General features: G+C 55.1%; 40 protein-coding genes (1 of these 40 running past the window's edge). 20 read left to right on the top strand and 20 right to left on the bottom strand.

The features are described 5' to 3' along the window. Window positions 1-36 carry the 5' end (the start) of a hypothetical protein gene (locus VN577_18680; GenBank protein HWR16860.1) on the bottom strand. Its footprint begins 270 nt before the window's first position, so the window shows 36 of its 306 coding nt (coding positions 1-36); the start codon lies at window positions 34-36; the stop codon falls past the left edge of the window. Between the two features lie 109 nt (window positions 37-145). Between VN577_18680 and VN577_18685 the strand changes: the two genes are divergently transcribed. The 4 genes from VN577_18685 to VN577_18700 all read left to right on the top strand — a co-directional run bounded on the left by VN577_18685 (window position 146) and on the right by VN577_18700 (window position 3930). Continuing rightward, window positions 146-511: a VOC family protein gene (locus tag VN577_18685; GenBank protein ID HWR16861.1), complete on the top strand. Its 366-nt coding sequence runs from the start codon at window positions 146-148 to the stop codon at window positions 509-511. Between the two features lie 232 nt (window positions 512-743). Further along, window positions 744-1916: a serine hydrolase domain-containing protein gene (locus VN577_18690; protein HWR16862.1), complete on the top strand. Its 1173-nt coding sequence runs from the start codon at window positions 744-746 to the stop codon at window positions 1914-1916. A 162-nt stretch (window positions 1917-2078) separates the two neighbouring features. Then, complete coding sequence (locus VN577_18695; GenBank protein HWR16863.1) at window positions 2079-3437, top strand: alkaline phosphatase; 1359 nt, start codon at window positions 2079-2081, stop codon at window positions 3435-3437. A gap of 295 nt (window positions 3438-3732) precedes the next feature. Then, entirely contained in the window at window positions 3733-3930 is a 198-nt protein-coding gene (locus VN577_18700; GenBank protein HWR16864.1) for a hypothetical protein, read from the top strand. On the opposite strand, the gene VN577_18705 is transcribed toward VN577_18700, so the two are convergent. After that, window positions 3927-4640 (bottom strand): response regulator transcription factor, encoded by a 714-nt coding sequence (locus VN577_18705; GenBank protein ID HWR16865.1) that lies wholly within the window; start codon window positions 4638-4640, stop codon window positions 3927-3929. The genes VN577_18700 and VN577_18705 overlap by 4 nt on opposite strands. A gap of 132 nt (window positions 4641-4772) precedes the next feature. Here VN577_18705 and VN577_18710 point away from each other — a divergent pair, with 132 nt between their 5' ends. Further along, window positions 4773-6107, top strand: a complete 1335-nt coding sequence (locus VN577_18710) for a family 1 glycosylhydrolase (protein ID HWR16866.1) — start codon at window positions 4773-4775, stop codon at window positions 6105-6107. Window positions 6108-6110: 3 nt separating this feature from the next. Here VN577_18710 and VN577_18715 read toward each other — a convergent pair whose 3' ends face one another. Both VN577_18715 and VN577_18720 read right to left on the bottom strand, forming a co-directional pair. Continuing rightward, complete coding sequence (locus VN577_18715) at window positions 6111-6818, bottom strand: glycosyltransferase (protein HWR16867.1); 708 nt, start codon at window positions 6816-6818, stop codon at window positions 6111-6113. After that, the gene (locus VN577_18720) at window positions 6706-7542 is read right to left on the bottom strand and encodes a UDP-2,3-diacylglucosamine diphosphatase (GenBank protein ID HWR16868.1); all 837 of its coding nucleotides are present in this window, start codon (window positions 7540-7542) and stop codon (window positions 6706-6708) included. The genes VN577_18715 and VN577_18720 overlap by 113 nt, the downstream gene beginning before the upstream one ends. A gap of 124 nt (window positions 7543-7666) precedes the next feature. Here VN577_18720 and VN577_18725 point away from each other — a divergent pair, with 124 nt between their 5' ends. Beyond that, the gene (locus tag VN577_18725; GenBank protein ID HWR16869.1) at window positions 7667-8035 is read left to right on the top strand and encodes an STAS domain-containing protein; all 369 of its coding nucleotides are present in this window, start codon (window positions 7667-7669) and stop codon (window positions 8033-8035) included. Between the two features lie 3 nt (window positions 8036-8038). Here the strand turns inward: VN577_18725 and VN577_18730 are convergent, their stop codons facing one another. Further along, window positions 8039-8404 carry an STAS domain-containing protein gene (locus VN577_18730; protein ID HWR16870.1) on the bottom strand — a complete coding sequence of 122 codons (366 nt, stop codon included), beginning with the start codon at window positions 8402-8404 and terminating at the stop codon, window positions 8039-8041. A gap of 737 nt (window positions 8405-9141) precedes the next feature. On the opposite strand from VN577_18730, the gene VN577_18735 reads away from it, so the two are divergent. Further along, window positions 9142-9564 (top strand): arsenate reductase ArsC, encoded by a 423-nt coding sequence (locus VN577_18735; GenBank protein ID HWR16871.1) that lies wholly within the window; start codon window positions 9142-9144, stop codon window positions 9562-9564. A gap of 55 nt (window positions 9565-9619) precedes the next feature. Here VN577_18735 and VN577_18740 read toward each other — a convergent pair whose 3' ends face one another. The 5 genes from VN577_18740 to VN577_18760 form a co-directional block, all read right to left on the bottom strand. Beyond that, window positions 9620-10051, bottom strand: a complete 432-nt coding sequence (locus VN577_18740) for an SRPBCC domain-containing protein (GenBank protein ID HWR16872.1) — start codon at window positions 10049-10051, stop codon at window positions 9620-9622. A gap of 70 nt (window positions 10052-10121) precedes the next feature. Next, entirely contained in the window at window positions 10122-11177 is a 1056-nt protein-coding gene (locus VN577_18745) for an aldo/keto reductase (GenBank protein HWR16873.1), read from the bottom strand. A 108-nt stretch (window positions 11178-11285) separates the two neighbouring features. Further along, complete coding sequence (locus VN577_18750) at window positions 11286-11654, bottom strand: nuclear transport factor 2 family protein (protein HWR16874.1); 369 nt, start codon at window positions 11652-11654, stop codon at window positions 11286-11288. A gap of 355 nt (window positions 11655-12009) precedes the next feature. After that, on the bottom strand, window positions 12010-13194 hold the full coding sequence (locus VN577_18755; GenBank protein HWR16875.1) for an aminotransferase class V-fold PLP-dependent enzyme: 1185 nt from the start codon (window positions 13192-13194) through the stop codon (window positions 12010-12012). Continuing rightward, entirely contained in the window at window positions 13181-13711 is a 531-nt protein-coding gene (locus tag VN577_18760; GenBank protein ID HWR16876.1) for a DinB family protein, read from the bottom strand. Before VN577_18760 ends, VN577_18755 begins: the two co-directional genes overlap by 14 nt. Before the next feature lie 206 nt (window positions 13712-13917). Between VN577_18760 and VN577_18765 the strand changes: the two genes are divergently transcribed. Continuing rightward, the gene (locus tag VN577_18765) at window positions 13918-14385 is read left to right on the top strand and encodes an Lrp/AsnC family transcriptional regulator (GenBank protein ID HWR16877.1); all 468 of its coding nucleotides are present in this window, start codon (window positions 13918-13920) and stop codon (window positions 14383-14385) included. Between the two features lie 337 nt (window positions 14386-14722). Here the strand turns inward: VN577_18765 and VN577_18770 are convergent, their stop codons facing one another. Next, window positions 14723-15277, bottom strand: a complete 555-nt coding sequence (locus VN577_18770) for a LuxR C-terminal-related transcriptional regulator (GenBank protein HWR16878.1) — start codon at window positions 15275-15277, stop codon at window positions 14723-14725. A gap of 115 nt (window positions 15278-15392) precedes the next feature. Here VN577_18770 and VN577_18775 point away from each other — a divergent pair, with 115 nt between their 5' ends. Together VN577_18775 and VN577_18780 are read left to right on the top strand one after the other, a co-directional pair. After that, window positions 15393-15704, top strand: coding sequence for a hypothetical protein (locus VN577_18775; GenBank protein ID HWR16879.1), 312 nt, complete (start codon window positions 15393-15395; stop codon window positions 15702-15704). Window positions 15705-16705: 1001 nt separating this feature from the next. After that, window positions 16706-18064 (top strand): response regulator, encoded by a 1359-nt coding sequence (locus VN577_18780; protein HWR16880.1) that lies wholly within the window; start codon window positions 16706-16708, stop codon window positions 18062-18064. Window positions 18065-18452: 388 nt separating this feature from the next. Here VN577_18780 and VN577_18785 read toward each other — a convergent pair whose 3' ends face one another. From VN577_18785 to VN577_18795, 3 genes are all read right to left on the bottom strand, one after another. Then, window positions 18453-18962, bottom strand: a complete 510-nt coding sequence (locus VN577_18785; GenBank protein HWR16881.1) for a hypothetical protein — start codon at window positions 18960-18962, stop codon at window positions 18453-18455. Window positions 18963-18976: 14 nt separating this feature from the next. Continuing rightward, the gene (locus tag VN577_18790; GenBank protein HWR16882.1) at window positions 18977-19480 is read right to left on the bottom strand and encodes a hypothetical protein; all 504 of its coding nucleotides are present in this window, start codon (window positions 19478-19480) and stop codon (window positions 18977-18979) included. 364 nt (window positions 19481-19844) lie between these two features. Next, window positions 19845-21332, bottom strand: coding sequence for a PLP-dependent aminotransferase family protein (locus VN577_18795; GenBank protein ID HWR16883.1), 1488 nt, complete (start codon window positions 21330-21332; stop codon window positions 19845-19847). A 110-nt stretch (window positions 21333-21442) separates the two neighbouring features. Here VN577_18795 and VN577_18800 point away from each other — a divergent pair, with 110 nt between their 5' ends. The 3 genes from VN577_18800 to VN577_18810 all read left to right on the top strand — a co-directional run bounded on the left by VN577_18800 (window position 21443) and on the right by VN577_18810 (window position 23440). Further along, window positions 21443-21940: a hypothetical protein gene (locus VN577_18800; protein HWR16884.1), complete on the top strand. Its 498-nt coding sequence runs from the start codon at window positions 21443-21445 to the stop codon at window positions 21938-21940. A 47-nt stretch (window positions 21941-21987) separates the two neighbouring features. Further along, the gene (locus tag VN577_18805; GenBank protein ID HWR16885.1) at window positions 21988-22518 is read left to right on the top strand and encodes an anthrone oxygenase family protein; all 531 of its coding nucleotides are present in this window, start codon (window positions 21988-21990) and stop codon (window positions 22516-22518) included. A gap of 352 nt (window positions 22519-22870) precedes the next feature. Then, the gene (locus VN577_18810) at window positions 22871-23440 is read left to right on the top strand and encodes a dihydrofolate reductase family protein (protein HWR16886.1); all 570 of its coding nucleotides are present in this window, start codon (window positions 22871-22873) and stop codon (window positions 23438-23440) included. A 291-nt stretch (window positions 23441-23731) separates the two neighbouring features. Here VN577_18810 and VN577_18815 read toward each other — a convergent pair whose 3' ends face one another. After that, complete coding sequence (locus VN577_18815; GenBank protein ID HWR16887.1) at window positions 23732-24973, bottom strand: anaerobic sulfatase maturase; 1242 nt, start codon at window positions 24971-24973, stop codon at window positions 23732-23734. A gap of 117 nt (window positions 24974-25090) precedes the next feature. Here VN577_18815 and VN577_18820 point away from each other — a divergent pair, with 117 nt between their 5' ends. From VN577_18820 to VN577_18835, 4 genes are all read left to right on the top strand, one after another. Then, entirely contained in the window at window positions 25091-27505 is a 2415-nt protein-coding gene (locus VN577_18820; GenBank protein HWR16888.1) for an arylsulfatase, read from the top strand. 2 nt (window positions 27506-27507) lie between these two features. Further along, window positions 27508-28617, top strand: a complete 1110-nt coding sequence (locus VN577_18825) for a formylglycine-generating enzyme family protein (GenBank protein HWR16889.1) — start codon at window positions 27508-27510, stop codon at window positions 28615-28617. A gap of 202 nt (window positions 28618-28819) precedes the next feature. Beyond that, window positions 28820-32068, top strand: coding sequence for a carboxypeptidase regulatory-like domain-containing protein (locus VN577_18830; protein HWR16890.1), 3249 nt, complete (start codon window positions 28820-28822; stop codon window positions 32066-32068). Window positions 32069-32085: 17 nt separating this feature from the next. Then, window positions 32086-34269 carry an SUMF1/EgtB/PvdO family nonheme iron enzyme gene (locus tag VN577_18835; GenBank protein HWR16891.1) on the top strand — a complete coding sequence of 728 codons (2184 nt, stop codon included), beginning with the start codon at window positions 32086-32088 and terminating at the stop codon, window positions 34267-34269. Window positions 34270-34274: 5 nt separating this feature from the next. Here VN577_18835 and VN577_18840 read toward each other — a convergent pair whose 3' ends face one another. Continuing rightward, entirely contained in the window at window positions 34275-35321 is a 1047-nt protein-coding gene (locus VN577_18840) for a LacI family DNA-binding transcriptional regulator (GenBank protein ID HWR16892.1), read from the bottom strand. A gap of 139 nt (window positions 35322-35460) precedes the next feature. Between VN577_18840 and VN577_18845 the strand changes: the two genes are divergently transcribed. Together VN577_18845 and rbsK are read left to right on the top strand one after the other, a co-directional pair. After that, the gene (locus VN577_18845; GenBank protein HWR16893.1) at window positions 35461-36450 is read left to right on the top strand and encodes a GRP family sugar transporter; all 990 of its coding nucleotides are present in this window, start codon (window positions 35461-35463) and stop codon (window positions 36448-36450) included. 15 nt (window positions 36451-36465) lie between these two features. Next, entirely contained in the window at window positions 36466-37389 is a 924-nt protein-coding gene (gene rbsK, locus VN577_18850) for a ribokinase (GenBank protein HWR16894.1), read from the top strand. 220 nt (window positions 37390-37609) lie between these two features. Here the strand turns inward: rbsK and VN577_18855 are convergent, their stop codons facing one another. The 3 genes from VN577_18855 to VN577_18865 form a co-directional block, all read right to left on the bottom strand. Next, window positions 37610-39328 (bottom strand): sialidase family protein, encoded by a 1719-nt coding sequence (locus tag VN577_18855; GenBank protein ID HWR16895.1) that lies wholly within the window; start codon window positions 39326-39328, stop codon window positions 37610-37612. A gap of 76 nt (window positions 39329-39404) precedes the next feature. Then, window positions 39405-41165 (bottom strand): sialidase family protein, encoded by a 1761-nt coding sequence (locus tag VN577_18860; protein ID HWR16896.1) that lies wholly within the window; start codon window positions 41163-41165, stop codon window positions 39405-39407. Continuing rightward, window positions 41158-42120 carry a fumarylacetoacetate hydrolase family protein gene (locus VN577_18865; GenBank protein HWR16897.1) on the bottom strand — a complete coding sequence of 321 codons (963 nt, stop codon included), beginning with the start codon at window positions 42118-42120 and terminating at the stop codon, window positions 41158-41160. Before VN577_18865 ends, VN577_18860 begins: the two co-directional genes overlap by 8 nt. Before the next feature lie 132 nt (window positions 42121-42252). Here VN577_18865 and VN577_18870 point away from each other — a divergent pair, with 132 nt between their 5' ends. Further along, on the top strand, window positions 42253-42939 hold the full coding sequence (locus tag VN577_18870; GenBank protein ID HWR16898.1) for a GntR family transcriptional regulator: 687 nt from the start codon (window positions 42253-42255) through the stop codon (window positions 42937-42939). Here the strand turns inward: VN577_18870 and VN577_18875 are convergent. After that, window positions 42932-43843: a dihydrodipicolinate synthase family protein gene (locus VN577_18875; protein HWR16899.1), complete on the bottom strand. Its 912-nt coding sequence runs from the start codon at window positions 43841-43843 to the stop codon at window positions 42932-42934. The two genes, VN577_18870 and VN577_18875, sit on opposite strands and share 8 nt — an antisense overlap. Window positions 43844-43903 lie beyond the last annotated feature (60 nt).

Genomic DNA, 43903 nt, shown 5'->3' on the forward strand with positions numbered 1-43903 from the left:
CACATCGACAATGTAGGGATCTAACAAGAAGTTCATCGAAGCTACCTATCCGTTCAATTACTATAGCAGACAATACTATAGGAGAGAGAATTTTCTTTTCAGCCGCTTGATTCGTGCCTACACTAGCGCAGCGAGGAGGATGTTTATGATCAAAGCGGTAAAGTTCGTCAGCATTCCTGTGCGGGACCAAGATCAAGCTCTGGCTTTCTACACAGAAAAACTCGGTTTCCAGATTCTGACTGACCAGCCCTTCGACGACAAGCAGCGTTGGATCGAACTCCGCATTCCAGGCAGTGAGACCAGGATTGTCCTTTTCACTCCTCCTGGCCAGGAAGATCGGATCGGCTCGTTTTCCAATGTGAGTTTTATGACCGAGGACATCGACCGAACGTATCAAGAGCTGAAGGAGCGCGGAGTGGTATTCACCGTCCTTCCCACGAAGCAACCCTGGGGCCGATTTGCCAAGTTCCAGGATGTTGATGGCAATCAGTTCGTCCTCTCGACCAAATAGCGGAAACGAAACCCTGTCCAACTGATTGGGAAATGATTCGGCAAAGCACAGTCAGCTTGAGGCGCGCGCTGCGGCCCTCAGAAGATCTTGTCGTAAGCTCCCGAAATGGCTGGCACTCTTGGTACTTGTGAGGATGGCTCGGGCTGCCTCGGACAGCTTCCTTGCATGGTTGTGCTGTTTGGGATCGGTCTCGAGTCCAACCAAAGCTGCGGGTATTGTGTGGGGGGTGAAAATGACAAGATTTCTAGCGGCAGGTTCGCGACAGCAGGTATTAATTGTGATCGTGGCGGTACTTGGGTTGGGGAATTCTGTTCTGGTTGAAGCTCAGCCAGCCCGGAGACGTTCTTCGACCAGCGGCCAATTGAAGACAACGGATTCATCTGTCAACCGGGCCGCTGCAAAGTTCATGTCGAATGGCTGTCACGTTGGCTTATCGATCGCTGTTGTTAGAGAAACTGAAACGAGGTTCTACAACTACGGCTCTACATCGCGCAACGTCAAGGATCTGCCCTCCGCCGATAGCGTTTACGAGGTCGCATCGGTCACCAAAACGTTCACTGGTGTATTGGCCGCTAAGGCGGTCACAGAGCGCCGGATGGACCTCGATGGTGACTTCAGAAAGTACCTCCCCCAACCCTATCCCAATCTGGCCTTCGAGGGTTACCCGATCACCCTTCGTAGCCTCGCTACCCACCGGTCAGGTTTACCGAGAGATCTGCCAGACACGGACGATCTTTACGCGCACCCTGATTTCGAGCGTTTGCCCTATAAACTCATCGAGCGCGATTCCGCCTATGATCGATCACGATATTTGCGTGAATTACATACCGTACGGTTGAAAAGCAGACCTGGAACGAAGGAGGTCTATTCGAACCTGGGAATGAAGGTGATAGGTTTCGCTCTTGAAGTGGTCTACAACGCTCCCTTTGAAGTGCTGATCCGACAAAATATTCTCGAGCCTCTTCACATGAGTTCGACCGGATTCGTGGTCAATGCGGAGCAAGGTCGCCTCGTACATGGATATAGTCGCGGAGGCAATGCCATGCCTTACCATCTACGCAATGCCGGTGCCGCCTATGGCCTCTACTCCTCGACACGCGACATGGCAAAGTATGTTCAATGGCAACTTAATGAATCCGACCCCGTGATTCACTTAGCCCATTCATTGCTGTATAGAGACACCGACGACGGACAAGCGCTGATCTGGAACGTAACTACCAAGCAGGGCTCCCGCATTTTGTGGCACGGTGGCGGGACGTTTGGCATGACAAGCCAGGTAGTTCTCTTTCCCGATGATAAGGAAGGCTACGTCCTGCTTGCGAATGACACGTGCGAAGGAACAGAAGCCGCGATGAAGGACATTGCCATAGCGGTCCACAAGACACTTGAGCCAAAGCCTCACTGACCCGGTATGAGGACCTGGCTGTGTAAAGAACGTCGCAAAGAGCCTTTGCCTGCTGAAATTCGCCAGCCGTTAACCTCCTTTTGAACGGTCATTCACAATCTGCGTTTACGGTTTCTGCTTGCATGGCCTTTGCGGCCTGACTACACGCAGGAGTTACACACGATGCAGATTCGACCTGTTGTTCAGTCCATCGTCGCAGCAGCGATGATCCTTAGCCTTGCTTTTCCTGGGCACCTCAGTGCCGCCGACCGTAGCAAAACAGTTGAGCAGTCCATCGAGGGAGGAAGAGCGAAAAACGTAATCCTATTTCTTGGCGATGGCATGGGCGATTCCGAAATCACGATCGCCCGTAATTATCATGTGGGCGCTGCCGGACGTTTAGTCATGGATTCGTTGCCTTTGACCGGAGCCTATACCACCTTCGCCGTCGAAGAGAGTGATCCATCTCTACCGAACTACGTGACCGATTCCGCGGCGAGCGGCACGGGTTGGTCCACTGGACACAAGACGAGCAATGGACGCGTCTCCACCCTTCCCGGAACCAACTTCATCTCGCCGATCCCAACCATTCTCGAACTCGCCCAGCAGGCTGGGTATCTTACTGGCGATGTCTCCACCGCTGAATTGACGGATGCGACGCCCGCCGTCCTCGCTTCACACGTCAACGCCCGTGGATGCCAGGGCCCATCCGACATGTCCGCCTGTGCAATCTACAAGAAATCCAATGGCGGGCCAGGATCGATTGCCGAACAGCTCGTGGATCACAAGGTGGATGTTCTGCTTGGCGGCGGTCGTCAGCGGTTCGCGCAAAAAACCGACGCTGGCCCAACCGTCATCGAGCACGCACAATCTCTTGGTTACAGGGTTATTGCCGATGCTGCGGCCCTTAGTTCAATCTCCAAAGGACAGCGCGTCCTCGGCCTGTTTAATAACGGCAACATGTCACTCGAGTGGTCGGGGCAGCTCGCGCAACCCGGTAACAGCGGTCCGCAACGGTGTCTCGAAAACCAGCGGCCCTCCAATGAACCTAGTCTCGCGGACATGACCCGCAAAGCTCTTGAATTACTCGATCGCTCGGAAGGCAACGGCAGCGGAGCGGCAAACGGAAAACCCGGATTCTTCCTCCAGGTTGAGGGAGCCTCCATCGACAAGCAAGATCACGCGGAAAATCCGTGCGGCCAGATCGGTGAAACGATCGCCTTCGACGCGGCAATCGCCGTGGGTCTCGAATATGCGAAGTTGCACCCAGATACGTTAATCATTGTGACGGCGGATCACGCGCACACCAGCCAGATTGTTGATCCCGGCTCGAAGCACCCTGGATCCGTCAGCATCCTTACCACTGCCGATGGTGCCAACATGTACGTAAGTTATGCTACCGAAGCGCACGGCGTTTCCCAGGACCATACCGGCTCCCAAGTACGAATCGCCGCCCAAGGTCCGCAAGCCGCCAACGTCGTTGGCGTCAGCGACCAGACTGATCTGTTCCATACCATGGCGCGAGCTCTCGGACTGGAGTAGGTCCACATCCCACGTTGAACCGCGAGGAGTAATCCTCGCAGTTCAAGGGGGTCTCACCGCGTAGCGTGGCAGAAGAACTACCGCTGATTCCTGCGACGTAGAGACGCAACTGGCCGGCCTTGTTGACCGCCTCACTACTCTTCTTTGAACCCTCGGCGCGGATCTGCTTCGGCAGTTCTACACAATTTCCTGAAACTGGCGAGAAATATGTTTGCAGGTGTCATCGGTCGAAATCCCAGCCACTCAAAGCCAAAGCGTTGAAGCGAAATATGGTTTTACGACTGAGAGGCACTTCATGACAGCATCAGAGAAGATCCCTATCTGGCTCAATCCTCCGCGTTTCTGGGCAGCGACGCAAGGCATGAAACCCGAGCAGGCCGATTCATTGATGAAGAAAGTGTCTGAACTGGCCGAACGCAGGGAAACAGATGCGCTCCGGCAATTTGACTTCATTATCGTCGGGAAACTCGGAACAAAGAAGAAGGCTTCTTAACTGGCAATTTCTGTTCGCGGAAGAACGAATTTGTACCCGGATCCTCGCACCGTCAGCAAGTACTGTGGTTTCTCGGGATCGAGTTCTATCTTCTCGCGGAGCTTGCTTATGTAAACGTCGACCGACCTCCGACTCGAGAAACTCGTATCGCCCCATACTGCTTCGCGAAGACGGTCTCGCGTGAAGACCAGACCCGGCGATTGTACGAGGAATTTGAGCAGTCGGAACTCTACCGCGGTGGTGGGGACTTGCAGGCGATTCACTCGTAGCACCATCGCCGCCGAGTCAATTTCTACATGCCCAAACTGAATCATGGGATCGGGAAGCCCAGCGTACCGCCTAAGCACCGCCTGGGCCCGGGCCACCATCTCACGTGGACTGAATGGTTTGGTCATATAGTCATCCGCCCCTGCATCGAACCCGGCTAGCATGTCATCTTCGCTAATCTTAGCTGACGCCATGATCACGGGAATTCGCGCGAGTTTCTGGTTGCTGCGAATTAACCGGCACAAATCAAGGCCATTTATACCGGGGAGCATAACGTCCAGAATGAACAGATCGGGCGGTTCGACGAGCGCTTCTTGGATCACCTTATCGACGCTAAAGAAATGACGACATTTCATTCCTGCCGAGCGCAGGTTGAGTTTGATAAGCCCCGCTATCTCCTTATCATCTTCGACGATAAAAACAGTTGGTTCTTGCACCGGCATGCCCGAAGTGAGATCACTTGATGTAACGCTAAGTGCCAGACATTTCTGTTTTGTGAAAGTAACGTGAATCGACTGTTACAGGGTGATGAGTCTTAACAAAGGCGAAACATCAAACGCAGATAATTCCATCGAATGCTCTCGTTCCCGCGCGGATTTCTTTGGGGTGTATCCACCAGTGCCCATCAATTCGAAGGTCACAATAATCGGAATCAATGGGCGACTTGGGAAAGAACGGGTCGTATTCGGTCAGGTCACTCGAGCCGAAACGGTTGTGAGTGGTGGCGCGAAGCTTCACGGGACCTCACGTTATGCCGGGAGCTTGGACTAAAAGCTATCCGCATTTCCGTAGATTGGGGCAGACTTGAACCTGCGGAGGGTACTTGGTGTTGGGACACGGTCTACCGTTACCGCGCTCTGCTCGAGGAGATACACCGTGTGGGAATGCGTCCCTTCATTACCCTCCATCACTTCACGCATCCACAGTGGTTCGAAGAGAGAGGCGGATTCAACCGGCGCTCGTCTACAGCCCGCTTTGCCAGGTTCGCTGAATTTGTCGTCTCCCAAATGGGCGGATTGTGCTCTGATTGGCTGACGTTCAATGAACCTAACGTATATACCGCTTTGGGATACCTGTTCGGTGAGTTTCCTCCCGGCGAGCGAAATCAGCTTTGGAAATATGCTCGGGTCATGACCAACATGCATCGGGCGCATGCGGTCGCTTATGATCGGATAAAAGCTGTGCAGGCGGATGCCTCCGTGGGCATAGCCACGAACTGGGTTGAGTTCAGGCCGGCAACGCCTTCGCGACCCGATCGGTTTCTGGCGGGTCTCTACGATTCTGTATTTAACCGCTCGACTTTAGGCCTTTTGGGTTCAGGAAGCATGCCATTGCCATTAAGAATGCTTGCTTCGGAAGTTCCCGAAGTTACCGGAAAACTGGATTTCGTCGGACTCAACGTCTATAACCGTCTTTATGTAAAGATGCCATCGGATGCAGCTTCGAGAAAAACCGGAGGCATTTTCGTTCCTTCCGATGTACCGCAAGGCGATCACGGTTGCGAGTTGCCTTACGGCGAAGCCTTTCCGCACGCAATCACATCAGCTGCGCAGGCGTATTCCATACTGAAGGTCCCCATCTACATCACTGAAAATGGCGTACCTGATCGCTCCGACCGCATCCGGCCTTGGGTCATAGTCGCAACACTTCGTAACGTGCATGCCCTAATCGAAAAGGGTGTCGATATCCGCGGCTATTTCCACTGGAGTATCGTCGATAACTTTGAGTGGAGTGAAGGATGGACCCTGCGGTTCGGCTTGTACGAAGTAGACCCCAGAACCCAGGATCGAACTCCCAGGCCAAGTGCTGAGCTCTATAGAAACATTGTCGGACAGAATGGTTTGGATGACGAGCAGCTCAGCAGGTTTTCCGACCCGCCCGTCCCGACGGCCCCCGTTATGGGCCGCTAACCTTCAGAACTCGTGCTTCCAGTAGTTGTGGTCTCGCAAGAAATAGCTTCGGTCGAAGGTGTGCATAGCGGTGTTGAGGAACATTCTTGCAATACGCAGATGTCCCATCTTCCGGAACCTGCGGTTTGAGGTGAGAATGTGCCCCTTGACGATCCCGAACCGCAGCGGCGACACCTGCTTGCTCAGCAGGTAATCCTCGGCGTAGAGCGCCCGCTCATCAAAGCCACCCAACTCCTTGAATCTCAAGCGGTCAAAGAGCATAAACATACCGGTGGCAAAGGGTTTCGCAAAAGACGCAAAGTGCTGGACAGCGTTATTGCCCCTGAACATCAATCCATCCATCGCGGTCCCACCCTTACAACGTATGTCAGAGGTAAGACAGTGAAGCTTTCTGTTCTTCATCTTCTCCATCGCCCGACGAAGCAATGTCGGATCGGGGAGTTCGATATCGGCGTCCATGAACAGCACGTACGGCGTGGTTGCGCGACGTGCGCCTTCGTTGCGGCCGACGGCCGGTAGTCCGCCGGATATGACAGAAATATCCAAGCGGTCTGCGAAAAGCAGGGCTGATTCGACAGTCAGGTCCGTCGAACCGGCGTCAGCAACGAACACTCTGGTATGCGGCATAAGCGGGTAGTCCTGCTTGATCAAAGAGGTCAGCAGGTACGGCAAGTTCCGGGCTTCGTTCTTTGCCGGAATTACGATGGTCAATTCCCCCTGAGTATTCACAGATGTTCACTCCTTCCTCGCCGACCGTAACGTAAGTCGCGCGAGCATCAATCCAGGATCCGGTGTTGTAGTAGGCAATTCCATCGACGTGCGCCTGCACTGCAACGTGTGTGTGGCCACAAAAGACTCGGTTGATGTTGCCGGCCTTCGCATAAGCGAGTGCGCCGCTCATGATCCTTGGCGACATGCGAGAAAAACGTGTGTTCAAGCGATCGACAAATCGAGACACACATTTACTCGGCCTATCGAGCTTTTGTATGACGTCGTGGTAAAAGAACTCGCCGAAACGAACCAGGTATGGATTGCGCTTTATGAAGGTATCGAATTGATGCCCGTGGATCGCGAGGTGGCGCTTTTGTGAGTATTCCCATACGAAACGCTGGTACACGGGTACGCCAACCAGATGGGACATAACATTGGACAACCCAAAATCGTGATTGCCTTCGACCCATATCACTTCCACTTTTCGTTTGGGGTTTGAGAGCTTGCGGATACAGGAGAGAAATTTCCAGTGATCGCCGTTGAGTCGGCGGAAATTCAAATCAGAAAAGATATCGCCGAGAAGGATCAGTCGCCGGTATGTCAGCGACTGAATCAAATCGAGCGCATCACGAGCCCGGCTCACCTCTGATCCGAGGTGCAGGTCCGAGATCAGCAGCGTATCGACAAGCGCCTCCGCCATGATGGCAGAGTACTTGTGAACCATTTCTTATCGATGACGAGCGGGTTAATATTCTGCAACAATTTCTACCCTCGGCAAAACAGCAGAATTTATCCGGCTGACATTCTCCATTAACACTGTCGTGTCACTCTTGTTCCTGTAGAGGTGAATGATGTACCTCCAGGCAGACATTAGCCGTATTCAGCTGTGTGTTCTCGTTCGCTGTCGTGGCAAGATCTACTTCGGCAACGAAGTCAGTGATATCGGAAAAAGAGTGAAGGAAGCCGATCCGGGGCACCAGAGAGTTATCGTGGATGTATCGGAACTGGATGAACTCCGGACGGGGGATCTCGGCATGCTGTGGCTCCGGTATATGGAGGCCCGAGCTCGGGGATGGCGTATCGCCTTCGTCAAGTTGCCCATCGGACTGCAAGCTATGCTGCAACTCCACTCGGTGGGTGATGCCTTCGAGGTCTACAGAACCGAGACGGACGCGGTGGCGGCATTGCAGAGCAATAGAACCGGCATCGTCGGGTGAAGCTTAGGAGGAGGCAGCCGCAGCCCGCACCTCCGCCTGAGCGGATTCGACGTCGGGGTAGAACTTAAATAGGGAATCTACGTGCGTCACCTTTAGCATTTGCATCACGCGCTCGGAGACGCCGGCTAATGCCATTCTCCTTTTCTTGTTGGTGCAGGATACTTGTGCGTTAATGAGAGAACCGATGGCCGCCGAGTCGACGTAGTTCACGGCGGAAAGATCGAACACCAGGGACTCTGTCGTTACCGAGCGCCAGCTCTCCTGGAAGCGGAAGATGTGCTCTAACACCAGGCCTCCCGCGGGCGAGATGATCGTTGTGTGCGCGTCGTTGCTGTAACTGACCTTAAGATCGAAATCGTGATTCCCCATGCAGGCTAAGCTCCTGCATCCCTTGTACTAGCGCCTGAACCGCAGCACAAGACCTCGACCGAAATCTTAACCTTCTTTTAACACTCTTAACTTCCAGTTAACAATCCAGGCGAGTCTTGGTCGGTCCCCGACCAGTTGGTGTCGGGAAACCGCTCGACTCTCCCGGTCTTCGTCCCGAGCATCGAGTTCAACAATTCAATTGTAAATTCGTGGTGAGGGTCGTTCTTGCGCACAACCAGGCGGATCAGGGTGCCCAGTAACAGGATGGTTCCAGCTAATAGGATGCAGGCGTACATAACTCCCACCTCCATCATTTGTGGATCCATCATCCCGCCAAATTGTTAATAGGTGATTAACAGCGCATACCTCTTGCGCCGCGATTCAGACGGGTGGAAGCGGTGAGCTTATGGGGAGAACCCAGCCGGCTCGATTCCCAAGCACCCCGCACCATCGTGCCGACGGCGTTTTCATCGTGCAGTCGACGGCTCGCCTGAGCCAGCTACACATCGCAAAAGCAGAGACATCGGCCAACCAGGGCTTTACAACAGCCAGGTCCCGGTGGCGCGACGGTCCGGTTAAGCGCGATCGTAAGCGACCTATTCGTATATACGCAAAGGCAAATATATCGTGTTAGTATCGCGCTAGCAGTTTCATCCGCTATTGCAATTCACTCTTGTCGTCCCATCGATAGCCATGGCGAGCTGTAGCCCTGGAGCGACGCGCCAACAGGAACTCGCATGAAAACCAGAGTATTGTTTCTGTGTACCGGAAACTCTTGTCGCAGCCAGATGGCCCAGGGCTTTCTCCGTGCCTACGCTTCTGAAAGGTTTGAAGCGCATAGTGCCGGAACGAATCCTTCGGGAATCAACCCGCTGGCAGTGCAAGTGATGAACGAAGTCGGCATCGACATCTCTGGGCAGCGGTCGAAGCACGTCGCCGAGTATCAGGGGCAGGATGTCTCGCTTGTTGTCACCGTCTGCAATAACGCAAAAGAGCAATGTCCCATCTTCCCGGGGCGCTGCCTAAGAGAGCATTGGCCATTCGAAGATCCGGCCGAAGCTGCCGGCAGCCTTGAGCACCGGCTAAACGTGTTCCGGAGGGTTCGCGATGAAATCGACGTCCGTGTCCGAGCTTTCGTCGCACAAAGCCCGAAAATGTAGCCGTCATGAAATCGCGACTGCTTCGGGCAAAACGGAGCTACTTGGTGACCTGCGCTCACCGGCACCGGGATAGTGATTCGACCACACGCTTCAAATTCTCGAGCACGGCTCGCCATGCATCGCGATTCGAGGCGAAGAATCGGCTACTCTCGTCGTATCCCGTTTGTCGAAAGTCGAGCTTTGTCTGCCCGGCAGCGGGCGCAAGCTCAAAAATGAAGTGCGTTCCCGTCCACACCGACGCGGGACTAGGCGCCGGATGTGTACTGATGCACTCCCACTCGATGCGAGCGTTCGGGATGAGGTCTACGACCCTGAGTTGCACGATGCCGTGTTCGGCACCGGGATTGTGTTCCAGCACGAGACCGCTGTCGGTGTGACGCGGTGTTTGCCTGTCCCACCAGGTGGAGATTCCGTCCGCAGTCGCGATCGCGTCGTAAATGCGGGATACCGGCGCGTCGATGAGCAGTTGGTGATGAATGGTGACCATTTTCAATCCAATCTCCGTTCTGATCTGGCAACGGTCCCAGCCGGAACGCACCCTTGCCGTGAGCGAAAATCTACGACCCAGTTTGTCGTCGTTCGCCCGAGCTGTCGAGCGCTTCCATCATTGGCTGATCGGTCAGGTTCCGAATGAACCAGTTCGGATAGACCGGTGCAAGCGCGGTGACGGCGTCGAGTTCCGCCATTTCCGCGTCGGAGAGCCTCACTTCGAGAGCTTTCAGGTTGTCGGCAAGTTGGTGCTGCTTGGTTGCTCCAAGCATCACGCTCGTAACCATATTGCGGGCTAGGAGCCACGCGATTGCAACCTGTGCGACACTGGCCTGATGCCTGTCGGCGATCTTTCGCAGCTGCTCCACAACTTTGAATCCGTGCTCCTTGTCGAATGGCAGAATATCGAAGCCCGAATAGCGATGGTTCGGATCGGCCAAGGTTTCAGGGGTGTACTTGCCGCTCAGAAATCCGGAAGCGAGCGGACTCCAGACAGTCAGGCCCAGGCCGTAACGCCGCATCATCGGGATCACGTCGCGCTCTACATCGCGACCCAGGAGCGAATAGTACATCTGTCCGTGCGTGAACGGCGCAAGCCCGTGCGCCTTCTGGATTTCGAGTGCGGCCGCGGCCTTCCAGGCCGACCAGTTGGAGAAGCCCAGATAGCGGACCTTACCTTGCCGAACCACCGCATCCAACGCCGCAAGAGTTTCCTCGATCGGCGTGAACGGATCCTCGCGGTGGGCAATGTAGATGTCGATCCAGTCGGTACCGAGTCGCTGCAGACTACGGTCCACAGACCAGAGGATGTGTCGACGTGACAGTCCGGATTGGATCAGTGGGATGCCGGTGCGAAATCCAACTTTCGTTGCTATTACAACCTGATCGCGCTTTTTCTTGAGGGCAGCACCAAGCAGCGATTCGGATTCGCCATTTGCGTAGGCGTCGGCAGTATCGAAGAAGTTAATGCCCGCATCAAGTGCCATCCCGACGAGCTCGTCGGCCAACTCCGCTCCAACCTTGTAAATCGACGCTATATCTCGGTTGCCGCTGGTGAACGTCATCGCCCCGAAACCAAGGCGCGAAACCGTAAGCCCGGTATTACCCAGAATTGTGTACTGCACCGGCCCTCCTCAAACATCCAAAATTAGAGCCGCCCAAGCGGCGGTATTCTACTGTTTCTGTGCGCCCATTGATTCTGATTCGTGCACCTTCTCACCCCTGCCAGGATTTCAGAAAACTCCGTTCTCGTTGGGAGAGTCCTTTAGGATCTGCTGTCCCAAGTCCCAAAGTTCGGCGACGTGGTTCTCTTCGAAACGAAAAATATGGACAACGGCGGCGCCAGGGTCGTCATGATTTTGTGTGACGTGGGATAAAGTAATCACCGTATCCCCGCCTTCAAAGACCCTCCTGACCTCAAGCTTCTTGTTCGGGTTCTTTTTTGCAGCCTGTTCCACCGCTGCCATGAGACTCTGACGATCCCCTTTGCAGAATTGATTGTGGTGAATGAATCTGGGCGAAATGAAATTATCGTAGGCTTCTCTGATGTTGCGATTGGCAACCATTGTTAGAAACGCCCTGGCAGCTTCTTTTTGGGACATTTATGTTTCCTCCTCTTCCATAATTCCATGCGTTGGTCATGTGTTTCTTGCGCTGTGCGATCTTCACGATTTTCTCGTTACATGTGCCATCGATACCACCATCCACTAGCCAAAGCGCACCGGTAACAAACCTGGCGGCATCTGATGCGAGAAGAGCGTAGCGTTCGCAACTTCCTCGGCCGTACCGCGTCGGCCAAGCGGGATTGCTGCCACTAACGCCTTCTCGCTCTCTTCATCGACAGCCCCGGTTTCTTTGTGCGTCCACGCCGTAACGATAATGTCCGGGACACACGCAGTTGGTAGGCACGCCGTACCGTGCCTCTTCCACTGCAACTCCACACATACGACCGGAATATCATTTGTTTTCGCGCCGACCAGAATGGAGGCGCTGTAGAATCGCGAACAGTTTCTCCAGGTCAGGAATGTCGTTATATAAGTGCGGGGCGACTCGGATGGAATCGCCGCGAATGCTGACAAAGATCTTTTGCTCTTTGAGTTGGTCAATAAGCCCAGATGGCATCTGGTTCGGATAGCGCATGCCGATCATGTGGGTGGATCGTTGATCGGGTGGAAGAACCGAAAGGCCATCCTCGCTGGCCGATCCCGCGAGCCAGTTGGTCAGCGGGGCGAGTGAGTCCGCGACGCGTGCCACTCCCCAATTGAGGATCTGTTGCAGTGCCGCGACCGCCATCGGTATGAGCAGGAACTGCGGGAACTCCCCCATGTCGAAGCGGCGAGCACCCGGACGATATTCGTCCGTGTACGTGGCCAAGGCGCTGAAGTCTTCGCTTCCAGAGCGCGCTAGCCAGGACTGTTCTAAGGGTGTGCCCGATTCGCGCCACTGGGGAGCGGCGTACAGGTACCCCAGACCATAGGGGCCCAGCAGCCATTTGTATCCCACTGCCACCAGGAAATCTGGTTGCACCCGATTTAAATCGAGTCGCTGCGCCCCGAGGGATTGGCTCGCATCGATAACCAGTCCGGCGCCGACAGTCCGCACGCGTTTGCCCACACGCTCCAGATCGATCTTGCTTCCGTCCATCCAGTGACACTGCGGAATGGCGACGATGGCCGTCTTTCGATCAATGGCTTCCTCCAGCGCGTCGGTCCAACTGGTCCCGGAGTGGCGCCTTACATGAATGACGCGCGCCCTCTTCCGGCTGGCTAATTCTCGCCAGGCATAGACATTCGAAGGAAATTCCTGATCGAGCAAGATGATCTTTTGCCCTGATGAGACGGGCAGATTTGCTGCGGCGATCGCGATCCCATAACTAACCGCGGGCACCAATGCGACCCCGTCGGCTTCGGTTCCAAGCACCCGGGCTGCCAGCGTCCGCAGTCGTTCGGCACCAGAAAACCATTGTGCAGGTGCGAGTGCCCAGGGAGCCTGTTGGGCGTGCATTGCCTCCATACCCGCTTCGGTCACCGAGCGCAGTTGCGGAGCCATATTTGCGCAATTCAAATACGTCACGTCATCCGGAATATGGAAGAACGCCTTCGCGCTCTCGGCGCTGCTGACGGCGTGCTCACGCAACTGCATGACCGGTTTTCCTTATCATCCTTCTGGCCTTCGCCAAGTGATGATCGTCGTGCTCAGCCACAAAATGCACCCAGTCCACCAAGCGCATGGGCTTTTGAAGGCGAGGATGCATCGCTGAGGTTGCCACATCTTCCGTTGTCAATTGCTCCAGCTTCTCGACCAATCTGTTGCGCCCCTCACGCATGCTTCGCAGAACCTCCTGAATCGGTGTTTCGCGATGATTCCCGGATTCCGTGATGCCATTGCCGAGGTCGGCGGGGGAAAGCACCGGCACACGAGACAGATACTCGCAGAGTCGCTGCTCATCCAGCACAGCCAAATCGGCGATGTGGCCAAGGTGATCTTTCACAGACCACCGTTCGTTTACGCGCTGGCCAAGTACCTCTTCCGGTGTTCCCAGGGCGAGGTCGGCAGCTCGGACCGGTGTTCCTCGTAACCGCTCCAGGATTGCAGGAAACACTTCAGCCGGTTGATCGAACGTGAATTCGCGCTGCGTCCATGGCATTAGCTCAATCACGTTGCAAAGCTGCTTGTAAGGCGTCTATGCCGGTGAATCTCTGAGTGAAAGCAATTCGGCCTACCATTTCGCAAGCGAACCCTACGCGAGTCTTTCGGGTGCGCTCATGTATTCAAAATCGCATGGTCAGATGACTGCTGGGAAGAACATAACTAAAGAAAAAGCTAGAATGTAGCTTAATATTTTCGCTCCCGAGGCGATTTCTTATGAAAAATAAAGGGATCTTGACCGACCCCAAGAATATCGAGTTGCTTCGCCTGCTGCAGAAGAATCCGCGGGCACCAATCTCGAAACTTGCCAGAAAAATCGGTATGTCGAACCCGGCCGTGAAGGAACGAGTGCTGCGACTGGAGGAAAGCGGCATCCTGGCGGGGTTTCGACTGGAGTTGAACCCCAATGAGCTTGGATATCATGTCACGGCATTTGTAAGAATCCGCCCGCTTCCCGGACATCTAAATAAGGTTGCAGAGCTTGCACAGTCCATTCCCGAGATCACGGAATGCCACCGCATCACCGGTGAAGACTGCTTCATCCTGAAACTCTATCTAAGGGAGCTTTCCAATCTCGATCGGGTACTGGATCGCTTTCTGGTACACGGGCAAACCACGACCTCGATTGTCCAGTCTTCTCCGGTTTCGCCGCGCAGCCTCCCCCTAGTCAGTCCCGAGGTCTAGTAAGGTCGCGCATCCGGCCCGTTCTCATTCACTTTACCGCTTGGTGGGTGGAGCAAACATGCGCCTAATTCCACGCCGTCGCATGCCCACGCGGGTAGTGGCAGATTTTCAGACAGGTAAGTTCTTCTTCTTCGTCAGCCGGCAGAAGCTTTGCTGTCCATCCTGCATTCAGAAAAAACCGACCGTAATCTGACCGTCTATAAGGTGTCGCGGGATTTCCCCAGACCTTGCACGATATCCTTCTGGACCGGTCGAGAGTATCGCTTGGGTCCACGAGTTGAGGGATGGTTGCGCAGATGGCTGCCGGCGTGGTTAAGCGCGAGCCAATGGGGTGCATTTACCGCTCTTGCACAGGCAGCAGCAAGTCCTCCAGGAAATATGCCGACAATTCTGTCCTGCTATGAACACCCGACTTACGATATACCCCGAGCGCCTGTTGCCGAATCGTCGTTTCGGTCGTGGATCTAATCATCGAGATCTCTTTATGACTGAGGCCTTTTAATAGCAGCAAACCTACTTCACGCTCAGCAGTCGTTAGCCCCCAACGGATGAACTGCTTCTCGATCGCTTCTCCGAGGCCCTTCAACGCCTCTGCGGCTTCCACCCGATAGCGTTGCGCCTCCCGACGTGCCGCCTCAATATCGACGGTTAGCTCCGTTGCTCGCTGGCTAGCAATCCGAAAGCGTCGCCAGAGAGTTGCCACTCCCGCAATCGCCAGGGCCATGACTAGGCCTTCGATTGCTACATGGCGGAACTGGCTGCCTGACCGGTAGTCGGCCACGATATCAAAACCGATCAGGACAGCAATCGCTCCGAATAAGATGGCCGCTAACGCCGTTGGTCCCAATCCCACGTTCGTATGATCTTGCTGTGTAATGTCAACATTTTCCATGTACTTAGGCCCTCATTCGTCCGTGCGATGACAAAGCGAGAGCGCTTGCAGTATCCGAATAGCATCGCAGCGTCGTTGTTTCGGTACGGCGCAATCTCAACCGAGGAGATCTATCGTGTCATCTATACCACTCCACCCCGCGCTCGTACACCTGCCGCTTGGGCTAGCGTTCATGCTCCCGATGCTGACCATTGCTTTCACATGGGCACTATGGACGAAGCGGATCCAGCCTCGCGCTTGGCTCTTAATCATAATTCTGCAAGCGCTCTTGCTGGCAGCGGGCCTGCTGGCCATGAACACCGGGGAACGCGAGGGCGACCGCGTGGAAAGAGTTGTTCCGGAGCGCGCGGTTGAGACGCATGAAGCGTATGCGGAACAATTCGTTTGGGGGTGGGTATCACACTTGCAGTGGGAATCCTGGTCTTAATTCCCAGATCGCGTATGGCTCGCGCCCTTTCTGTGGTAACGGTCGCGGGGACCTTCGCTGTTGCCGGGTTGGCCGCACGCGCCGGCCATGCCGGTGGTCAGCTTGTGTACGTTCACAATGCAGCGGCAGCATACGCGTCCTCAAACGATAGCTCCACACCAGCCCGGTCATCCGGCACGCCGGAACAACAACCAGAAGCTAATGGCGATCGGGATTGATTTGACAGTTTGCGCGGCTCACACCCAGCGAGCCGCGCACCGTAGTAATACCAGGTCAGGGGCATTACTGACGTGGCCATCTGGTGCTCATCATTCAGTTCGCGGCGAGAGTGCAGGCATGCGAAGAGCGGGCCAGAGGCGGAGATCGATCCCTTTCACCTCTGAAACTCGCACGAAGAAAACGTGTCCATAGATAGCGCATATAAAAGCCTTAACTCCACGTGTGAAGTACGTTCAGCCCGGTGGTCGCGAAGGTTCGCGCCGGTACGTACCTGACACAAAAGATCTCACTCAGAGTCGGTCATGTGCTTGTCGCTGCGCAAAACGGATCGGGTGGCGTGGCTCTTGTTGGCCTGCATCGGTGTGCAGTGGTATGAGTGTCCCTAACGGACGGGAAGTTTGCTTTCTCTCGCCCGCTGCAAGAGAGCCGCGCTTCCAGCAGGGCGCGGCTCAACTTCCCGGTCCTTACATCCGCTCCCGGTCGCAGCGTTACAAGAAGTCGGTATGCCCCCGCTATGAGTAACTCGCGGGTCGTGATGACAAGCCGTGAATTGAGCAAAGTTGCCCCACAGCAGCGGGCAGATTCGCGAACACGATCCGGTGTTGGTGATTCCGCAATAGAGAGAAGAATTACAGAATAGAAATCGGAGAGAGCAACGGTTTCAAAACGGTTTAAACTTTCTGTCTCCCTAAACCGGAGACTTGGGTAGGGAAGTACATCCGTGTAGGACCTAGGCGCAACGACTGACAGCTTGCCGCTTGCGAACTGAAGCGTGAGGATCAATGTTGAACCCAAGCAAGTCTAGGCTGAGTGCGGGCGGGATCGCTTGCGCCTATGCGGTGGTCGCGGCTCTCTGGATCTTGTTTAGCGATCTGACCTTTGAATACCTGGGACTTCCGCCTGTATTTCAAACCTTCAAAGGCGTCGGGTTTGTGCTCGTAACCGCGTCCTTACTATTTCTGATGATCGATCGCTTGATCCGGCAAGTTAAACATCTTGAAAGGGAACTACGACACTCCCAGAAGCTGGAAGCACTGGGAAGTTTTGCCGGAGGGATAACGCATGACTTCAATAATCTCCTTTCCATTATTACGGGATACGCTTCAATTCTGGAAAAAGGAGCCCCCGCGCGAAGCGCGGAGGCAAAGGCAGCGCGCGAGATTCTGAATGCCTCCAGCCGTGGATCGCTGCTGGTTCAACAGTTGCTTGCGTTCAGCCGCAAGCAGACGGTTATTACAGAAACGGTAGATGCGTGCGAAAGAGTGTCAAAGTTCGGTGAAGTCTTGCCCAGACTCGTGGGAGAGCACATAGATGTCCAACTGCAGTGCGATCCGCAAGCGGGGGCAGTTCGGGTTGGAGCGGGTCAGCTGGAACAAATTTTGATGAACTTGGCAGCCAATGCGAGAGACGCAATGAAGGCAGGCGGCGCGCTCCTCGTCAGGACCTCGGCGGTAGAAGTCGAGGAAAGTGTTGCAGCGTTGCAGAGCGTGCAACCTGGAATGTATGTGCTGCTCGAGGTGAGCGATTCGGGTACCGGAATGACTCCGGAGACAAGAAGGCGGCTATTCGAACCGTTTTTTACCACTAAGCCAGCTGGTACCGGGACCGGATTAGGGTTGTCGACCGTCTATGGAATCGTTGTTCAGAATGATGGGTTTATCACGTGCGACACCACGCTGGGGAAGGGAACCTCGTTCCGAGTTTATCTGCCGCAAAGAGAATGTGGAACTGACGCCGGTGAATACCCTGTGAACTCACCGACCGAACTGTGCGGTAGCGAGACCGTATTGCTGGTGGAAGATGAGCCTGCCCTCCGGACCCTTACCGAACACATTCTAAGAACGCACGGTTATGGTGTGCTCACGGCTACTAACGCACGCGAAGCGCTCGACCTCGCCAGAGCTAACGGGCAACAGATTGACGTGCTGTTGACGGACATCGTCATGCCAGGCATGAATGGCGTCGATCTGGCACGAGAGATTGAGCAACTAGCGCCGAAAGCCCGCATAATTCTCATGTCGGGCTATTCCGATGTTGCTCTGCCCGTGAATGGGAAGGCGCACCTTATTCAGAAGCCTGTGGCGCCAGATTCTCTGTTGCTTCAACTCAGAAACGTTTTAGATGAATCGGGCGCGTCGTAAGGAGAGATAAGCCATCAGTTCGCACCACGCCAAAGGTGGTCGAAGGTGCCCCTGATAGCGATCCCTGCGGCGTTGCTGGTCGCCATCGGACTGCTATTACGAGCAGCCCACTAGTTCAGGGTTTCTTTGCGAACATCCCTACATTGCCGCAGATCTTGGGAGTTAAGCGCAGGATAATTTTCCGTGATCAGGCAAAATCCGCTCAACCCAGCCCTCCGAGACGGGCATTGAGGATCCGGACTTGGGGCCCCAGAAACTGGTTTTCACGTCGACAATTTACGCGGCCGCCCAACATCATGGCCCGCCTGGCAATGTTCGAACACTTTGCAACTGTCCTGCGACCTTCCCATGGTATCGATGACCACTGCGTAAGGTGTGTCCTTGGTCCTTACTTCCTAATGAATGTCAGGGCCAGGTCCTTTTCCCAAACCGCTCCATTCCGGCACATTTCGCCTTCACCGACCATTTCGGTACCGTTGTTTGTAATGGTGATAGTGAAGCGCTGGGAAAAATTAGGCTCGTCCCGCCACCATGTCAGCTGATTGCCCCTCATCGCGACATCGTATTTTCTCGAGACCGCACGTTCATCGAAGTAAAGCATGAAATATTTGTCCGCCATGTCATCGCTGCCGAAGATCGCCATTCCGCTGGGAATTTCCGGCTCGTCAATTTCTGAGTGCATGATCAAAAAGGCGCCGCCTTGGTGCCACGCAAACTCCGTGCGGCCATGCAAGATGGTGCCGGGAAGGTACGGGTGCGAGCCGGTGGTTTGCCACTCGCCAACCAGAGCTTCAAAGGGTCTAAGGGCCGGGTTTGCAACGAAAGCTTCGCGTCCGATTTGCGTTGCCATGATTCCTATCCTGACTAAGGGTCGCCGGTTGAGCGCCAATCGATCCATGCGGGGTCTGCGAGCTATACCACGACTGAGATCACAAGTGCGACCAGCGCAATGGCCGAGAGCACGGCGCGTGCCATATGAGAGTACTCCCATTTGTTACGCAGCTCCCTCCAATCCGCTTTTTCAGTAATGAACGAGGGCTGTTGCGTCTGCTGCACTCCGAAGAACCTCGCTCCTCTACCGCTCAGTTGCCCATGTTTCAACCAGAAACGGTTTGTCGGCTGGGTCACCACCCAGAACACCATCTGTGTAGCCACCATACCGGCAAAGGAAGTCAAGACCAGCCAAAACTGAACGCAATCCTTCGGTCCGATTATGAGCAGCACCAATACGGCGATAATCGACAATGGCTCACTGACGCCACCGACCGTGAATCCTGGATAGTAGATCGTTTGCACGGCCAAGTATGTTGGTTCATCGAGACGAAGCTTTCCAGGGAATTCCAGAGCATGGGCCAAGGCCAGCCCCATCGCCACAGAGATCAAAACGATCGACACAATTTCGAGAAGTATGAACATCTTCGTTTCTTTCTCAGAAAATCATTCGCAGTCGCACGTGATGCAACCCAGGTGTCGGAACCCGAGCGTCCGTCCGGATCCATATTGGATGCCCATGACACGTAATCGGATTGGCGCGAGATACGGCATCGTTTTGGCTGTGGTCAATTGTTCAATGGGTGTGACGAGATTCGACTGGGTGTGACGAAATTCTGGGCGGAGCCGCCTTTCTCCGGTAGGGAAGGAGGTCTCACGGATCTACCCCATTTCGTGTTCGCTCAATTTTCGGAAAACTCAGAAAGCAGTTCTTCGGTTCCTGGATGCAAGATATCACCCGATGAAGGTTCATGCGGAAACGTCAGCGCGGGTTTGGTGTGGCCTGGCTTTAATGCTGTCTCACCATTTCGTCGAGTACTTCCCGCAGCAGCATGACAGCTTTTCTAATCTCGTTCTCGGTAAGCGAAGCATACCCGAGCATAATGGCGGCGCGTTGAGGTCGGCAAAGGTAATAAGGCGTGACGGGATACACGCCCACGCCCACTTGTGCAGCGCGTCGGCACAACTCCGGGATATCGTCGGCTGATAAATCATCCAACCAGACTACGACGTGCACTCCTGCGTTGGCGCCGGCAATTTGAGCGCGCACTCCCAAGTGTTGGTTCAGGGCTTGGACCAGGACTTCACGGCGCCGCGCATTGCGCAGGCGCAGCTTCCGCAGATGGCGTTCGAAGTGTCCTGCCTTTATGAACTCTGCCAGAACCGCCTGCTCGAACGTCGGAGTAGAAAAATCCGTCAGAAACTTGAAGGAGGCAATGGGTTGAAGCAGGCAGGGCGGAACTACGATATAACCGATTCGCATGCCGGGGCACAACACTTTCGAGAACGTGCCCACGTAGATCACCCGCCCGTCGGCATCAAGCGCTTGCATGGCTTCGACGGGAGGATGGTCGTAGCGAAACTCACTGTCGTAGTCGTCCTCTATCACATAGGCGTCCGTCTCGCGCGCCCAGCGTAATAAGGCGAGCCGCCTTTCAGGCGGAAGGATTCCACCCAAGGGAAACTGGTGGGACGGCGTCACATACGCAAGTCGAATTCCCTTCAGACGCGGCAACCTTGAAGTGTCAAGGCCGGCGTTATCGACAGGCACAGGAATAACGCGGGCGCCTGCCGCAACCAGCGCCTGACGGACGCACTGATAACCAGGCTCCTCGATCACCGCGCGATCACCCGGGTTAACGAATAGGCGAATAAGGATGTCCATGGCCTGCTGTGAACCATTGACGATGACCACGCAGGCGTCTTTGGCATTAACACCACGATAACGGCGGATATAATCGGCCACCGCCTGGCGTAAAGGATCGTAGCCTGTTGTGCTACCGTAATAGAGGGTCGTGACCGAAAGCTTGCGCGCTTGCTCGGCGATCAAGCGCGCCCAGACTGTTTGCGGAAAATCCATGAGTGCGGGAGTGCCGTAGTGAAAGTCGTACTTTAGGGGCGCACGAAAAGCACGGCTCGCAGGCGGCGGCCATGGTGATTGGTCAAGCAGCCGTTTGGCTTGCGCAGAGAAATTCGGAACCATTCGTTTGCCAGGACGGAATCCCGGGCTGGGTTCCGGAGTAAAGGTCAGAATAGTTTCGGGCAGCGTCGTGGAGACAAAGGTACCCGCGCCCACCCGAGAGGTTATGTAGCCCTCGTCGGCGAGGCGCTCGAATGCGCGGGCGACAGCCTTGCGGGAGACGGCAAGTTCCTGCGCCAGGCTGCGGCTGGAGAGGAGACGAGAGCCTGGCCTCAACAGACCGCGCACGATCGCGCTACGCAGCCCCCGGTATATTCTCTGGCTCACTGGTCCCGTGCCCTGTAAACGGACGAACATACGTAGATTCACCTTTGGCGGAAATGGCCCCCGCCTCCGAACGCGAATGGACCCCGGCGCGTTGCAAGCGGTGATTAGACTCACCTCAGTATCGGACCTTTGGAGGTATTATGAAGAAGAAGTTCCTCCGCGGCGGACTCGCTGCGTTCCTGTTCACCACCGCAATCGGCGTCTCTTTTGCGCTTGCTCAAGTCGCCGACTCCACTGAATCCAAGTGTAAGGCCATTCACGCGTCGCTGGTTGAGTATCCTTCAACCACGCAGTGCAAGCCCGAACATACGTCCTGCTTCATCGGCGTGGTTGAGGGGAATCACGGACTTCGTGGAACCACGTACTTCAAAGCAGACAGCGTCACTGATCCGATTCCGACGTCACCGGCTTTTCGCGCCTACAGCGGTACTTTCGAGTACACCACGGACAAAGGAACATTGGTAATGCGGGAAAGCGGAGTAACCAGCGCAACGGAAGCTGCCGTCACCGCCCATCAAAAGATCGTCGAAGCTACCGGCGAGTTCGCCGGCGCGACAGGGCGCTTTTTTGTTTCCGGGGACAACTTCGTTGGTACAAAAGTTGTCACGAACATAACCGGGGAGATCTGCATGCCCTGAACGCCGAACTTCCTGCCGGGCGGCAACGTTCGCCGCCTGGTGGGGCTGTGCAGCGCTACGCCACAACCGGAGGACCTGCCGAGGGAGATTCGGGCGTGAAGACTCTGTATTTTGTAACCGTGTTTCTGTTGTGCTTGGTGACGGGTGTGTTCTGGGGTACATGGTTCAGTTTGAGTCGGTCGATTGCATCCATAGAACCAGATACGTTCCTGGAGATCGGCCGTACGATGATTGGAAATCTGGGAGGTCCGATGCGCGTGCTGATGCCCATAACCCTAGCATCCCTTTTCCTGCTCAGTCTTGTTCTCTACCGACAACGAAGAAAACTCGCATGCGTTCTCACCGTGGCCTCTCTGCTTTTGCTCCTCGCAGCTCTGATTGTCACTCTCAAGGTCAACGTGCCAATCGATAGAGAAATTGTGACCTGGACGGTAACGACACTCCCGGGAGACTGGAAAGTCATTCGTGACCGCTGGGAGTTTTATCACGGATTGAGGACGCTCCTATCGCTCTTCGCGTTCGGATCGCTTCTGGCCGGCAACGTCTGGGGCTTTCAGTCCGGCAAACAACAACCTTGACCGGAGTTGAGAAAAGGGCAACCGAAGAGTTCGGAAGAAATCAGTCATTCCTTTAGCCATGACGCTTGAAATTGATTGATGGAATCACACCCTACACCAAAATGCTGCGGAGAAGAGGCCGGCTTCGGACGTTGGTATGCACACTGTCCTATTTAGCTCGCTTCCACCCGTGCACCCAAAGGATTTCGAGGTTGATTTCATCTTGGAACATAAGGCGAAGTACGCGAAATCTTGGGTCGCCTAAGATCCGCTGTCTTCTCAAGGAAACTTGAATTGGGTGTTCAGGGGACCGAATGTCGTATGGCATGCGTGGGATCGGACCGAATATCAGTCGAAGTCTGCTCGCCGAAGAATGGAGCCGATGGAAGGGAGCGCCGTGCGTAAACTCATAATGTGGAATTTGATGTCGCTCGATGGTTTCGTTGAAGGACCGAATCGCGACATTTCGTGGCACGATCAGGTCTGGCGTACCGAACTTGAACAGTTCTCCCTTGAGCAAGGGAAAGAAATCGGGGCACTCCTTTTCGGGCGTGTCACCTACGAACTGATGGCCGGTTATTGGCCAACCGCGAAGAGGACCACCGTCTCGGACTATATGAACTTGCTGCCAAAATACGTCTTCTCGCGCACCCTGGAAAAGGTGGACTGGGAGAACACGACACTTCTGAAAGGAGACCCCGCGGTCGAGGTCGGAAGGCTGAAGCGGGGGGAAGGGAAGGATATTTTCGTCTTCGGCAGCGCCGACCTAGCTTCATACCTCATGCCGCTCTTCGACGAGTTCAGGATTGGCCTCGCACCGCTCTTGCTGGGCTCGGGCTCGCCACTCTTCAAGCAGCGGGGTGAAACAGCGAAGCTGAAACTACTCGGTACCGAACGGCATTCCACCGGCGTCGTCATCCTGCGTTACCTACAACAAGGATAACTCTGGGAACACCGGCGAAACGACAAGTCGGTGTCACTCTTTGCTTCCTCCATCCGGTCGATCTAACCGACCGGGCAGCAGCGTCCGGGGCCAGGGCTGGTGCTGGGAGATCTTAGAAGCTTATCTTCCACGTTCTCATCATCAGCTAGAATAGGTTCGTCTGCCACGAGGGGCAATGGTAGTAGTTCGGATCTGAGCTCGGTCGAGCGTTTCACATTTGACTGGCGTATCAACATCGCCATATTGCGCACCGAGACCGAGTATGAGGCTCTTCCTCCGTGAGCACCATATCTATATTCGGTTGCGCCTGGCCATTCTCATGACGTTTGCCGGTGCCCGCCCCACTGTCAGCTCCGAAACCATGAACCGCATGTAAGGATCAATGTGGTGGAAGAATCGCTTGTAGGCAGGACAGAGGTAGTTTAGTCCCGGTTCACCCTCTGAAGTCTTCGAAAAGCGGTGTTTTGGGCATTCGCCATTGCAGGCGAACCTCACGTCGCACTCTCGGCATAATCGCGGCAGGGTATCGCGCTTTGTTGCCCCGAACGCGCGCTGTTTGGGAGAACTCGCAAGCTTTGCCATGGTTTGCTGCAAGATATTTCCGAGCTTATGTTTGGGGTACACGAAGTGATCGCAGGAATAGACGTCACCGCAACTCTCGATCACCAGCGCTCTTCCACAATCTTCCTGGAAGGCACACAAACGTGATCCCAATCCGTACCAGATCTCAAGAGCGACCTCGAATAGCTGAACGTAAACTCTGCCAACGTCGTAGCGAACCCATTCGTCGAATATCGTGCACAGAAAGGAACCGAATTGAACAGGTTCCACAGACCAGTTTGTAACCTCTGCGTCTCCTTCGAAATCTGGTGCTACTAAGTTCAGGCCGTCACTTCCCGGTATGGGCGCTTTCCGCTCAACCAGCGGGATGAACTGCATATACTCGCTTCCGATGGATTTTAGAAATCGATAAACGGTAAGTGGCTCTGAGGCATTGTGTCGATTCACCACCGTCAGGGTATTGAAGGTAACAGAGTGCTTCTTGAGCACTGTGATCGCTTTGGCTACGCGTTCATAGGTCGGATACCCGGCTTTGTCCAATCGATACTGGTCGTGGATTCTACGCGGGCCATCGATCGAGATGCCGACGAGGAAGTTGTGTTCTGACAAAAACACTCCCCATCGGTCGTCCAGCAAAACGCCGTTCGTCTGTAAGACGTTCTCAATCTTCTTGCCTGCGCCAAACTCACGCTGAATGTTTACCACTTCTCGGAAGAAATCTATCCCGAGCAAGGTTGGCTCCCCGCCCTGCCACGAAAACTGAATGACGTCTGTCGGCTGTGCTGATATGTACTGGCGAATGTAAGCCCGCAGGACCTCCGACGACATGAATTGCTTTTCAGAGGAATACAGCTTCTCTTTTTCCAAGTAGTAGCAGTAGGTGCAATCAAGATTACACAGTGATCCGCTGGGTTTGGCGATGACATGAAAGGGTAACGGGAGCGGCATATATGACGCGCATTGTACGCCCATTTGTATTTCCTGCGTTTGGCGATGCTTGACATCTATTCCAAATCGCACCATAATGCCACCCCGAAAATGAAACGATTCATCTATGGTGTAATTCCAACTCGAAGAGAGGTGAATACAATGCGCTCGCCAGGTAGACGCTTAGGGATTTCCGGTGTGTGGGGAAGAGTCGCATGTGTCACGCTTGCCCTCGCCTGTGCAACCGCAAATGCTCAGACGGCCGCCACAGACGTGCAGTCGTTCAAAGGCAAGTTGGCGCGTGATCCTCGCGAGTCTTTACCTGCTTGGCCAGAGATTGTGAAGGCCCCGGCAGGTGCGCCCAATGTTGTCCTGATCCTGGTCGATGATGTCGGGTTCAGCACCACTTCCACTTTTGGCGGACCCGTGCCGACGCCGAACTTCGAGAAGCTGGCTGCCCGGGGGCTGAAGTACAACACATTTCACGTGGATTCTATTTGCTCCGCGAGTCGTGCGGCTCTGCTGTCAGGGCGCAATTCCCACCAGATGGGATTCGGGACCATTGCCGAGCACGCGCAGGGATATCCGGGCTATAACTCCTACTGGCCTGCGAGTTCCGCATCGATTGCCAAGGTTTTGACCAAGAATGGCTACAACACTGCCGCGTTCGGAAAATGGCACAACACGCCGGTCTGGGAGATGAACCCAGGAGGTCCGTACGATCGCTGGCCGACTGGGCTCGGCTTTGAGTATTTCTACGGATTTCTTGCGGCCTTCGACAGCCAGTACACGCCACGGCTCTATCGAAACACGACTGCGGTTGAGCCGGGCACCACGGCAGTCCAAGGATACGATCTCACGAACGACATGACGAATGACGCAATCCGCTGGCTGCACAGGCAGAACGCCGCTGCGCCCGACAAACCATTCTTCCTCTACTTCGCCACGGCCGGCACGCATACTCCTCACCATGTCCCCGCGGAGTGGATCGAGAAATTCCGCGGCAAATTCGATCAGGGATGGGACAAACTGCGCGAGGAAAACTTTGAGCGCGAGAAGAAACTCGTTGTAATTCCGCCGGATGCAAAAGACAATCCGCGGCCCGAAGGTCTTGCCGCATGGGATTCGTTACCGCCCGATGAGAAAAAACTGCTCGCTCGACAGGCGGAAGTCTATGCCGGCTTTACTGCCTACACCGATTACCAGATCGGCCGCTTGCTCGACGCGATTGCGGAAGAAGGACTGAGTGATAACACACTGGTTATCGAGATCTTCGGCGACAATGGAGGAAGCGCGGAGGACGGGCCTACCGGCTACGACACTCGTCAGATCAATGGCCAACTGAAGGATCTCACCAGCCGGTTAGAGATCGAAGACGAACTCGGGTCGGAGCTGTTCATGAATGCGACCGCGGCACCGTGGGCGTGGGCTTTTAGTGCGCCATTCCCTGGAACTAAAGTCGATTCCTCGCACCTCGGCGGCACTCGCGACCCGATGGTGATCGCATGGCCGAAGCGCATCAAGGATGTTGGCGGCTTACGTTCTCAGTTCGGTCACTTGACCGACATAGCACCCACCATTTACGAAGCTGCCAACATTCAGCCGCCCGCAGCGATCGACGGAGTGAAGCAGACGCCGTTGGAAGGTGCGAGCCTCGGATTCACGTTCGATCAGCCAAAGGCAGAGAGTCGCCACCGGGTCCAGTTGTTCGAGACGAACGGAAATAAGGGTATCTACAAAGATGGCTGGTGGGCGGGCAATCTGCTGAGACCGTCGTGGTATCGCATCGGATCTCCGGGCTATGAGCCAGCGAAGATCCTCGCCGACAACACGCATCCGTGGGAGCTCTACAACTTGAACCAGGACTTCAGCCAAGCAACTGACGTGGCCGCAAAGTACCCTGAAAAGCTTGCCGAGATGAAAGCCCTGTTCGAAAAGGAAGGCTGGCGGACACAGGTATTTCCTCTGTTACCGCTACGCCAGTTGATCAGCAGGCCCGAAGACGAGCGCACAACGTTCGTGTTCCGCGATGGGGTGGAGCGCTTCGGCGGGATCATGAACGTGAAGGCTGGCGCGACCACCGGATACACACTGACCGCGCAAATAGAGAATCCCGACGGCAATGCTCGCGGAGTGCTCTTTGCACAGGGTGGCCGATACGGTGGCATTACCCTGTACGTTCAAGATGGGAGGGTTCATTTCGAGATTAATTCATTCTCCAACCCGTCTGGCGAGTTGGTGTCGAAGACCACATTGCCCACTGGAAAATCTACCATCGTCGTCGAGGTCACTCCCAGACCTAAGACAGCGACGAAGGGAAGTGCTCCGTTTCCGGGCACAGGCACTCTAACCATCAATGGAACGCAAGAGGCGTCAGTGGAGTTCGCCAATATTCCACCGAGCGGAGGTTACTGGTCGCCTGCCGAATCGCTTGATGTGGGGAGTGATTTGGGGTCGGCTGTCAGCAATAGATATCAGGTTCCCAATCGCTTCACTGGAAAAATCGACTCGGTTAAGTTGCAGTTGCACAAACCAAAGACCGAGAACTCGCGGGTGCGGAACGACGATCATTCGTAGCGATGAATTGGATGTTACACATCAACTTCGTTGGTCGCATGATGTTGGCAGTGCTCGCGCTCGTGCTGCACGTTTCGGCGCAGCAACCGGGGGTATTCCTGCCGACTAGACCGAACCTGTCACCCGCACCTGGTCGTCCTCCAAAAGGAATGGTGTGGGTGCCTGGTGGAGAATTCTCCATGGGCCTCGCCGATCCTCGTGGGGAGCATCACGGCGGCAAAGAGGCAATGGATGATGCTCGCCCCATTCACCGGGTTTACGTTGACGGATTCTGGATGGACAAGACGACGGTGACGAACGCGGAGTTCGAACGCTTTGTAGCGGCAACGGGTTACCTTACTGTCGCAGAGCGGAAGCCCAGCGCCGCAGAATTCCCGGGCGCGGCACCCGAAGTCTTGGTGCCGGGATCGGTCGTTTTTCAAGCTCCATCTCATCCAGTAGCCCTGGACGATCCGACACGCTGGTGGGCTTTCGTGCCGGGTGCGGATTGGCGCCATCCGGAGGGTCCCGGCACCTCCATTCGCGGCCGCGAGAACTATCCGGTGGTGCAAGTGGCGTATGAAGATGCGGTGGCATACGCGACGTGGGCAGGGAAGAGACTGCCAACGGAGGCAGAATGGGAGTTTGCCGCTCGAGGCGGATTGACCGGCAGAAGATATGCCTGGGGTGACGAGTTTCTTCCCCATGGCAAGTGGACGATGAACACCCATCAGGGGCATTTTCCTGATCACGATACTCATCAGGACGGCTTTGCCGGCATGGGACCGGTCGCAAGTTTTGCCCCGAATGCGTACGGCCTCTACGACATGTCCGGCAATGTATGGCAGTGGGTCTCCGATTGGTATCACCCGGGATACTACTTGCAACTCGCTGGCACTGTGGCGCGCAATCCGAAGGGTCCGGATTCTTCCTTCGATCCGCAGGAGCCAGGAGTGAAGAAGCGGGCCCAGCGCGGTGGCTCATTCCTTTGTACTGAACAATATTGCACTCGTTACCTGGTGGGAAGCCGGGGCAAGGGTGAGGTCTCGACCGCAAGCAATCACCTCGGCTTCCGGTGTGTGCAGTCGGCAAGCGCTTTCGGCCGACGTCATACTGACGGGGAATCCGACTGATTGCGGAGCGAAACACAGCATTTCTTTGTTGACACTCGGTATTAGCAGATATAAGCTCTCACCCGATTTAAGAATGAAACGATTCATTTGAATCGTTTCACGATTTAGAAACCGCTTGGTCGTAACGTTGTCGGCAGCTGCGACCTTTAGCAACAAGGCAGCCTGATCGCAATTCGCGCTGTCTGCCTCTGGAGGATCCGAGATGAACCGCCTGTCCTGCCGTTCCGCCGCCGTTCGCGCATTCTGCTTCACCCTGATATTGCTGCTCTCCTGCTCGCCCGTTGTTTTCGGCCAGGCGACGACTGGGTCCATCTACGGTACTGTGGCCGACTCCGGCGGGGCGGTCGTTCCGGGCGCTACCGTGACCGTGAAGAATGTCAATACCGGGGAGACAAAGTCGGCGACGACTTCGTCCACCGGCGACTACACCGTCGTCTTCCTGGTGCCTGGTGAGTACGAGGTTTCGGCTGAGATGGCTGGTTTCCAGGTGCAGCGCCAGACTGCTGTGCACCTGGCAGCCAATCAGAACGTGCACGTCAATTTCGACTTGAAGGTCGGGTCGACAGAGCAAAGCCTTACGGTGGAAGCTGGCATTACCTTGGTTGATACGCGGGAGTCTCAGATCGCTACCACGGTCGAGCAGACGCGTATCCAAGACCTGCCACTGAATGGACGCAATGCGTATGACCTGGTGCAAGTGGTGCCGGGTGTCCAGAGTTACGCCGCCGACAAACCGACCGGATCACGCCAAGGCACCCAGTTCACCGTCAACGGCGTACCCGACTTTAATTCCGCTTATTACCTCGACGGCGCCTATGACACTAATCTCTGGCGCTTCGGCGGGAACCTCATGCCGAGTCCAGATGCTCTGCAAGAATTTCGCGTGTTGACCAGCAACTTCGACGCGGAGTTCGGGCGATCCGCCGGCGGAGTAGTCAACGCCATCACCCGTTCGGGCACCAACAACTATCACGGCTTGCTCTATGACTACCTGCGCAACGATGCACTTAACTCGAAAAACTACTTCATCAACGAAGTCACGCCTCTCCGACAAAATCAGTTTGGAGGGACATTCGGCGGCCCGATCGTCCGCGATAAAGCGTTCTTCTTCCTCTCCTACGAAGGCCTGCGCATCCGTACGCCCGTCATCGTTTCCTCCAGCAGCTTAATCACGCCTACCCCGGCGCAAGCGCGCGGCGACTTCTCGGCAGAGCCGCAAAGCAAGTGGCCGAAGATGGCGAACGGTAGCTACTATAGCTGCAACGGCGTGCAAGGCATCATTTGCCCGACATTGCTGGACCCGGTTGCACAGAACGCGCTCGCGTTCGTTCCCCTCGCCGATCCGGTTACGGGTATCACAGCTGAGCAGTTCGGTAATGCGAATACCGAAGCCAATCAGGGCATGGCCAAGATCGACTGGCAGGCCACGGTAAATCACCGGCTCGCCGGCACGTTCTTCATATCGCGCGGCACATCGAAGAATCCTCTGGCCACGCAAGCAGGAATCTCGAACCAGATTCTCAGCTACTCTGGCGTGCAGGAGTATGAAGGTCAGTACAACGGCGTGCTAAACGACACCTGGACGATCTCGCCGACAAAAGTCAACAACCTGCGGCTCTTCTACACGCTGAGTCACTTTGTGCTCTCCTCGATCTACGGCAGCGATCATCAACTTGATGACTTGGGCAGCCTGGCGCCTCCGGGCAGCGATTATGGGTCGCAACCGCTGTTCAATGTTGTCGGCTACTGGTCTATGGGCACCAACAACGCCGGACCTAACGACCTGCCGTCGTCCTCGCTCGGCATCTCCGATACATTCAGCACGACGTTGGGAAACCATGAGGTGAAACTCGGCGGCTCGTGGGTGTACAACCACTTCCGTAGCCGTGGCGGTGCCGCTTCCAACGGCCTCTTCACGTTTAATGGTACGGTCACCGGCAATGCACTGGCCGATTTCCTCTTGGGCCGCGCCAACAACTTCCGACAGAATAACGGTGTAGATTTCCGGACCGAGCAGCATGTTCCCTCGCTGTTCTTCTCCGACAACTGGCGACTTTCGAGGCGGCTGTCGCTGAATCTTGGGCTACGCTGGGAGCGCTTCCCGTCCTATACGGGGCAGAACAACACCGCGACCTTTATTCCTTACGTGAAGTCCGAGAGGTTTCCAACCGCACCGCTGGGACTGGTGTTCTCCGGAGACCAAGGTTTACCCGATGGAATCATAAAGACTCCATGGAACACGTTCGCACCGCGATTCGGCTTTGCGTACGACGTGTTTGGCGACGGCAAGACATCGATTCGAGGCGGCTATGGTTTGTTCTATTCGCAGATCAACCAGGTACGCGTCTCCAACAACCTGGTGCAACAGCCATACTCGCTGACCATGACAATCAACCGGACTCCAAGCCTGTTGAATCCATACGGCGTGGCTGGCAGCCCATTTCCCTACAACCCCGATCCTTCTTCCGCAGTGTTCACTTCCGGCGCAACCATCTTCGGCCTGGAACCGGGGGCCGACGATGTTCCCTCCGTGCAGCAGTTCTCCTTGGGTTTGCAGCAGCAACTTGCGGCGGATTGGGCTGCTGAAGTCTCATACGTCGGCAGCGTCGCTCGGCATTTTCCTATCAATATCGACGGTAATTCCCCTATCTATGCGCCGGGAGGGTTAACTACGACTGCTGGTCTGAATGCACGCCGCCCGTATCAGCCTACGCCCACCACCTACACCTTTGGGGTAATCACCCAGACTCTTTTGAACTCGAACTTCTCCTACAATTCCTTGCAGGCGAAGCTGACTCATCGCTTCACTCGTAACTTCTCCGTTCATGGCAGCTACGTCTGGTCAAAGAGCATTGGATTAAACGCCGTTGTCGATTCCTACGACATCCAGAGCAGTCGAGGCCTTTCCGACACTGACATTCGCCACAGTCTCGTGGTCTCGTATATGTACTCGCTGCCTCGAGTCAATTCGCTGGGCGCCTTCGGTCGGCAAGTCCTGAGTGGCTGGCAGCTAAATGGAATCACTGCCATTCGTTCCGGAACCCCGTTCAACGTGACCTCCGGCAAGGACACGAACTTGGATGGAGTAAACAATGATCGCCCGGATACCGTCGCTCCTCCCTCCATCAACAATGGAAGCCGCCAGGAACGGATTGCTCAATACTTCAACCCGGCCGCATTTGCGCAACTTCCTGCGAATACGCCTTACGGCAATACCGGTTACAACTCTATGATCGGACCGGGTTACGTGAACACGGATTTATCGATCTTTAAGAACTTCACCCTGCCGTTCCGCGAGTCGTCGGTACAGTTCCGTGCCGAAGCCTTCAACCTCTTCAATAACGTGAATCTCAGTAACCCGAATGGCGTCATGACGAACGCGCAGTTCGGGAAGATTACTTCCGCCGGTTCGCCGCGGATCGTTCAGTTTGCGTTACGCTTCTCCTTCTAGGAATTGGGAGACAGAGCTTGAAGATATCGAAAGTTGCACTCCTTGCAGTCTCCTGCGCACTTTTCGTTGCAGGTGTTCCGGTTGTTGCGCAGGATCCTGCAGTGCGCGTCCAAGCATGGCTGCTTGAAGGTCCAGCAAAGCCCGAAGACTTTCCGCGGTGGCTCGCGGATATGAAGGTATGGAGGCATGAACAACTGAAGCGCATCGGCTACGATGACAGCGAGTATCGGCGGCCCGAACTACAGTGGACGCAAAGCAGCTTCATCCAGCCCCAGATGATGATCGAGGATCGCTACTTTTACGATCCGGTGGCAGGGAAGTACACCGTGGATCGGTACCTCGATGATCTGGAGAGGCGCTACGGGGGCATTGACGCGGTTCTAATTTGGCCAACGTACCCCAACATCGGCATCGATAGTCGTAATCAGTTCGACATGTTCCATGACATGCCCGGCGGTATACCTGGGATTCGCCAGATGATCTCCGACTTCCACCGGCGCAATGTGCGGGTGCTCTTCCCAATTATGTTGTGGGATCAGGGCACGCGAGATGTGAGTGTACCGGAGGAACAAGCTTTAGCCGAGCAACTGGCGGCGGTGGGAGCGGACGGCGTTAATGGAGACACGATGAACGCAGTGCCGCGAAGCTTTCGCGATGCCGCATTAAAAGCCGGACATCCGCTGGCGTTCGAGCCCGAACACCTGACACAGGATGAGGCGCTTGCATATAACCACATGATGTGGGCGCAGGCCGTGCCGCCCAACCCTCCCCCTCGTCCGGGTCCTATGCGTCACTGGCATGGAGTTGCCGGTCCCGAATACGTGGACAAGTACAAGTGGCTTGAGCACCGCCACATGACGAACATCTCCGATCGCTGGGAACGTAAGAAGACCGCGGATCTTCAGTTCGCATTCTTCAATGGCGTTGGCATGGAGACCTGGGAGAACATCTGGGGTATCTGGAACGGGCTCACGCCACGCGATGCCGAAACGATTCGGCGCATCGCCAAAATCGAACGCAGCTTTGCTAAAGAGTTGGTAAGCGAGGCTTGGGAGCCGCACACACCGATGCTCCGTTTTCAAATCTACGCGAGCAAGTGGCCGGGCGCCAATCGGACTCTTTGGACGACCATCAACCGAAACGAATACGACGTCGATGGACAACAGATAACTCTCCCCGCTAGCCCCGGTATGCGGTACTTCGACCTCTGGCATGGAATCGAACTGCAGCCGCGGAAGAGCGACAACGAAATTACCCTGAGCTTTCTCGTGGAGCACAACGGGTTCGGCGCGCTTGTCGCTACTCCTTCGCCGGACGCCGAACTCCAGAAATTGCTCGCGGACATGAAGAAACTTAATTCCGTCCGCTTGGATAGCTTTTCGGATGAGTGGAAACCGCTGCCGCAGAAGGTCACTGAAATCGCTCCGACGAAGGGCACGACCGCGCCGCCTCCAGGTATGGTCAAAATTCCTACAACGCAATTTCTTTTCGAAGTTAACGGTATTGAGATCGAAGGCGGCAACACGGTGGGAGTCGATTTCCAGTATCCGTGGGAGGACTCGGCGCGTCGGCGTCATCATCACCTAATGCAGGTGAACGGGTTCTTTATCGACAAGTACCCTGTCACGAACACGGAGTTCAAGAAGTTTCTCGATGCCACGAAGTATCACCCTGCTGACGACCATAACTTTCTCAGAGACTGGAAAAACGGCATGTATCCCCAGGGTTGGGCGAATCGTCCGGTGACGTGGGTTTCCCTGGAGGACGCGCGAGCGTACGCCTCATGGGCGGGAAAGCGTCTGCCGCACGAATGGGAATGGCAACTGGCCGCGCAGGGCACCGATGGCCGAAACTATCCCTGGGGCAACAGGTGGGATCCATCCATGGTGCCTCCAACGAATCGATCTCGCGAGGCGAGTGGACCGGCTGAGGTCACTGCCCACCCGCAAGCAGCCAGCCCGTTTGGAGTGGAAGATCTGGTGGGCAATGTGTGGCAGTGGACAGATGAATACTCAGATGAGCACACGCGAGCCGCGGTATTGCGCGGCGGAAGTTATTACAAGCCGGCGGGGTCCGTATGGTATTTCCCGCAGGCCTATGACCTGCACGAACACGGGAAGTATTTGCTAATGGCTCCGGGGCGTGACCGCGCCGCGACCATAGGCTTCCGCTGTGCTGCCGACATGGCGAGAGAACAATAATGCGGTCAGCGACGTGAGTTGGCAGCTTTTGCCGTGGTCTTGCGCGGCGCGGGCGACGAGGTAGATTGCTTTACGCGTAGCTCTGGTGATAGCACAACCTGGCAAGCTGCGTTTCGTTTGTGCTTCATGCGGTCCACGATCGTTTGAGAGGCCTGTGCTCCAAGTTGGTACGCGAACTGATCTACGGTGGTGAGCGTTGGCTGTGTCATGTCGCTTTCATCCAGGTTGTCGAAGCCCACGATGGACACGTCACGGGGGCACTCGAGACCAGCTTCATGCACGGCCGCGAGAACGCCTATCGCAATCAGGTCGTTTCCCGCAAAGATCGCCGTGGGTCGTGTTCTGGATTGCAGGAGCTGAACCGCTTTTTCGTGTCCGGCGGATTTGTTGAACTCGGCTTCCAGAACGAAGGTGGGCGGGATCGGCAGCCGGGCAGATTTCATGGCACGACGGTAGCCCTGGAGTCGGGCAAGTGCGCTGGTTCCACTCAGGGGTCCGGTAATGGTTGCGATACGTTCGTGGCCAAGTTGGATCAGGTGTTCAGTGGCCGCGTACGCGCCGGCTTCGTGATCGCTGGTAACCGAGTCGCCCTTCCATTTCGGAGGGATACGGTCAAGATACACAACGCCAGCGCCAGACTTGAGGAATGCCTTCGCCTGGTCAAGACCTTGGTTTAGATCGGCGGGAACGATGATCAGTCCGGCAGGCCGGTAGGTGCGCATCTCGCGGAGGTAGGTGCTTTCTTTGGTTGAATTGTTATCCGAGTTGCACAGCACGAGACGATAACCATGCTCGAATGCGACATCTTCGGCTCCGCGCACAGCGCGCGGAAAAAACGGGTTGGTTATATCTGGAACGACCATCACGATCATGTTCGTCTGGTCCTTCCGTAGAGCTCGCCCGAGCAGGGAAGGCTGATAGCCAAGCTCATCGATCGCTTTGAGTACGTGCTTGCGGGAGTCTTCACGGACAGTGGCAAGTCCGTTGAGGACGTTGGAAACGGTGCCCGTCGAAACGCCGGCTTTCTTGGCAATCTCTTTAATGGTCGCCATGATGGTTTTGAGTAAGTGTAAACGGAGAAGTGCAAAGAAGCATGGATTCTTTGTTGACACTCCAGCGGTTTCGCATTAACGTGGTCCGGCAATGAATCGTTTCATTGCTTGACTATAGTCCCATTCAGGACGAAACACAATGTATCTTCCAGACAGTTACGCCGTTGCTCTGCTGTTCATGATCGCTACTATGCTCTGCTGGGGATCGTGGGCGAACACCATGAAGCTGTCACCTGGGTTTCGTTTCCAGCTGTTTTACTGGGATTACATAATCGGTCTGTTCGTTGGGATCATCGCCCTTGGCTTAACCATCGGATCGAGCGGATCGAGGGGCGCGCCTTTTCTTCAGGATATCGCGAACGCTCCGCAATACTCCATCGTGATGGCGCTACTCGGAGGCGCGGTGTTCAACGTGGCAAACCTGCTGCTCGTCGCCGCAATCGAGATTGCAGGCCTCGCCGTCGCCTTTCCCGTCGGCATCGGGGTTGCCCTGATTGTCGGTGCGCTTAGCAACTACATCATTGCCCCAAAGGGAAATCCGCTATTGCTGTTCGGCGGGATTGCCCTGGTGATGGTGGCTATCATTTGCGACGCGCTTGCCTACAAGAGCCGAGAGGGAAGACGCAAGAGTTCGAATGCTCGCGGGATAGTGATAAGTCTCGTATGCGGAATCCTGATGGGCAGCTTCTACCCACTTGTCAGCAAATCAATGGCTGCCCCCAATGCTCCCGGCCCGTATGCCACAGCATTCTTCTTCGTGATCGGCACCGCCTTGTGTTCCATTCCGGTCAACTACTTTTTCATGCGCCGGCCCATCGATGGAAGTGCTCCGGTTTGCATTTCCGACTACTTCTCTGCGTCGAAACGATGGCATGTTGCAGGCGTGCTGGGCGGTGTGATCTGGGTTATCGGCACGACGTTGAATTTCGTCGCGTCGCAAGTGAACTTCGTAGGGCCGGCGATCTCGTACTCGATCGGCCAAGGGGCGACCATGGTCTCGGCACTCTGGGGGGTATTCATTTGGCGGGAATTCGCATCACCGTCGGTTCGCGTACGGAACCTGCTGATTGCAATGTTTGCCTGTTTTGTCGCAGGGCTGGGCGCCATAGCCATGGCACCGCTCTATTGATCAAGGACGAACCCAATGAAGCCAATCGTAGTGGTGGGAAGCATCAATATGGATCTGGTCACCCATGTGGACCGTATTCCCAGGCCAGGGGAAACAGTTACTGGGACATCGTTCCAGATTCATTCGGGAGGCAAAGGTGCAAATCAGGCGGTAGCTATCGCCAAACTCGGCTATCCCTGCATTTTGCTCGGTGCGGTCGGAGAGGACGTCTTCGGCCAGAACCTTCTCCGCACTTTGTCGGCCTATAACGTGGACATCACCAATGTACGCGAGGTACCCGGGTCCAGCGGAACAGCAACTATCATCGTAGATTCCAATGCGGAAAACTGCATCGTAGTAACACCTGGATCAAACGCGCAGGTGACGGAGGAGTACGTCACCCGGCACGAACATCTGATCCGCAGTGCGGGTATCGTTTTGTTGCAGTTGGAGATTCCCATTGCGACGATTGAGTGGGTTGTGCGTTGCTGCGCCGAGAACGGAATTCCCGTCATGCTCGACCCTGCCCCGGCGCGTGCTCTAAGTAGAGATGTGCTGAGGAATCTTGATTGGTTCACGCCGAACGAAACGGAAGCCGAGTTTTACGCACCACAAACCAAATCCCCGAGTGAAGCAATCGAACAGTTGTTTGCTATAGGACCACGAAACGTGATCCTGAAGCGAGGTTCCCAAGGTGCGATTGTCGCCGATGCGGAAGGCAAGTGTTTTCATGCCGAGGCGTTTGAGGTCACGGCCATTGATACCACTGCTGCCGGTGACGCGTTCAACGGGGCATTTGCCGTCGCCATGATGCGAGGCTTGCCTTTCCCTGAATGTGCTCGATTCGCAGCCGCGGCCGCTGCCATTGCGGTTACGCGCTGTGGGGCACAACCTTCCTTACCCACGAATGCCGAGGTTGTCGCATTCATGGACCGAACGACTCAGTTACCTGCCGTCTAGAACAGAGGAAAAGCTAGCTGTGAGTCAGTGGCAGCTAACTCTGCTTAAAGAATTTGAGGAGAATGTCGGCATCTGAAATGGTGTCCGGGCTGGGAATTCTGCTCTCGGCCAGCAACGACACGTGTCCGTAACTTCTATGAACGTAACATCGCCTTTCACTGCATGCTGCACCGCAGAATACGTCGCAGGAAGCTTACTGATGCTGAACACAGTTCCGAGATTAATCGCTCAAGAGGTTTGCCGATACCTCGTAAAGGAGGAGTCCGCCGGCATCGGGCTGACTGCTTGTTGACCGAAGGCGCAGGTAATTTATGCCTGTCGGTGTAACGCGTGTTTGAGAGAGTGAGCCGATGTTCTTACCATCCAACAATAATTCGCAAGCTCTGTTGTTTGTGTTCCACTTCATGGTGAGGCGGTAACGCCTGCCAACCTGTAGTTTTGCTGAATTAATCAGATTATTTGGTCCAATTGGGAGATTGAACAGGTTGTAGAACCGGTCCTCTTCGTCGAAGGGTGTTGAGTAATGATCGGTAAGGCCGAGGTTCAGCGAATGAAAGCCTGGCTCCACGCCGAAAACGATGTCGAGACGGCCACTCCGCCCTGCCGGGAAATTCCAGACGGCGCCCGCCTCCCAATTGCTATCCAGTTTGGCAATACGAAGAACTTTGGCTTTTGGCTGTTGAGAAGCATCCTTAAGTTCAACCCCTTTTACGCCATAGGTCGACCAGTCATCGAGGCCGTCAGAAAAGTCGGTCTGTTGTGCCGGCTGGGTTAGCCATTCGGGATCGAGCACATACGTCGCGCGACGTCCTCCACCTTGGCCGGATGTAAAGAGAACGTTCCCGTCCTTGAGGAGCCTCGGAAATGGATACGCCGTGCCGAAATCACCTCCGGGCGGCGGCGGAAGGTCGCGCTGCGGATCTCGCATCACTTCACGGATTCCACGCCATGTATCACCTTCATCTTCCGATATGGCTCCGTGGAGCACCTGGCGTCCGCCATACGCGTAGGGATAGCGTAAACACTGATTCCAAAGGAGGAGGATGCGTCCGTCTTTGAGTCTTACCAATCCGGCGGGGGAATCCGACGAAACGATAGAGGTTGGAGCTGGCTTCGACCACCGTGCGCCATCATCAGAAAAGGATTCGTAGAACCGACCCATCTGGCTGCGAATGAGCATCCAAACGCGGCCGTCCTTGAGTTCCAATACGACAGGTTCTACGGCTCCGTAAGCTCCTCGTATATCTGGTGTCACGACTTTCAATTTGTCGGGAGATAACGTCCACGTTTTTCCGCCGTCATCCGAGTAGAGAGCCGTAGAATCATAATCACCCATGTAGGTGAACGTCTCAGGACCCTCTCCACGATTGCGCCACGTTCGGTCGCTCTTATAGGAAAACGGCAATACAATACGGCCTTTTTTCGTCTGAATTATCGAGTTGAGAGATCCTGTGTAGCCTTCCCAGATCTTCTTAGGTGACAGCCATTTGGTACGCCCAGCAGTGGATTTCGCATGCCAGATATCTAAGCGTTTCTTCGTCAGGTTCGGGCGGCCGCTCGCTTCACCACCCTTGTAAATACCTGTGTTCGCATCATTGAGGAAGATGAGGTGGATTTCGCCTTCGCGATCTACGAGAATCTCCGGTCCGCCCCAACGTCCCGTATCTGTCGAGAGTGAGAGAACTATTGCGGGATTCGTCCATGTACGAGAATTGTCGGTAGAAACCTGCATTTCGACAACCTGATTCTTGCCTAGTGTGGTCAGAGAGAATGCTGCGAGTCTTCCATCGGGCAACACGCCGAAAACCGGGTGCCCCTTGAGCGTCGCAACGAGAGTGGGTCCTTGCGCTGCATTCGACGAGTTTTCTGCGGCATCAGAGGAAATGGCGAGGCCCAGAACTAGCAGAACGAACAGGAAATAGAAGCGACGAAATTCCATTACTAATCCCTCCGATGAAACCGACCCATCAGTTTCGAGTTTTGTGGTGGTCGACCTGTTGCTGTTGGTTAGTTTGTTAGGCCCAGCCTGCTCCACTGTCGGCTGAAACCGATTGGATCAGAATTCCTCCAGGATCTTTGTCGAGTGCGGTCGAACGGATGCGAAGGTACGAGGGGCCGACCGTGTCGCGACGGATGCCGCAGCGAGCGATTGTCTTGCCTGCACTTATCGCTAAACATTGGTGGCGATCAGTATCCCAGCGCAACAAAAGATCATGCCAGCGGCCTGGTGTAAGACGTTCGCCGCCCTGCAACTTGCCCCCTGGTCCGATATCCAGATTCGCAACATTGTGAAAGATATCTTCGCTATCAAACGGAACGGAGAAATGATCGGTGAGCCCGATAACTCCGCCGGCAAACCCATCCCGAATCAAAACTCGAAGACGCACGTCACCGCGCTTTCCGGCAGGGAAGTTCCAGACACCGGCTGCCGGCCACTCGGAGCCGGTTTTCTTAATCTGCAGGACCGGTCGACCGGAGCTTTCGGGCGCTCCTAAGACCTCCACACCTTGCGTTCCGAAGGTGCTCCAGCCGATAAGGCCCTGTTCGAAGCTATGGGAGCGTTTTGTTTCGTAAAACCATTCAGGATCAAGTTTGAGGAGGTAATATCCACCGCCGGGGCCAATCGTCAAAGAAGTTATGAGGTGCCCTTCTGAGGTGAGAGCCGGCACTGTGTAGGTGACTCCGTGATCCCCGTTCGGCGGAGGAGGCTGATAGACCAGCGGATTCGCAGCAACTTCACGGTAACCACGCCAACTGCGGCCTTCATCTTCCGAAATTGCTCCGTGTAGCACCGCGCGGCCGCCGTTCGCATAACAGTACCGAAGATTGTTGTTCCACAACATCACGATACGTCCGTCTGGTAAGCGAGTTAAGCTGCAAGGCGAGTCACCAGAGATGATTGCGGTAGGAACGGGCGGGGTCCAAGTTTCGCCGCCATTCACAGAATAGGACTCATAAAAACGTCCCCACTGTGTGCGAATCAACATCCAAACGCGACCATCTTTTAATTCGAGGACAATCGGTTCAATGCCGCCATCCTGGCCAATCATGGGCGTGGATTCCTTCAATTCAGTTGGAGAAACGTACCAGGTTGAGCCCTGATCGTCGGAGTAGGCGGACGAGGAACTAAACCGACCATTGAATGCATAGGCGTCGAAACCTTTTCCGCGGTTAGCCCAAGTGCGCGCAGTCAGATAGGTGTAGGGGACGAGAACGCGACCATTTTTCAACTGAACGAAGGAGAGCAATGATCCTGCATAACCTTCCCACACCCGCTTTGGCGCGCGCCATTGCTTACGGGCATTTGTTGACCGAACATGCCAAATATCAAAATGAATCTCGTAAAAGGACTTATTCTGCTTCAATGTGTTCGCATCATTCGTATACAGAAGCTGGAGTTCGCCGTCTCGGTCGAGGAAGGCATTGTGCAGTGACCAGCTCCCTATGGATTCATCGAGAGGAAAGAGATGGGTTGTCGGGCCGAATGTTTCTCCGCCGTCCGAAGAGTATCGGCCGACCGCATGTCCTTTCTCCAGGCCGCCTAGCAATCCGATAAGCTTTCCGTCAGGCAGCTGCGCGTAGACCATGTAGTCGGGTATCTCCACCATCCGCGGAGAAATGCCAGACTTTTGCGAGGACGGGCGTGGTGCCGGTAGCTCCAAGGCCGCTACCGAACGAGCGAACGGAAGACTAGCGGCCGCTAGTCCTGCCTGTTTGAGAAATTTCCGACGACCATTATCAGAGGAGAATTTTCCCAATACGTTCTCGTCAACCATTGTTTCCTCCACGTATCGTGTTCGACAGATTCCCGATTCCCTCAATTTCGACTTCGAATGTATCCCCGTCCTTCAGATAGATCGGTGGCTTACGGGCAAAACCTACGCCGGGTGGAGTTCCGGTCGCGATTACGTCACCCGGCTCCAGAGTTATGGAAGAGGAAATAAACTCGATCAGTTCCGGCACGGCGAAGATCAGATTTCGCGTGCTGGAGTTCTGCATTACCTCTCCGTTCAGACGTCCTCGAATGTTGAGATTCCGATGGTCAGGTATTTCCGTTTTGGTGACGATCCAAGGACCAAGAGGACCAAAGCCATCGCAGCTTTTTCCGCGGTACCACTGCCCATCCGCGAATTGGAAGTTACGTGCACTGATATCGTTCGCGCATGTATAACCGAGCACATAATTCATTGCATCGTGCTCTCGCACGTGCCTGCATCTTTTCCCGATCACGACGGCGAGTTCGGCTTCGAAGTCTGGCTGATCGCAGGACGGAGGAATTGAAACCTCGGAGTTGTGTCCTGCGACAGCATTTGCTGATTTCGCAAACAGCAAGGGCCGGGACGGCAATTCCATGTTTGATTCCCGAGCATGGTCGGAATAGTTGAGCCCCACACAGATGAACGTACGGGGCTGAACCGGCGAAGGAAGTGGCGACTGGAGCAGGTCAGCAGGCAGCCTGTGATCTTGAACGTCGACAAGGAAACTGGGGCTTCCTTCCAGGAAAGTTTCCAGTATCGAGGCAGCGGCACAGAAATCAGAGTCGAGTCCGCTATGGATGCTCCGTTTAACGGCGGAACGTATTTTTGAAGGCGTTTCCGACCGATCAAAGATCAGCCAATCGAAGATACCTTGTGACGCCGATGCAACAAACGGACGAATGCTGCCCTTTTGGAAATACCGACCAACTCTCACCACGGTTCCTTTCGAGATAGGCTCTGAGTGGAACGACACACAACGTCTCCCAGAGCGCTACCGAGTGTTAGCTTGGGATGTTTTCCTAGGTTGTAGGTACTCGAACACCTTGACACATAATGATTTGCACGATACCGTCGACGGAGTACAGTTTGGTGGAAAAGGTGCCTTATGGCAAAGGAGCCTGGGCTACAGCCCTTTAGAAATATGGGGACGCTGAAGGATCGGACTGTCGACGTCCTAACCGACGCCATCCTCAGCGGAAAGATCAAACCGGGAGAGCGCCTCAACGAAAGCCAGCTTGCACGCGACCTGCACGTGAGCCGCGCTCCGGTTCGGGAGGCGCTGCAGCAACTACAGGAACAGTCCCTCATCATCAATGTTCCCCGAAGAGGAATGTTCGTGGTTAGCCTGGACGACGATGACATTCAGAAAATCAACTCCTTGCGGGTGGTCCTGGAAGCTGAGGCCCTGCGTTTGGCCCGAAAAAACCTCACCCCTCAGCGCGAAAAGAAGCTCGAGCAATTGTTGACGACCATGGAGAATATGGAACCGACCCCAACCAAGCTCTCGATGCGGGTCGATTTTGAGTTCCATCGCACGATCTGGAGCTTCAGCGGGAACGAGTACCTGGAAAAGATACTTTCCAGCCTCACCGCTCCCTTATTTGCACACTCTGTCAGGACGCTGCTCCGCAGTGAAAAGCTTCGGATTGTTCTCGACTCCCACCGCCCGCTATTTGAGTTCATTTGTGGAGGCCAAGTGGAACAGACCGCGGAACAGGTTATGCTGGCGCATTTGTCGATCCGATACCTGTCGCCAGAAAAGTACGCCAGCGTCGCTACGCTGATTACTTAGCCGTCGCACACAGATGCGGCTTGACGTGTTTATCGATGATTGCATTGACCTTGGCAGCGTCTTGTGCATTCAACCGTGAAACATAAGGCGCTCCGGTAGCACAATCGGCAATTCCCAGATGGCGTAACGCCTGGTCAAAAGCCCCCCAGATGTTTCCGTAGCGGAAAAGTTCCCAAACTGCGGCGAGTTCCTTCTGCAGCTTTAATGCTGATTCAATGTCGCCTCGGCAGTAAGCTCGATAAAGAGCAACAGCAATGTGGGGACAAAGGTTATGCAGGCCGCCGATGAAGCCGTCACATCCCATCTGGAGACCGACCACAATCAAGAACTCGCTTCCGGTCAAGATAGAAAAATCAGGACCCTGATTCAGTTCGATCACCTTCTGCAGGTTAATGCAATCCTGATTGCTCTCTTTGAGACCTACAATGTGCGGCACGTCTTCGCGCAGTCGTGCGACGGTCTCAGGCGAAAGGCTGTTCTTTGTCATCACAGGATTGTCGTAAAGAAATATCGGGAGATCGACGGCCGCAGCGATATCGGAGAAGTATGCGTATAAGTTTTCTTGCGAGGCGAAAAAATAAAAAGGCGCTAATACGGTCAGGTGAGTAACACCTTGCTTTGCGATCTCCTTAGCCTTACGTACGGCGCGGCTCGTGCTGGTTTCACCGATTCCGCCCATGACCGGGACGCAACCATCAACCTCGGAAACGACGATCGAGATCGCGCGGACCTGCTCTTCATCGGTAAGGAACGCAAATCCACCCATGGTTCCATTGGCGAGAATGCCATTTACGCCCGCGTCGACTAGGTATCGAGTAAGGCGACGCAGAGCAGGCTCATCGACACGTTCGTCTTTCGTTAGCGGAGTTCCGATGGGAGGTACAACACCAGTCAATTTCGGCATTCAAACAAACTCCTGACCCAAAATCTCATACCCAAAAATCGTCGACAGAATACATATTTG

The organism is Terriglobales bacterium (assembly GCA_035561515.1).
Lineage (GTDB): Bacteria > Acidobacteriota > Terriglobia > Terriglobales > Acidobacteriaceae > DATMXP01.

Bases quoted from the DNA above. Each gene is read 5' to 3' on its own strand.
- VN577_18685 (HWR16861.1), top strand. From the start codon at position 146: ATGATCAAAGCGGTAAAGTTCGTCAGCATTCCTGTGCGGGACCAAGAT.
- VN577_18690 (HWR16862.1), top strand. From the start codon at position 744: ATGACAAGATTTCTAGCGGCAGGTTCGCGACAGCAGGTATTAATTGTG.
- VN577_18695 (HWR16863.1), top strand. From the start codon at position 2,079: ATGCAGATTCGACCTGTTGTTCAGTCCATCGTCGCAGCAGCGATGATC.
- VN577_18700 (HWR16864.1), top strand. From the start codon at position 3,733: ATGACAGCATCAGAGAAGATCCCTATCTGGCTCAATCCTCCGCGTTTC.
- VN577_18705 (HWR16865.1), bottom strand. From the start codon at position 4,640: ATGCCGGTGCAAGAACCAACTGTTTTTATCGTCGAAGATGATAAGGAG.
- VN577_18710 (HWR16866.1), top strand. From the start codon at position 4,773: ATGCTCTCGTTCCCGCGCGGATTTCTTTGGGGTGTATCCACCAGTGCC.
- VN577_18720 (HWR16868.1), bottom strand. From the start codon at position 7,542: ATGGTTCACAAGTACTCTGCCATCATGGCGGAGGCGCTTGTCGATACG.
- VN577_18725 (HWR16869.1), top strand. From the start codon at position 7,667: ATGATGTACCTCCAGGCAGACATTAGCCGTATTCAGCTGTGTGTTCTC.
- VN577_18730 (HWR16870.1), bottom strand. From the start codon at position 8,404: ATGGGGAATCACGATTTCGATCTTAAGGTCAGTTACAGCAACGACGCG.
- VN577_18735 (HWR16871.1), top strand. From the start codon at position 9,142: ATGAAAACCAGAGTATTGTTTCTGTGTACCGGAAACTCTTGTCGCAGC.
- VN577_18740 (HWR16872.1), bottom strand. From the start codon at position 10,051: ATGGTCACCATTCATCACCAACTGCTCATCGACGCGCCGGTATCCCGC.
- VN577_18750 (HWR16874.1), bottom strand. From the start codon at position 11,654: ATGTCCCAAAAAGAAGCTGCCAGGGCGTTTCTAACAATGGTTGCCAAT.
- VN577_18755 (HWR16875.1), bottom strand. From the start codon at position 13,194: ATGCAGTTGCGTGAGCACGCCGTCAGCAGCGCCGAGAGCGCGAAGGCG.
- VN577_18765 (HWR16877.1), top strand. From the start codon at position 13,918: ATGAAAAATAAAGGGATCTTGACCGACCCCAAGAATATCGAGTTGCTT.
- VN577_18770 (HWR16878.1), bottom strand. From the start codon at position 15,277: ATGGAAAATGTTGACATTACACAGCAAGATCATACGAACGTGGGATTG.
- VN577_18780 (HWR16880.1), top strand. From the start codon at position 16,706: ATGTTGAACCCAAGCAAGTCTAGGCTGAGTGCGGGCGGGATCGCTTGC.
- VN577_18785 (HWR16881.1), bottom strand. From the start codon at position 18,962: ATGGATCGATTGGCGCTCAACCGGCGACCCTTAGTCAGGATAGGAATC.
- VN577_18790 (HWR16882.1), bottom strand. From the start codon at position 19,480: ATGTTCATACTTCTCGAAATTGTGTCGATCGTTTTGATCTCTGTGGCG.
- VN577_18795 (HWR16883.1), bottom strand. From the start codon at position 21,332: ATGTTCGTCCGTTTACAGGGCACGGGACCAGTGAGCCAGAGAATATAC.
- VN577_18800 (HWR16884.1), top strand. From the start codon at position 21,443: ATGAAGAAGAAGTTCCTCCGCGGCGGACTCGCTGCGTTCCTGTTCACC.
- VN577_18810 (HWR16886.1), top strand. From the start codon at position 22,871: ATGGAGCCGATGGAAGGGAGCGCCGTGCGTAAACTCATAATGTGGAAT.
- VN577_18815 (HWR16887.1), bottom strand. From the start codon at position 24,973: ATGGGCGTACAATGCGCGTCATATATGCCGCTCCCGTTACCCTTTCAT.
- VN577_18820 (HWR16888.1), top strand. From the start codon at position 25,091: ATGCGCTCGCCAGGTAGACGCTTAGGGATTTCCGGTGTGTGGGGAAGA.
- VN577_18825 (HWR16889.1), top strand. From the start codon at position 27,508: ATGAATTGGATGTTACACATCAACTTCGTTGGTCGCATGATGTTGGCA.
- VN577_18830 (HWR16890.1), top strand. From the start codon at position 28,820: ATGAACCGCCTGTCCTGCCGTTCCGCCGCCGTTCGCGCATTCTGCTTC.
- VN577_18840 (HWR16892.1), bottom strand. From the start codon at position 35,321: ATGGCGACCATTAAAGAGATTGCCAAGAAAGCCGGCGTTTCGACGGGC.
- VN577_18845 (HWR16893.1), top strand. From the start codon at position 35,461: ATGTATCTTCCAGACAGTTACGCCGTTGCTCTGCTGTTCATGATCGCT.
- rbsK (HWR16894.1), top strand. From the start codon at position 36,466: ATGAAGCCAATCGTAGTGGTGGGAAGCATCAATATGGATCTGGTCACC.
- VN577_18855 (HWR16895.1), bottom strand. From the start codon at position 39,328: ATGGAATTTCGTCGCTTCTATTTCCTGTTCGTTCTGCTAGTTCTGGGC.
- VN577_18860 (HWR16896.1), bottom strand. From the start codon at position 41,165: ATGGTTGACGAGAACGTATTGGGAAAATTCTCCTCTGATAATGGTCGT.
- VN577_18870 (HWR16898.1), top strand. From the start codon at position 42,253: ATGGCAAAGGAGCCTGGGCTACAGCCCTTTAGAAATATGGGGACGCTG.
- VN577_18875 (HWR16899.1), bottom strand. From the start codon at position 43,843: ATGCCGAAATTGACTGGTGTTGTACCTCCCATCGGAACTCCGCTAACG.